Below are 56,793 nucleotides of genomic sequence, written 5' to 3'. Positions count from 1 at the left end.
GCCGCGCCGCGCGGCGCCGAGGGGGTGCTCGCCACCGCGCTCGCGGCGTTCGCGGGCGCGGTGCTGGGCGGGCTGCTGCTCAACATCATGCCGTGCGTCTTCCCGATCCTGAGCCTCAAGGCGTTGGGGCTGGCGCGGTCGGGCGAGAGCGCCGCGCACGCGCGGCGCGAGGCGCTGGCCTATACCGCGGGGGTGATGCTGGTGTGCGTCGGGCTCGGCGCGGGGCTGCTGGCGTTGCGCGCGGCAGGGTCGAGCGCGGGCTGGGCGTTCCAGCTGCAGGACCCGCGCGTGATCGGCGCGCTGCTGCTGCTCGTCACCGCGATCGCGCTCAACCTCGCCGGGCTGTTCGAGCTGCCGACCCCGCAGTTCGCCGCGCGGGGCGGGGCGGCAGGGGCGTTCGCGACCGGCGCGCTGGCGGCGTTCGTGGCGACGCCGTGCACCGGACCGTTCATGGGCGCGGCGCTCGGCGCGGCGCTGGTGCTGCCCGCCGCGGCGGCGCTGGCGGTGTTCGCGGGGCTCGGCCTGGGGATCGCGCTGCCTTTCCTGCTGATCGGCTTCGTGCCGGCGCTGCGCGCGCGGCTCCCGCGGCCGGGGGCCTGGATGGATCGGCTGCGGCGGATCCTGTCGCTGCCGATGTGGCTGACCGCGCTCGCGCTCGCCTGGGTGCTCGGGCGCCAGGCCGGCGTCGACGGGATGACGCTCGGCCTCGCCGCGACGCTGTTCGCAGCGGTCGGGCTGTGGTGGACCGGGCTGCGCCAGCACGCCGGGCGCGGCGCGGCGTGGTGGCCGGCGGGGATCGCGCTGCTGGTCGCGCTCGGCGGCGTCGCGCTGGTGCGCCCGGCGCCGAGCGGCGCGGCGAGTGCGGTGGCGGGGCTGCCCGGCGCCGAGCCGTTCAGCGAGGCGCGGCTCGCCGCGCTGCGCGCCGAGGGGCGGCCGGTCTTCGCCTATTTCACCGCCGACTGGTGCCTCACCTGCAAGGTCAACGAGAAGGCCGCGATCGAGACCGCCACCACCGCCGCCGCGTTCAAGCAGGGCAAGGTGGCGGTGCTGGTAGGCGACTGGACCGACGGCGACCCGGTGCTGGGCCGTTTCATCGAGGCGCACAACCGCGCCGGCGTGCCGCTCTACCTCTGGTACACGCCCCGCGCGGCAGAACCGCGCGTGCTGCCACAGGTGCTCACGAGCGGGATGCTCGCCGCGCTGCCCGGCGAGCGCTGACGCGCCTCGAACCGCCGCCGTGTGCCCGCGGACGCGGAACCCAGCGTCGCGTAGGACGTCGCCCGCGGCACTGGGCTCCCGCGCTCGAACGAGCGCGACACATGTCGATCGAAAATCGCGCTGACCGCTTGTGCACCGCAACCAACTTCGCCAGCATGGGTCGAATTCTTCGCTCATGAGTTGACGGGGGTCGATGGGGATAGCGGCGTTCGACGAGATCATGGGGGCGGCCGATCGCGACGGTGCCCGCCCCGAGCTGGCGGACCTGTGTCGCTGGCTCGACGAGACGCCGTCCGACGAGCTGCGTCGCCGCCAGCGCTCCGCCGAGGTCACCTTCCGCCAGCTCGGCATCACCTTCGCGGTCTACGGCGAGAGCGAGGCGAGCGAGCGCATCATCCCGTTCGACATCGTCCCGCGCGTCTTCCTCGCCGACGAGTGGGCGCGGCTCTCCGAGGGGCTGGTGCAGCGAGTCGAGGCGATCAACGCCTTCCTCGTCGACATCTACGGCGAGCGCCGCATTCTGAAGGAGGGCGTGCTGCCCGCCGACCTGATCCTCGGCAACCCGCAGTTCCGCCCCGAGATCGCGGGGATCCGCCCGCCGCACGACGTCTGGGCGCATATCTGCGGGATCGACCTGGTGCGCACCGGGCCCGACCAGTTCTACGTGCTGGAGGACAATGCGCGGACGCCCTCGGGGGTGAGCTACATGCTCGAGAATCGCGAGGCGATGGTGCGGCTGTGCCCGGAGCTGTTCGCCAAGTTCCGAGTCGCCGCGGTCGACAGCTACCCCGACATGCTGCTCGAGACGATGAAGTCGGTGGCGCCGCGCGGCAGCGGGCAGCATCCCAACTGCGTGCTGCTGACGCCGGGCCATTATAACTCGGCCTATTACGAGCACAGCTTCCTCGCCGACTCGATGGGGATCGAGCTGGTCGAGGCGGCCGACCTCGTCGTCGACGACGACCTCGTCTACATGCGCACGATCGCGGGTCGGGTGAAGGTGGACGTGATCTACCGCCGCGTCGACGACGATTTCCTCGACCCTCTGGTGTTCCGTCCCGAGTCGCTGCTCGGCGTGCCCGGGCTGATCGCCGCTTATGCCGCGGGCAACGTCGCGATCATCAACGCGCCCGGCAACGGCATCGCCGACGACAAGGCGATCTACAGCTACATGCCCGAGATCGTGCGCTTCTACTCGGGCGGGGAGGCCAAGCTGCCGATCGTCGAGACATGGCGCTGCCGCGAGCCCGCGGCACTGCGCTACGTGCTCGACCATCTCGACGAGCTGGTGGTCAAGCTGGTCGACGGCTCGGGCGGCTACGGCATGCTGGTCGGCCCGACCGCCTCCACGGCAGAGATCGAGCGTTTCCGCGCCGCGCTGGTGGCCGAGCCGCACCGCTATATCGCGCAGCCGACCCTGGCGCTCTCCACGGTGCCCACCTTGGTGGAGCAGGGGGTCGCGCCGCGCCACGTCGACTTCCGCCCGTTCGTCCTGAGCGGCGCGCGCGGGGTGCAGGTGGTGCCGGGCGGGCTCACCCGCGTCGCGCTGCGCGAGGGCTCGCTGGTGGTCAACTCGTCGCAGGGCGGCGGCACCAAGGACAGTTTCGTGCTGATGCCCGGCGCGCCGGCCATGTCCCAGACGATGGGGACCCAGGCGTCGGTCGGCATGACGCAGACGCTCGGCGGCATGAGCCAGACGCTGGGGGGTGCCTGATGCTCAGCCGCACCGCCGCCTCGCTCTACTGGCTCGGCCGCTACGTCGAGCGCGCCGACTTCGTCGCGCGGCTGGTGGAGGCGACGCTGCGGCTCGACGTCCTCTCCACCCGCCCCGCGGGGGAGGACGCGTGGCGCTCGGCGCTGGCGGTGACCGAGACCGAGCCCGCCTTCACCGCGGCTGGCGGCGAGCTGACCCGTGAGGAGGTGGCGCGCTTCCTGCTGGCCGACGCGGGCCACCGCGGCTCGATCCTGCGCTGCGTCGGCATGGCGCGCGACAACGCGCGCGCGGTCCGCACCGCGCTGAGCCGCGAGGCGTGGCAGGCGATCAACGGCGCCTGGCTGCTGTTCGACCAGCGGGTCGCGCGGCTCGACCCCGGCACGACGCTGGCGCTGGTCGATTCGGTCAAGGCGGAGACGCGCGGTTTCGAGGGCGCGGTGCATCGCATGCTGCGCAACCAGACCACGCTGTTCATCCGGCTCGGCCAGGCGGTGGAGCGGACCGACAACACCGCGCGGCTGCTCGACGTGAAATACCACCTGCTGCTGCCCGCGGGCGAGTCGGTCGGCGGCACGGTCGACCGCGACCAGTGGACCACGATCCTCCAGACCGTCTCGGCGGTGACCGCCTATCGCTGGCTCTACAGCGACGGGCTGGCGCCGGCCAACGTGATCGACCTGCTGCTCAGCCGCGGCGAGCTGCCGCGCAGCGTCGCCGCCGCGACGGAGGAGACCGTCACCGCGCTCACCGGGCTGGCGCGGTCGAGCGGGACCCAGGGGGAGGCCGATCGCATGGCGCGCACCCGCCAGGCGCGGATCGCGCGCACCCGCACCGGCGACGTGATCGCCGCCGGGCTGCACCAGCATCTCCAGGCCGTGATCGCCGAGAACGCGCATTTGCACGTCGCGATCGGCCGGCAGTTCAAGTTCGCCTGATGCGCCTCTCGATCGAACATCGCACGAGCTATCGCTTCACCGCCCCGCAGGCGCGGATCGTCCAGCTGCTGCGGATGACGCCGCGCAACAGCCACGACCAGACCGTGGCGGAATGGCATATCGCGGTGGACTGCGACGCGCGGCTGCGCGAGCATCGCGACGGCTTCGGCAATCGCACCACGATGCTCTACGCCGAGGGGCCACTCGACGGGATCGAGATCGCGGTGTCGGGCGAGGTGGTGACGAGCACGTCGCGCGGGGTGCTCCACGGCACGTTCGAGCCGCTGCCGCCGGCGCTCTACCTGCGCGCGACGCCGACCACCGTGGCCGACGCCGCGATCGAGGATTTCGCCCGCGCGGCGGTGGGCGACGCCGCACCGATCGGGGCGCTGCACGCGCTCAACCGCGCGCTCCACGAGCGGTTCGCGGTCGCGGTCGAGCGCCCCGACCCGAGCCTGGCGGCCGCGGACGCCTTCGCGCGCGCGACCGCGACGCCGCGCGACCTCGCGCAGCTGTTCGTCGCCGCGGCGCGCGCGCTGGCGGTGCCCGCGCGCTACGTCACCGGCTATTGCGATCTGCAGGACGGCCGCAGTGCCACGCCGCACGGCTGGGCCGAGGCCTGGGTGGACGATCTCGGCTGGGTCGGCTTCGACCCCACGCTGGGCGAGTCGCCCGAGGAGCATCACGTCCGCGTCGCGGTGGCGCTCGACGCGACCGGCTCGTCGCCGGTCGCGGGCTCGCGGCTGGGGGAGGGGCGCGAGTGCCTCGAGGTCGAGGTGCAGGTCAGCGCGCAGGAGTGAGGCGCGCGCTCAGGCGCGGTGCAGGCGGGTGCCGGCGCGCGCCGCGGCGGTGACGATCGGGTCGGGTATGGCGCCGTCCGCGACGAGATCGGCGACTTGGGCAAAGTCGGCGACGTGGATGGTACCGGCGCGCACGAACTTGGATGAGTCCGCGACCACGACGACCCGGCGCGCGACGTCGAGCAGCGCGCGCTTGAAGCCGGCCTCGTCCGGGTCGAAGTCGAGGAAGCCGCGCGCGGCGTCGATCGCGCCCATCGACAGGATCGTCGCGTCCGGCGCGAAGCCGCGCGCGTAGCGCACCGCCTCGCGGTCGAAGGCGGCGCGATAGTCGGCGTTGAGCGCGCCGCCGGCGAGGTGCACGCGCACGCCGGCCTGGTTCAGCAGCGCGCCCGCGACCTCCAGGCTGTTGGTGACCACGGTGAGCCGGCTGAAGCCGGTGAGCGCCCGCGCCAACCAGCACGAGGTGGTGCCCGAGTCGATCAGGACCGTCATGCCGTCCTCGATCAGGCTGGCGGCGCGGTGCGCCACCGCACGCTTCGCCTCGGCCTGCTCGCGCATCCGCACCAGGACCGGTGTCTCGCGCCGCCCGTCGGGCAGCGTCACGCCGCCGTGCACCTTGAAGGCGCGTCCCTCGGCCTCGAGGAGGCGCACGTCGCGGCGGATGGTCTCCTCGGAGACCGCGAAATGAGTCGCCAGCTCCGTGATCGCACAGGATCCCTGTCGCTCGAGCAGCGCGACGAGTCGGGCGATCCGGTCGAACTGCGTCACGCGCTTCCTCCCCGCGCGCGCGGCGAGTGCCGGGCCGGCGCGCCATCGGCACAAACCACATAAACGAACGAAAAGCCACATCATGTCACACGCGCGTCATCGCGCTCGGCGAGAGCGCCGCGACGACGAGACCGCGGCGGCACGCGGTCCGCTCAGGGAGACCGACAGTGACGAAGTGGATGATGGGCGCGGCGATCCTCGCGATCGCGGCGGTGACGACTCACGCCGGTGCGCAGACCGCGCCGGCCGGGGCCGATGCGGGCACCGCCGGACCGTCGCGCGACGACGACATCGTCGTCACCGGACAGGCGACAGCCTTCGCCAACACCCGCGTCACCGCGCCGATGATCGAGCGGCAGTCGGCGCTCGCCAGCGTCAACGACGTGATCAACGAGCTGCCCGGCGTCTTTGTCTCGGAGGGCGACGCCTTCGGCTCGTCCGACTGGGCGACCTCGATCAGCATCCGCGGCTTCAACAGCGGCGGCGGGGGCGGGCAGCAGATCGGCTCGACCATCGACGGCCTGCCCAACGGCGGCTCGGGCTACGGCGGCGGCTCGCGCGCCAACCGCTACATCGACGTGCTCGATCTCGAGACGGTGCGGGTCTCGCAGGGCACCGCCGACATCTCGTCGCGCTCGAACGAGGCGCTGGGCGCGACGCTCGACTATGTGACCTCGGACCCGCTGCGCGAGGCGCGGCTGCGCGCCTCGGCCGCGGGCGGCGATTATAGCGCGCGCAAATTCTACGTCCGCGGCGACACCGGTGAGTTCGCCCCCGACACCCGCGCCTATGTCAGCGCCTCCAGCTCGCGCGTGCGCGACTGGATCGGCGGCTCGGGCGAGACGACGCGCGACCATGTCGACGCCAAGCTGCTCGGCCGCGCCGGTACCGTCGATCTCACCGCCTTCGGTTCCTACGACGATGCCGACGAATCGGAGTTCGGGTCGGTCTCGCCCGCGCAGTTCGCGCGCGACCCGAACCACGACGCCTACACCGATCGCTGGACCGGGCTGCCCTATGTCGACCAAGCCTATCGCCCGACCTCGCGCGCGCTGCGCAAGAACCTGTTCGGCTATCTGAAGGCGCGCACCGAGCTGGGCGAGGTCAAGCTCCAGCTCGCCGGCTATTACCACCGCATGCGCGGCCGCGGCGACTTCGCGCCGCCCTATATCGTGGACGTGCGGGACGACGGCGTGGGCCAGCCCGAGAGCGAGCTGAGCGACGCGGCACCCGTGCGCGGCGGGGACTCGATCGGCAAGGTCTTCTTCGTCACGCCGACCGGCGCGGCCGCGACCCAGATCGCCGGCTGCACCGGCACAACCGGCGTGCCCGCCGAGTCGTCGCCCGCCTGCTATGCCGCGAACGCTACCCCGGTGATGTCCTACCGGCACACCCATTATAAGAACGATCGCTTCGGCACGACCGCGGACGTCGACTGGCAGCATGACTTCGGGGTCGTGCAGAACCAGCTGCGGATCGGCTTCTGGTTCGAGCACGATCGCGCCAATCAGTTGCGCGACTGGCACAAGGTGACGAACGCGCTGGTCGGTCCGGCCTTCGACGACAACCCCTATTACGTCCAGTTCAGCACCGACTATGGCACCGACGAGGTGATGTATTATGCCGAGGACGCGCTGACCTACGGCCCCGTCACCGCGCGGTTCGGCGTCAAGCAGTTCTTCCTCGACCAGAGCCGCACCGAGCTGCTCGGCGCGCGCAGCGCGACCGCGATCCACTCGCAGTCGGACCCGCTGATCAACGCCGGCGTCACCTATGCCGCGCCGCTCAACGGGCTGGAGCTGTTCGCGGGATACTCGCAGAACTTCGCCGCGATCGGCAACGGCCCGCTGGGCCAGCCCGCCGCGGCGATCCGCAACCTGCGCCCCGAGACGGCGAACAACGTCGAGGTCGGCGCGCGCTACAGCACCGGCCGGGTGCAGGCGTCGCTGACCGGCTACGACATCCGCTTCAAGAACCAGATCGTCTCGATCACCTCGAACCTGGTCACCGGCATCGACTATCTCGAGGAACAGTCGAGCGTGTACCTCAACGTCGGCGGCGTGAAGAGCCGCGGCGTCGAGGCGGCGCTGGCCTATCGCGTGCTGCCGCCGCTGACGCTGTCGAGCAGCTACACCTACAATCACGCGACCTATCTCGGCACCGGCAACCCCGCGCAGGACGCCGACGTCGGGGTCACGCCGGGGCGGCAGGTGATCAACTCGCCGCGCGACATGTGGGTGCTGTCGGCCGACTATAAGCGCGCCGTGGTGAAGGCCGGTGTCGCCGCGAAGTTCGTCGGCGACCGCAACATCGACACGCGGGGCGAGGCGGTGGCGGGCAGCTTCACGCTGCTGAGCGGCTATGTCGGCGCCGACCTGGGGGCGGTGTCGGAGCAGCTCAGGGGGGTGTCGTTCACGGTCCAGGGCACCAACCTGACCGACGAGCGCTATCTCGCCGGGGCGGACGGGGGCTCGGCCTTCCTCGGCACGGCGCGGACGGTGACCGCATCGCTGACGCTCGACTTCTAACCGGGAGCCAGCGGCCAGCGCGCCACCGCCTCGTAGCGCGCGCCCGCGGCGGTGAGGTGGCTCTCGTAGAGCAGCAGGTGCTCGAGCCGAAAGTCGGGGGTAGTGAGCGCGGCATGGGCCTCGGTCCAGCGCGCCACCGCCGCCGGGTCGGCGCCGCGCCGCGCCAGCCGCGCCAGCGTGATGTGCGGGAGGTAGCGGCGCTGATCGGGTGCCACCGCGGCGCGGGTCAGCGCCTGGTCGACCTTGCGGTGGAGCGCGGCGAGCGGCTCCGCGGGCACCACCCGCGCCCAGAGCGTGTCGACGCGCCCGCGCTGGTCGAAGGCGCCGACCCCCGCCACCCGCACCGTCGGCGCCGGCGCGGCGACGCCCGCGAGCGCGGCGGCGACGTCCTCCGCCTGGGTGCGCTCGACCTCGCCGACGAAGCGCAGCGTGAGGTGGAGCTGCTCGTCGTCCTGCCACCGCGCCCCCGCGACGCCCTCGCCCGCGGCGGCGAGCAGCGTGGCGCGGATCGTGGGGGGCGGGCGCAGGGCGACGAACAGGCGGTGCATGAAATCTCTGTAACGAACGGTTGCTGTCGTCGGAACGGGGAGCACCTTCCTTGAAAAGGAAACGACGCGCGGCGATATTCGTGGCAACCGGCATGAGTGCCGGCCGAAGGAGTTTTGAGACAATGGCCAACTGGTCCGATCCCCGGCCCTCCGCCGCCGCGTTCGGCGGAACCGCTTCGGGCACCCGCGACGCGGCGTTCGACGCCGGGCTGCGGTCGTACATGCTGTCCGTCTACAATTACATGGCCTCGGGCGTGCTGCTCACCGGCATGGTCGCGCTGGCGTTCGCGCTATCGGGCTATGCCCAGGCCGCGTTCCAGTCACCGCTGCGCTGGGTGATCGCGCTGCTGCCGCTCGGCTTCGTCTTCGCGATGAGCTTCGGTCAGGGCAAGTTCTCCACGTCGACGCTCAAGGCGATGTTCTGGGGCTTCGCGGTGGCGATGGGCCTTTCGCTATCGTCGATCTTTTTCGTCTACTCGCCGGTCGCGATCGCCCAGGCGTTCGCCGCGACCGCGGCGGGCTTCGCCGCGCTGAGCCTCTACGGCTACACCACCAAGCGTGACCTGTCGGCGTTCGGCGCGTTCCTGATCATCGGCCTCGTCGGCCTCATCGTCGCCAGCCTGATCAACCTGTTCGTGAACTCGGGCCCGCTCGGCCTGGTGATCTCGATCGTCGGCGTGCTGCTGTTCGCGGGCCTCACCGCTTATGACACGCAGCGCACCAAGAGCCTGTACTTCCAGGTCGCGGGTTATGGCCCCGAGATGGTCGGCAAGGCGGTGGTGATGTCGGCGCTGAGCCTCTACCTCGACTTCATCAACATGTTCCTCTTCATCCTGCGGCTGTTCGGCGGCAATCGCGACTGAGCCGCGTAGCCGATCGGCGATCGGCGGCGTTACGGAGGGGCTCGGCGGGTGACCGCCGGGCCCCTTCTCTCTTGCGGGTTCGCGGTAGCGGACCGGAGACCCGTGCATGCGCCTCTCGATCCACGTCCTGCTCGACTACGGATTTCCCGAGCCCGCTGACGTGCTGCTCCAGATCGAGGCGGCGGCGCTCCCCGCGCAGCGGCTGGAGCGTCAGTCGCTGATGATCGAGTCGAACCATCCGATCCGCGCGGTCGCGGGCGAGGAGGGGGTGGGGCAACGCTGCTGGGCGCGCGGCGAGGGTCGGCTGGTGGCGCGCTACGAGGCCGTGGTCGCGGTCGACCGCGCCACGCTCGACCTCGCCGCGCTGCCGGCCACGCCGGTCACCGCGCTGCCGGCGACGACCATCCCCTACCTGCTGCCGAGCCGCTACTGCGAGTCGGACCGATTCGAGCATCTCGTCCGCCGTCGCTTCGCCGGGCTGAGCGGTGGCGCGCTGGCGCTCGCGCTCGCCGACTTCGTGCGCGGCCATCTCCGCTACGACGGCAGCGACACCGACTCGCGCACCACCGCGATGGAGACCTTCGCGCAGGGGAGGGGCGTGTGCCGCGACTATGCGCATCTGCTCGTCGCGATGGCCCGCGCGGTGGAGATCCCTGCGCGCTGCGTCGCCGTCTATGCCCCCGGCGTCGACCCGCCCGACTTCCACGCGGTGGCCGAACTGTGGCTCGACGGCAGCTGGCACCTGGTCGACGCCACCGGCATGGCACGCGCCGACGAGATGGCGGTGGTGACGGTCGGGCGCGACGCCACCGACATCGCCTTCATGACCGTGTTCGGCACCGCCAACCTGTGGACGCAGACCGTCCGCGTCGAGCGGCTGGCGGATTGATCGCGCAGGAACGCGCGCCGGTGGCGCGGCGTTGGACGTATCAGACTGTTGCCAGCATCGCAGGAGAGAGACATGACCGACCAGAGCCCGATCGACGACCGCGCGCTCGACAGCCTCTCGGTGGCGCCCGACGCCGGCAACGCCGGTGGTTCGAAGGACCCGCGCCAGGACGCCGGTCAGGACCGCTCGATCGAGAAGAGGTTGCAGAAGCACCCCGACAGCGCGGACGCCAAGGTCGACCAGGGATTGGACGAGTCGATGGACGCCTCGGACCCGGTCTCGGCGACCCAGCCGGGGCGCGACGATCCGGCGCCCTCGTCCGGCTATGACGAGGCCGAGGAGGCGGAACGCCAGCGCGACGCCTGACGACAGAGAGGCTTGGTCGCCTCTCCCACCGCAGCATGACTCCGGCCAGGGCTGGGCCGAGGCGGGATAGCGCTCGTTCGAGATAGGAGCGCGTCCCATGTGGCTTCGGGCCTGGACCAGGTTCTACGACGTGGCTCGCCGCATGCGCCTGGTCGCTGCCGCCGATCCGGGTAACCACGGCACCCGATCGAATGTTGCTCAAAAGCCGCGCCGCCCTCGTGTTTTCCACCATGATACAACCGCTGGTCGCATCCATGTTGCGGTGCGGCAGGGATCGTGATGGATTGATGACAGCCGGGAGGCACGCGCGTTAAGGGCTGCGTTAACCCTTTTCGCGCATGATCCTCCCGGTTGAAACGCTGGGGCGGGGTACGGATCATGGGTGCCAGAAGGAAGCCGGCCGAGGGCGCGATGACATTGGCCGAGATGAAGGAGTTCGCCGGGTTCGCGGCGGCGACGCAGCGCTACGTGCGGCGCAGCCTCGACGTCGGGCTCGACCGGGACGACGCGATGACCCGTTGGTCGCGCGACGTCGTCGAGGCGGCGAGCATCCGCGCGCAGGCGCATCATTACCGTCGCCTGCCCGCGATCCGCGCGCTGGTGCCCGACGACAGCGGGCTCGAGGCCGCCGAGCAGCTGCTCGCGCCGCTGATCACGCTCTCCGCCTTCGACCTGGGGCAGGGGCGGATCACCACCTTCTCGGCCTATCGCTTCCTTTACGAGCGGCTGGTCGGCGCGCAGGTGCGGCCGTGGCTGCCCTCGGCCTTCTGCGCCGCCGCGGCGATGCCGCATCTCCACCCGGAACTGCGCCGCGCGCTGCTCCAGTCGATCAGCGAGGCGGCGGCGACCGCCTCGGGCTGGTCCTCGCGCCAGCCCGCGTTCTTCCCGGCCTGGGTCGAGAAGGTCGACGTCACCGCGCTGCCGAACTGAGCCGCGCTACCGTGCCGGTCGCGTCGGGGGGCGCGGCCGCGCGGGCGTGACGCGCAGCTCCACCCGCTCGCCCAGCGCGGCGGACGCGTCGGCGAAGACCTCGCGCACGCGCGTCAGATAGGCCACCAGCGCGGCCGGGCAGGACGCCGCGCCCACGATCTCCACCACGACCGGCGGGCGCACGCGGTTGAGCGCCGCGACCATCGAGTCGTACAATGCGTCGAGGCTGTCGCCGTGCCACGCGGGCGCGCCGAGCGCGTCGAGCAAGGCGCGCCACATCGCCTCGCGCGAGTCCCAGCCGCGCGCGTCGAGGCGGATCGTGAGCGGAGGGAGCGGCGCCGATCGGTGCCGTCGGCCCGTTCCCCCCATAGGTTCATCCCCGCCTGGAGCATCGGTCGCCTGCTTCACCGGCACGCGCGCCAGCCCGTCGCGCCGCGCGCGGCCTGGTCGAGGTGGAGGTGATCGCGGTGCGCCGCATTATAGTCCGGCGAGAGTACGGTGGCGAACACCGTGCAGGCGCCGTCGCGCACGTCGCGGAGGAACGCCGCCTTGGCGCCGTCGCCGCGCCAGTCGCGCAGCACGCTGACTCGAGTGCCGTCGTCGAGCCGGAAGCCCGCGACGTCGAGCGCGTTGGCGGTGGCATGCTCGCTCCAGCCGCCGCCGCTGCGCCCGTACAGGCGCCGGCAGGAATAGCTGCCGAGATGCTCGATCCGGCTGACCCGCGCGCCGAGATGGCGCTGCGCCGCGGGCGCGACCACGTCCCACTCCCACACCGCCAGCGCCGCGGCGACGGGGCAGGCGACCGCGACGCTGGCGGGCGCGAGCGCGATCCGCCGCGCGCCCCCGTCCTCGAGCCGTACCGCCGAATCATAGCCGCACCGCGACTCAGGCGGGCGCCGCGCCGGCACCGCTTCGTAGCGCACGCCCGCCTGGGCGAGCAGCACCGCGCAGCGCGCGGGCGCGTCGGCCAGCGCGGCGAGCTTGCGCCCGGTGAACAGGCCGACCGGCTGGCCGAGGTCGAGCGGCGCCCAGGGCAGGTCCTGGGGGCGCCCGCGCAGGTAGCTCCACGCCAGCAGCGCCGCCGCGGCGAGCGCCGTCAGCACCAGCGCCGTCGCGAGCGCGCGCCGCGTGCCGCGCAGCAGGCGCGCGCCCGCGCTCAGCCGCGCCGCGCGCGCGCCACCGGCTCGGCGGTGACCGGATAGCCGAGATCGTCGGGGATGCAGAGGTGGTCGACTCCGTCGCGCCGCTCGATCCACGGCGTGATCCGCCGCAGCGGCGTGGCGCGCGCGTGCGCCACCGCCTCGTCGTAGCTGGCAAACTGCGCCAGCCGCTCGAGGTTGCGCCGGGTCGGGAAGATCAGCGTGCGCTCGCCCCGCGCGGCCGCGTCGAGCGTGTCGCGCGCGCCGGCCCAGTCGAGCCGCACGTTCTCGGTCGAGTCGACCCGCGCGGGCGGCGCGCCGGCAGGCAGTCGCGCGAGATAGAAGCGCGTGTCGAACACCCGCGCGTGGCGTTCGCCCGGGCGCCAGTGCGCGAAGGGCACCAGCAGGTCGAGGTCGAGCGCCGCGCCGTCCAGCGCGTCGCCGAGCGCCGTGCCCCGCCCGAGCGCGGCGCGGATCGCGTCGCCGCACGTCGGGTCGGCGAGGCCGATCGCGACGCCGGTCTCCTCGATCGTCTCGCGCATCGCGGCGAGGCGCGCGGCGGCGTCCGCGGGAGCCGCGGGGCCGAGCGTCGCGGCGAGCGCCGCGTCGCCGGGATCGATCCGGCCGCCGGGGAAGACGGTGGCGCCGGGCGCGAAGGCGAGGCGGGGCGAGCGCTCGACGAGCAGCAGCTCGGGCGGCAGGCCGGCGCGGTCGCGGAACACGATCAGCGTCGCCGCGGGTATCGCGGGCGGCAGCGTCGCGTCGATGTCAGGATCGGTCATGGGAGCTCCCGCGGGAGAGGCATCGGCGGGGGCGCGGGAAGGTGATCGGGCGGGTGGTGGAGCTGAGGGGAATCGAACCCCTGACCTCTGCAGTGCGATTGCAGCGCTCTCCCATCTGAGCTACAGCCCCGCCCGCTTCCCCGGCATCGCCGGGGAGCGCCGCCCTTAGCCGGCGCACCCCCGCCATGCAACACGGAATCGTCGGTTCCTCCGAAATCCTGCCGCCCTGGCGAGGCGTTGGCCGATCGCGACGAGGCGCCGTTGCGCGCGCGCAACGGTAGGAACGAACCGCTCCGTTGATCCTTGTCAGTGTGCCCGCTCGCGACGACGCAACGCGCCGCGCGACGTGTCACGTAGGAGAACCACCATGGGTTACGAACGCTATCCGCGCGGTACCAATCCCCAGGGCGATTATTACGGCCGCAGCGAGACTCAGGACTATGGCCGCGACTATGGCTCGGGGCGCGACCAGAGCTATTCCAGCGCCCGCGACTATCAGGCCGCCGGCAGCTTCGATCGCGACGACGACGGCCGCGGATCCTACGGTCGCCGCGAATATGGGAACGCCGGCTATGCCCGCGGCGGTCGGGACGAGAACCGCGGTGACCGGGGCTACGGCGATCGCGGCTACGGCGAGAGCGGGTTCAGCGGCGGTGACCGCGGCCGCTACGGCGCGCAGCAATACGGCCAGTCGGGCCAAGGTCAGGACCGCGAGCGCTTCCAGCGCCAGGACTATGGCAACCAGAATTACGGCGGCCGCGACTATGGACAGCAGGGCTACGGCGCGCAGGGTCGCGGCTACGGCCAGCAGGGGCAGGGCGGCAGCGAGTATCACGGCAGCTACGCGTCGGACGGTCGTCGCTTCGAGGACGTCGGCGCGCGTCGCCACGCGGACGACGATTCGTATCGCGGGCGCCAGCAGGGCGGACGTGACTATGGCCGCCAGCCGCAGGGCTATGACTACGACGAGCGCGGTTTCCTCGCCCGTGCGGGCGACGAGGTCCGTAGCTGGTTCGGCGACGAGGACGCCGAGCGCCGCCGCGAGGCCGACAGCCGCTACGACGAGCGCTACGAGGGCCAGCGCGAACAGGGCCAGCGCGACGGCGATTACCACAGCTGGCGCTCGAGCCAGATCGCGTCGTTCGACCGCGACTATGACGAATATCGTCAGGAGAACCGCACCAAGTTCCACAATGAGTTCGCCTCGTGGCGCACCGAGCGCCAGGGACAGCGCGACTCGCTCGACAAGGTGCAGGAGCATGACGAGGTGGTCGGCTCGGACGGCAGCCATGTCGGCACCGTCGACAAGGTGCGCGGCGATCGCATCCTGCTGACCAAGAACGACGTCGACGCGGGCGGCCAGCACCACTCGATCCCGTCGCGCTGGATCAAGTCGGTCGAGGACAAGAAGGTCACGCTGACCAAGAGCGCGGACGAGGCCAAGCAGCACTGGCGCACCGAGGAGAAGAACCAGGCGATGTTCGGCTACGGTGACCGCGGCAGCGACGGCGATCGCCAGCGCGGCGGCACGACGACCGCCACGAGCGCGACCGCGGGCAGCAGCGCGGCGGGGGCGACCTCCGGGTCGACGACCGGGGCGTCGAGCACCGGCGACGACACCGGCTCGACGAACCTCAATCGCAGCTTCTCGGGCACCTACTGAGCCGAGACTGCCACCGTCGCAGGTCACTGACCTGCGCGAGAAGAAGACCCCGGGTGGCGACACCCGGGGTTTTTTCTCGTCGGTCGCACGACCTTACTGCATCGCCTTGGCGTCGATCGTCACCTGCTTGCCGAGCGCGCTGCCCAGCGGCCGCTGCTTGGTGATGTCGTCGAACACCTGTCTCGGCGTCGGCAGCGCGGTGAAGGACGGGAAGGTCATCGTGCGCCCGTCGACGTCGCTCAGCGTCACCGCGTAGCTCGGCGCCTTGACCAGTCGCTCGCCCTCGCGCTGCTGCGCGGCGAGCTGCGAGGCCGTGCTGAGCCGCGCCCAGGCGACGCGCCCCGCATCCTGGATCGCGACGCCATAGCCGTCGCTCTCGTCCTCGCGGCGGTAGGCGGCGTAGCCCGCGCCGGGCTCACCCTCGCGGCACCAGGGGCGCGAGGAGGCGGGCACGGGCTCGGCCTCCTTCTCCTGCGCCGCCATCGCGCCGAGGAACGACAGCAGCAGGTCGGTCGTCTCGGGCTTGACCATCTTCGCCCTGCCGTAAGCGAGCACGGCCGGGCAGGCCGCGATCGGCGCGGCGGGGCGTGCCGCGCCGTCCTCGGGCAGGCGGAGCGCCGCGACGAAGTCGGTGAGCTGGCGGTCGAGCGCGGCGCTGTTGCCCCGACCCGTCATCCGCAGCACCACCAGCCACTCGCCGAGCGGCATCACCGCCAGCGCGGTGCTGCGGTTGGGCCCGTCGACGATCGCATAGGTCTGGCGCAGCGCCGCGGGGGTCGTGCCGCTCGCGGCGAAGGCGATCGGCGCCTCGCTCGCCGGCGCGGCGTGGCGGAAGAGGTCGCGCGCCTCGAGCGTGGCGCGGGCGCGGTCGAACCACACCGCCACCTCGGGTAGGGCGGAGTGGAACAGGTACAATGTCGCGAAGGTGGCGTGGTCGGCGCTCTCGAACTGTGCGGTCACGTCGTGCTCGGTTGCGGTCGAGTCGCTCAGCGAGAGGCGCGTGAGACCGGCGACCTGTGGTCGCAGCACGAGGCGGGTCTGCGCGTGCATCCAGCCCTTGTCGGCGGGCACGGCCAGCGTCCGCGGCGCCGCGCGGGCCGGGTCGGTCATCGTCGTCGCCAGCGCCGCCGCCAGCGCCAGACCCAGGATCGTCCGCATCGTGCGCTCCCCCGCGGGTCGATCCCGCCGCGTGGCAGACTAGCGCGGCGCGGCGGCGCGCGTCACCTCGATCCGCTCCGGACCGGGTCAGGCGGCGAGTGCGCGGCGCGGCATCTCGCGGCGGGCCAGCGCGCGGGAGTCCACGACGAAGCGCGACACTTCCTGGGTGAGCGAATCGGCCTCGCTCTCGAGGTTGCGCGACACCGCGGTGATCTCCTCCACCATCGCGGCATTCTGCTGGGTCACGCCGTCGATCTGGTTGAGCGCGACGTCGATCTGGTCGAGCCCGCTCGCCTGCGCGCGCGCCGAGGTCGCGATCTCCGCCACCAGGCCGCCGATCGCGCCGATCTGCCCCGTGATCCGCTCCAGCGCGGCCCCGGTCTCGTTGACGAGGCGGACGCTGGCATCGACCTGCTCGCCGCTCTGCGTGATCCGCTGGCGCACGTCGGTGGCGGCGTCGGCGCAGCGCGCGGCGAGCGCGCGCACCTCGTTGGCGACCACCGCGAAGCCCTTGCCCGCGTCGCCGGCGCGCGCCGCCTCGACCCCGGCGTTGAGCGCCAGCAGGTTGGTCTGGAAGGCGATCGCGTCGATCACCGCGATGATCGCGCCGATCTCGGCCGAGGCCTGCTCCAGCCGCCCCATCGCGGCGACCGCGTCGCGCACCACGCTGCCGCCGCGCTGCGCCTCGTCGTGCACCGTCTCCATCGCCTGATGCGCCTTGGCGGCACCGTCGGCGGCCTGGCGCATCGTGCCGGCGATCTCGCTCATCGCCGCCGAGGTCTCCTCGAGGCTGGCGGCCTGGTGCTCGGTGCGGCGCGAGAGGTCGTCGGACGCCTGGCTCAGCTCGGCGGTGTGGCCGTGCACCGCGGCGCTGCCGTCGCGGATCGCGCCGATCGCGCCGCGAATCTCGTCGAGCGCGTTGTTGTAATCGGCGCGCAGCCGCTCGTAGCTGTCGGGGAAGCCGCCCTCGATCCGCGCGGTGAGCTGCCCCTCGGCGAGCGCGGCGAGGTGGCGCGCGAGCGTCGCGACCACCTCGCGCTGCTCCGCGTCGGCGCGCGCCTTGGCCAACGCGCCCTCGCGCAGCACGCTGACCGACTTGGCCATCGTCCCGATCTCGTCGCCGCGGTCGAGCCCCGGCACGTCGACCTCGAGCTGCCCGCGCGCGAGCTGCTCCATCGCGCCGCGCATCTCACCGAGCGGGCGGAACATGCGCCGCGTGATCGCGAGGCAGACCAGCGCCGCGGCGACGGTGACGACCAGCGCGGCGAGCGCGATGCTGAGCTGCACCTCGTGCAGGTCGGCGAGGAACTGCGCCGCCGGGATGCCGACGTAGAGCACGCCGATCACTTTGCCGCCGGAGTCCTTGATGGGGTCATAGGCGGTGAAGAAGGGGGTGCCGAGGATGTCGGCGCGGCCGCGATAGGGCTTGCCGTCGCGCAGCACCGCGTCGCGCACCGCCTGGCTGGTGAGCGTGGTGCCGACCGCGCGCGTGCCGTCGGGGTTCTTGACGTTGGTGGCGACGCGCGTGTCGCCGCGGAAGATCGTGGCGGTGCCGCCGACCAGCGCCTTGACGTGGTCGACCGCGGCATTGTCGCCGTTGAGCGCGTGCGCGCCCATCACCAGCGTGTCGCCCTCGACGTGGGCGGCGCGACCGTGGCGGTGCAGCACGTCCCAGGCGACGCGCATGTTCGCTTCCTGGCGCTCGGTGGCGCGCCGCTCGGCGTTGGCGCCGAGGATGGTCGCGGTCACGCCGGCGGTGACCAGCGCGAGCAGCCCGAGCGACAGCACGATCAGCACCGTCACCTTGGCGGACAGGCCCCGCCCCGCCAGCGTCTTCGCCACAACTCGCATGTACAGACCCGATCTTCGTTCAGCCGAGGGCGCGTCGAGCGCGCCGATCTTGGCCGTAGGTGACCGGAAATGCTTAAAATGCGGCTACTAACCTAGGTGAGGGGCGGTGTGTCCCGCCCACCCCCATCGACGATAAGCGATCGCCGTCATCGCGACCCTGCTCCGCGATCCACTCCTCCGCGCGAGCGGTACGTCCCGAGCGCGCGCCCCGATGCGTCCCGGGACACGCCCGGGATGACGCCGGGGCGGGGCGATGGCCGATATCAGATCGCCCCCGAGAAGGTGTCGCACTGCGCCGGGTCGCCGCTCTCCATGCCGCGCCGCAGCCAGGTCTGGCGCTGCGCCGAGGTGCCGTGGGTGAAGCTGTCGGGCACGACGCGGCCCTGCGCTTCCTTCTGGAGCGTGTCGTCGCCGATCGCCTGCGCCGCGCGCATGCCCTCCTCGACGTCGCCCGGGTCGAGCCGCTGCCGGTTCTGCGCCGCCCACACGCCGGCGTAGCAGTCGGCCTGGAGCTCGAGCCGCACCGACAGCGCGTTGCCCTCGCGTTCGCCGCCGCGCGCCTGGGCGCGCTGCACCTGGTCGGAGGTGCCGAGCAGCTTCTGGATATGATGGCCGAACTCGTGCGCGATCACGTAATATTGCGCGAAGTCGCCGGGTGCCTTGAAGCGGTTGGTCAGCTCGTCGAAGAACTCGGTGTCGAGATAGATGCCGTTGTCGCTCGGGCAGTAGAAGGGGCCCATCGCCGACATCGCCTGGCCGCAGCCCGATTGGCCGCTGCCGTCGAAGAAGCGCAGCATCGGCGGGCTGAAGCGCTGGCCTTCCTTGGCGAAGATCTGCTCCCAGGTGTTCTGCGCGTTGCTGAAGGCCTGGCAGGTCTCGCGCCGCTGCGGCGAGGCGTCGCAGATCTGGCGGACTCCGCCGCCCTCCGAGGTGCCCACCTGCGCGGTCGGCGCCGAGGTCGTGCCGCCCCCGCCGAGCAGCCCGCCGAGGTTGCCGAGCCCGCCGAAGACCGCGAGCAGGAGCAGCACCACGACGATGCCGCCGCAGCCGAAGCGGCTCCCGATCAGCGGGAGCAGGCCGAGCAGCAGCCCGCCGCCGCCGCCACCGCCCAGGCCACCGCCGCCGCCGCGCGCCTCGCCGACGTTGATGTCGTTGTCATAATCGTCGAGCCGCATCGTTCGGGTCCCCCCAGGCGTTTCGTATCCGTCACGGCATGAATGCGTTCGGGGGCTGGCGGGTTGCAAGCGTGCGCCGCCTCACCGATGGGGACGCGCAGAGGAGACGAGCGGATGGTCCTGACAGGCAAGAGCGCGGTGGTGACCGGGTCGACCTCGGGCATCGGCCTGGCGATCGCGCGCGCGCTCGCCGCCGAGGGTGCCAGCGTGATGCTCAACGGGTTCGGCGAGGAAGGCGCGATCGCCGAGATGCTCGGCGAGCTGTCAGGGGCGAGCGGGGCCGAGGCGCTGCACGACGGTGCCGACATGACGCGCCCCGATCAGATCGCGGCGATGATCGAGCGCGCGCACGCCGCGTGGGGCGGCCCCGACATCCTCGTCAACAACGCCGGCATCCAGCACGTCGCGCCGATCGCGGACTTTCCCGCGGAGAAGTGGGACGCGATCCTCGCGATCAACCTGACCAGCGCCTTCCACACGATGCGCGCCGCGGTGCCGCACATGCGCGCGCGCGGCTGGGGGCGGATCGTGTCGACCGCCTCCGCGCACAGTCTCGTCGCCAGCCCCAACAAGTCCGCCTATGTCGCCGCCAAGCACGGTCTGGTCGGGCTGACCAAGACGGTCGCGCTGGAGACTGCGGCGGACGGCATCACCGCCAACTGCGTCTCGCCCGGCTATGTCTGGACCCCCCTCGTCGAGCGGCAGATCCCCGACACGATGGCGGCGCGCGGGCTGACGCGCGAGCAGGTGATCGACGACGTGCTGCTCGCCGCGCAGCCGACCAAGCAGTTCGTGACGTCGGAGCAGGTCGCCGCACTCGTCCTCTTCCTCTGCGGCGAGGCGGCGAGCGCGATCACCGGCGCCAACCTGTCGGTCGACGGCGGCTGGACCGCGGCGTGAGGCGCACCACCGCGCTCGCGCTCGCCGCCGCGCTCGCCGGCTGCGGCAACGGCGCGGCGCCGCGGCTGATCCCGCCCGCCGCGGGCAGCGACTGGCGCCGCGTCGCCACACCCTCCGATCGCGAGCGGCTGCGCTCCTGGCGCCAGACCTGGCAGCGCGCGCTCGACGCCGCGCGCCGCGCCGCGCCCGACGCGGTGGCCGCGCAGGGCGCGCTGTTCGACTATGACCGCGCGCTCGACCAGCCGATCCCGCCGGCGGGCCGCTACAGCTGCCGCGTGTACAAGCTTGGCGCGCGCCAGCCGGGGCAGCTCGACTACGTCGACTATCCCGCCTTCGCCTGCCGCGTCGCGGTGGACGGAAACGGCATGCTGCGGCTCGAGAAACTGACCGGCTCGCAGCGGCCCACGGGGGTGATCTTCGCCGACAACGGGCTGCGGGCGGTGTTCCTGGGGGTGATGATCCTAGGCGACGAGGCGCGGCCTTATCCCTATGGCCGGGAGCCCGCGCGCGACCTGGCGGGCTGGGTCGAGCGGATCGGTCCCGCGCGCTGGCGCGTGGCGCTGCCGCAGCCCGCGTTCGAGTCGCTGCTCGACGTGGTGGAGTTGGTGCCGGCGGGGTAGCGCGCCGCTAGCCCGTCTTCTCGCCGTTCTTCCCCGGCAGCGCACCCGGAGTCGATACCGGCGCATCGATCGGCACCGACGCGTCGAGCGGGGGATGCTCGGCCAGGTAGGTCCTGCCGTCCTGCTCGATCACGCGGACCTGCGCCGCGTTCGCCGCCGCCACGGCGTGCAGGAAGCTGGTCGGCTTCTTCATCAGCTTGGGAAAGTCGACCGTCACCAGCCCCGCGCGTCGCGCCGCCTCGCGCACGAAGGTGACGCAGTTGCGCTTGCCGAGATTGTAGGTCGAATCGCCGGTGGCGGCGTCCCACTCGCGCACCAGCGCCAGTACGGCGGCATAGTGCGCGTCGCTCAGCGTCACCGCGAAGCGCACCTTGCTGCCCTGCATGTAGGTGAGCTTGGGCCGCTCGATCTGCCCGGCGACGTTGCCGAACAGGATCGCGGGCGTGACCGAGCGCGCGGTGAAGCCGTAGCTCACGTCGACCGGCGCGCCGCCCGCGTCGAGCGTGCCGCGCAGCTGGAAGAAGGCGTGGGGGAAATAATCGCCGAAGTCGCGGCTCCAGAAGGTCATCGTGACCGCCGCCTGCGCCGGCCACGCCGCGAGTGCGAGCAGCAGCGCCGCCAGAGCGGCGAGAGGGCGCGTGATCACGCGCGCACCTCGGCCGGCGGTGCGGCGGCATCCTCGCGCCGCTCGGGCCGGATATAGATCGACGACAGCCGCGGCTCGGCCGCGCGGAGCTGGTCCTCGATCGCCTCGATCATCCGCTCGCCCTCGCCCATGGTCAGCGTGTCGTCGAAGTCGGCGCTGATCGCGACGAAGATGCTGTCGGGCGCGGTGTGGATCGTGCGGACGTGGTTCACCGCGGTGACGCCGCGCTGGCGCTCCACCAACGCGCGCACCGTCGCCACCACCGCCGGGTCGGCGCGCTCGCCGATCAGCAGCCCCTTGCTCTCGCGCGCCAGCAGCATCGCGACCAGGGCCAGGATCACGCCGATGGCGATCGAGGCGAGGCCGTCGATCCGCGGGTCGGCGAAGGCATGGCTCGCCCAGACGCCGGCGGCGGCGATGACGAGGCCGGCGAGCGCGGCGGAATCCTCGAACAGCACCATGAACCCGGGCGGGTCCTTCGACTCGCGGATCGCGCGCCACCAGCCGCTGTCGCCCTTGGCCGCGGCGAACTCGCGCATCGCGAGGAACCAGGACGTGCCCTCCAAGGCGAAGGCGATCGCCAGCACGATATAGTTGAGCAGCGGATCGGACAGCGGCTCGGGCTCGCGCCAATGCTTCCAGCCCTCGTAGATCGACACGCCCGCGCCCACGGCGAAGATCAGGATCGCGACGACGAAGGACCAGAAATACAGCTCGCGCCCGTAGCCGAACGGATGCGCCGAGTCCGGCGCGCGTCGCGCCTTGTGCTGGCCGTAGAGCAGGAGGATCTGGTTGCCGCTGTCGACGAGCGAGTGGACACCCTCCGTCAGCATCGACGACGAGCCCGAGATCGCGGCGGCGGCGAACTTGGCGATCGCGATCCCGACATTGGCCGCGAGCGCGCCGTAGAGAACGATATTCTCGCGCACCCGCGCGGCGATCGTGGCCATGCAGTCTCCTCGAGCCGGCGCGGGACGCGACGGTGATGCCGCCAACGCGCGAGCGCGACAAGGTGCCGCGTGGCCGCGGCGTACCGCGTGATCCTTGCCGATCCGGAGGCGATGTAAGCGCGTCCTTCATCACTGCCGCGCTACACTGCCCGCTCGGCGGCAACGCAGCAGGATCACATGGGAATCACCGTCTACGAGCCGGCGCCGACGCCGCCCGACGAGCCAGCGCGCGAGCGCCTGGTCGAGGGGTCGGGCGCGCTCACCCTGCGCGACGACGGCGGGCTGCGGTCGCTCGTCGAGGACGTGCGCGAGACGCTGCAGACGCAGGCAGCGGCGGTGTCGATCGTCTACAAGGACTGGCATTACGTCATCGCCGGCGCGGGCTATGCCTCGGGCGCGTACAGCCGCCGCACCTCATTGTGCGGCCACGCCATCCTGTCGCCGAACGAGGTGTTCCACGTCGCCGACATCACCGAGGACACGCGCTTCGCGGGGAACCCGGCGCTGACCGAGCGCGACTCGCTGCGCTTCTACGCCGCGGCGCCGCTGCTCGCCGGCGCCGGGCTGCCGCTCGGCACGCTCTGCGTCTTCGATCGTGTCCCGCGCGTGCACCTCGCGACCAGCGACCGTTCCTATCTCCGCCGTCAGGCCGGGATGGTGGTGGCGCGGCTGGAGCGGCTGCAGGCGCGCTGAGACGGCTCAGCCCTGCTGCGCGGCGCGGTGGTGGCGGATCACCTCGTCGATGATGAAGCGGAGGAACTTCTCGGAGAATTCGGGGTCCAGCTCGGCCTCCTCGCTGAGCCGGCGGAGCCGCGCGATCTGCGCCTCCTCGCGCCCCGGGTCGGCCGCTGGCAGGCCGGCGGTGGCCTTGTGCGCGCCGACCGCCTGGGTGATCTTGAAGCGCTCGGCGAGCAGGCAGACCAGCGCGGCATCGATGTTGTCGATGCTCTTGCGGTAGCGTCTCAGGACGTCGTCGGTCATCGCTGGCTCCCTCGCGTGCGCGGTCTCCTTGCGGATCGCGATGACGAACAGCAAGCCCGCGCTTGCGTTGCGCGCGTGCGAACCCCTAAGGGCGAGGGTAGATGAGCGCCACTCTCCACCGTCTCGCCGGCACGTCGCCGTCGCTCGATCCGATGATCGATCTGGTCGCCGCGGACATGGCGGCGGTCAACCGCGTGATCGTCGACCGCATGCGCTCGGAGATCCCGCTCATCCCCGAGCTGGCCGGGCATCTGATCGCGGGCGGAGGCAAGCGGCTGCGGCCGATGCTGACGCTCGCCGGCGCGCGGCTGCTCGGCTATGGCGGCACGCGCCATCATCTGCTCGCCGCCGCGGTGGAGTTCATCCACACCGCGACGTTGCTGCACGACGACGTGGTCGACGGCTCCGACCTGCGCCGCGGCAAGCGCACCGCCAACATCATCTGGGGCAATCCCGCCAGCGTGCTGGTCGGCGACTTCCTGTTCTCGCGCTCCTTCGAGCTGATGGTCGAGGGCGGCAGCCTGCGCGCGCTCGAGATCCTGTCCAACGCGAGCGCGGTGATCGCCGAGGGCGAGGTCAACCAACTCACCGCGGTGCGGCGGATCGACCTGGGCGAGGAGCGCTACCTCGACATCATCGGTGCCAAGACCGCCGCGCTGTTCGCCGCCGCCTGCCGCATCGCCGCGGTGGTGGCCGATCGCGGCGAGGCGGACGAGGCGGCGCTCGACTCCTACGGCCGCAATCTCGGCATCGCCTTCCAGCTGGTCGACGACGCGATCGACTACACCAGCGACTCGGGCACGATGGGCAAGGACGCCGGCGACGACTTCCGCGAGGGCAAGATGACGCTGCCCGTGATCCTCGCCTACGCGCGCGGCGGCGAGGACGAGCGTGCCTTCTGGCGCGACGCGGTGTCGGGGCGGCGCGCCGGCGACGAGGAGTTCGCGCAGGCGGTCGCGCTGGTGCGCCAGACCCGCGCGGTGGACGACACCTTCGCGCGGGCGCGCCATTATGGCCAACTCGCGATCGACTCGCTCGCGTCCTTCCCCGAGAGCGCGGCCAAGGACGCGATGATCGAGGCGGTCGAGTTCGCGGTGGCGCGGGCGTATTGAGGCGCGGTTCGTAGCCTGGTCAGGCCGAGAGACGGCGCCGGGATCCATTCTCCTCCTGCGACACTCCTCTGCGACGCGGCGCGGTCTCAGGGCGATTTCCCGCGAGCGCGGGAACCCAGGGCCGGGCAGGAGAAACGGCTCGCATCGGTCCGTCCTCTAGAGGCTGATCCGAGTGGTTCGAAACAGTGTGGTGCTCCCGCGCGCGCGCGGGCCCGAAGACGGTTCGGAGCGGCGCCCTGTGCGGGCCTAGAACCCCTCCGGCAGGTCGATCGGGCCGACCACCTCGCGGTAGCGCGCGATCGCGTAGCGGTCGGTCATGCCGGCGATGAAGTCGGCGATGTGGCGCGAGATCGCCGGCTCCGCCGCGGGCAGGCGTCCGCGCCACTCCTCGGGCAGCCGCGCCGGGTCGTCGCGATAGGCCGCGAACAGCCCCGCCACCACCTGCGCCGCCGCTCCCGCCGCGGCGAGCTGGCGCGGGTGGTGGTAGAGGTTGGCGTACATGAAGCGCTTGAGCTCGCGCTCGGCCGTCGCCATCGCCGGCGAGAAGGCGATCAGCGGCTGCCCCGCGGCGCGCACCTCGTCCACGCTCGCCACCCCGGCGGCGTCGATGCGGCGCCGCGACTCGGCGATCAGGTCGTTGACCATCGCGCCGATCTGACTGCGGATCAGCTCTCCGGCGAGGCGCGCGCGCGGCACGTCGGCGAAGCGCGCCGCGACGCGCTCCCAGCCCGCGGCGACCAGCGGGACCGCCATGATCTGGTCGAGCGTCAGCAGGCCGGCGCGCAGCCCGTCGTCGATGTCGTGATTGTCATAGGCGATGTCGTCGGCCAGTGCCGCCACCTGCGCCTCGAGCGAGGCGTGCGTGTCGAGCGCGAGCGCGGCCTCCGCGTCCGCCTCGGCCAGCGCCCAGCCGGGATGGCGCGCCGGGCCGTTGTGCTTGGCCAGCCCCTCGAGCGTCTCCCATGTCAGGTTGAGACCGGGCCAGCGCGGATAGGGGCGCTCGATCCGCATCAGCGTGCGCAGCGTGTGGCCGTTATGGTCGAAGCCGCCGTGCGCGCGCGTCGCCGCGCGGAGCGCGTCCTCGCCGGCGTGGCCGAACGGCGGGTGGCCGATGTCGTGCGCGAGGCACAGCGCCTCGGTGAGGTCCTCGTTGAGCCCGAGCGTGCGCGCGATGGTGCGGCCGATCTGCGCCACCTCCAGGCTGTGGGTGAGCCGCACGCGGAAATGGTCGCCGTCGGGAGCGAGGAAGACCTGGGTTTTATGGCGCAGCCGGCGGAAGCTGATCGAGTGGATGATGCGGTCGCGGTCGCGCTGGAAGGCGTCGCGCGGCCCGCGGTCGCCCGCCTCCTCGGGGTGGAGCCGGCCGCGGCTGCGCGCCGGGTCGGAAGCCCAGGGCGCGCGATGGGGGCCGGCGCTCACTGGTCGAGCCGGGAGACCTTCTGGCCCGCCTCGCTGGTGAAGGTGAAGGCGGAGAGCCCCTGGCTGGCGAGCGTGTTGACCATCGCGCGCGCCTCGGCCTGGGTCTTGAACGGGCCGGTAACGATCCGGTTGGTGGCGCGCAGCGGCGTCGTATAGGCGCGTTTGCCGGCGAGCGCGGGGGCCTTGCCCTGCGCCGCCTTCCACGCCTTGCCGAGATCGCCCGGGTTCGCGCCCCCCGCGACCTGGACCCAGATGCGCGCGGGCTCCTCGCGCTCGGCCTTGGCCGCGGCCCTGGCGGAGGCTCTGGTGGCGCCCTTACCGGTCTTGCCGGCGGGCGCGTCGTCCTCGTCGCCGTCCTTCGAGGTCGCCGGTTTCCGATCGGCCGCCTTCTTCTTGGCGGCGGCGGTCTTCGCGGCCGGCTCGTCCTCCGCCGCCGCGCGACCGCGCGCGCTTTTACGGGTGACGGGTGGCTCGTCCTCCTCGGCGGCAGGGGACCTGCGCTTGTCGGCGGCGGCGAGCTGTTTGCCGCGCGCGCGAGTCGGCGCGACGGGTTCCTCGGCGGCGACGTCGCGCGTGGTCACGCGCTTCGCCGCGGCGAGCCGCTGCCGCTTCTGCTCGTCGGCGGCGGCGTTGCGCTCGGCCGCCTGCGCCGCCTCGTCGAGCGAGGCGCCGGTGGGCGCGGGCGGGGCGGCGACCGCGACGACCCGGTCGGCCCCCGGCATCGGCGCCACCCCGAGCTCGGCGCCGGGCACCGATATGCCCGCGACGATGCGCGCCAGGATCGAGTCCTCGCCGAGCCGCGGCGGCGTGGGGCGCGCGGCGACCATGGCGGGCGAGGGCGCGACGGCGACCGGACGCGCAGGGGCGGGCGCCGGCGTCGGCGCGGGCGCGGGCCGTGAGTAGGTCGGCGCCGCCGCGGCGAGCTGCGTGGCGGCGGCCGGGGCCGGGATGCTAGGCGTCGCAACGGCGGCCGTCACGGTCGCCGGCGCCGCGCCGACGGTGCTGCGCGGGGCCGCGAGCGCGGGGGCGACCGGCGACCGCGCCACGCTGGTGGGCACGGGGGCGGGGGCGGGCGCGGGTGCGGCCGAGGCGAGTCGCGGCGCCGGCGTGCTCGACGCCGCGGTCGTCGGTGCCGGCGCCGCCGTCGCGACCGCAACCGTCGGCGTCGGCGTCACGCTCGGTCGCGCGGCCAGCTGGCGATCGGCCGGCGCGGCGCGCGCGGCGAGCTGACGCTGGCGCTCGGCCTCTCTCAGGCGGCGGCGCTGTTCGCCGCGCGACAGCGGCTTGGTCGCGACCGGCGCCGCCGGCGTCGCCGCGGCGAGCTGCACCGGGCGCGGCGCATAGGGATCGGCGCCGAGCGCGGGCAGCACCGGCACCATGCGTGAGTCGGCGAGCCGCGCCGCCGTCGGCGCCACCTCGCCGAAATGGACCGCGAAGGCGCGGTCGGTGGCGTTCAGCGTCGGCAGCCGCTGGAAGAAGGCGGCGAGCCCCTGCGCCATGCCGGGCGGCATCATTCCCGTGGCGATCCGGTTCGCGCCCGAGACGTCCCCGCCCATCGCCAGGATGAAGGCGCGCGCGCGCCACGCGCCGCGGTCGGAGCGGCGCAGCAGCGCGTCGATCTCGGTCAGTGCCTCCTGCTGCCGCCCGGAGATGCCGAGCGACAGCGCGTAGCGACGGCGGATCTCGTCGACGTCGTCGCCCTGCGCGCCGCCCTGCGCCAGCGCCAGCCGGTAGTCGCGCTGGGCCCGCTCCTGCTCGCCGATCAGGTCGTAGGCGAGGCCCCGGTCGTCGGCGTAGCGCGCCATCACCGCGCCGTAGCGCTGCGCCTCGTCGAAATAGCGCAGCGCCTCGCCGGGCCGCTCGCCGTTGACCAGGATGCGCGCGATCCCGCCCTTCACGCGCGCGTTGCGCGGGTCGATCGCCTCGGCGCGCTTGTACAGCGCGGCGGCGGCGGTCGCGTCACCCAGCTTGAACGACAGCTCGCCGGCCTCGACCAGCGCGGAAAGGTCGCGCGGCGACGCGCCGATGCGGCGGACCAGCTCGGCGAGCCGGTCGGCCTCGGGGTTGGCGGCGGGCATGATCGCCTGCGCGCGCGCGGCGGGGGAGGTCGCGGCGGCGAGCGCGGCGGCGAGCGCCAGCGGCGCGAGCGCGGTGGCGAGCGTGCGTCCCGGTCGCGGGCGAGGGACGTCGGTCATGCGATACTTCTCCCCGCCCGCGACGTGGCCGGCGGAATGTCTGAATACCCGTCGCCGGGCCGGGCCGCCGTCTAGACCGGGTGACGGCTGAACCGGCAATGACGCCGCCCGCGGTGCTGCGATGAAGCGCGCCGGCCCGACGACGAGCCGTGCGACGGGCTCAGATCTTCTCCGCCGCGGCGAGATAGTCCCAGAGCTGCTTGCTGCCCTCGCCGGTCAGCCGCAGCAGCACGCGGCGGCGGTCGACGGGATCGGCCTCGCGGCAGACCAGCCCGCGCTCGACCAGCATGGTGATCTGCCGCAGCGCGGTGGTGAGCGGCGCGCCCGAGGCGACCGCGGCGCTCGTGGTGTAGGTCTGGCGGTTGGACAGTTCCTGGACGAACAGGTCGAGCAGCAGGTCGAACGCTGGCTCGCCGAACATCTCGCCCTCGAAGAACTGCGCGCGCAGTCGTCGCTTCGCCAGGATCCGCTCGGCGGCGACGCGCAACACGCGCCGCTGGTCCTCGACCCGCGGGGTTTCCAGCACCTCGACCGTGGCGAGCTGGCGCCGGTTGGTGCCGGTGTGGAAGAGGCTGACGTGGTTGGTGACCCAGATAGCGCTACCGTCGGCGACGATGTAGCGTTTCGTGATCGAGAAGGGGTCGCCACCGGCGAGCAACGCTTCCGAGCGCTGGCGATTGACGGTGCGGTCGTCCTGGTGCGTGAACTCGAGCACGTTCCGGCCGATCAGCGTGTCGCGCGTGAGACCCAGCATCGCGACATAATCGTCGTCGGCGTCGACGACGCGCAATTGTTCGTCGGTGAGGCAACTCATCAGGCTGCGCGACGCCGCGCGATCCATCGGCTCCATTCCCCTGTCCACGTCGCTCTCGCGGCAAGATGGGTGACGCTACCACGTAAACAGTCGGGAATGGAGCAAAGAAGATTTACTATGGATCAAATTCAGTGACTTGGCTCTTGTTAGCGGCACTGCGGCGCGTGGTCACTGGCGCCGCTGGCCGGGATAAGCGAACAGCAGGTCCGCATCGTTGGAGGCATGGAGCTGCTCGTGCCCGGTGACGGTGACGCACTCGCCCGCCTTCCACTCGACGCCGGCGACCACGCCCTCGCCGCGGATCGGGACGAGCCAGCCGGTCGTGCCCTCGGGCAGCGCGATCTCGCGCGCGCCGCCGGTCCAGCGTTCCAGCACGAACTTGGGCCCCTCGACCAGGATGGTGCGCCCGGGCGCGACCTCGCCGGGCGACGCGTAGGGCACGTACGGCTCGAGATGCGCCACGGCGACGCCGTCGTCGAGGTGCAGCTCGCGCGGGCGGCCGTAATCGAACAGGCGGTAGGTGGTGTCGGAGTTCTGCTGCACCTCGATCACCGTCAGCCCGGCGCCGATGGCATGGATCACGCCCGATTCCGAGTAGAGGAAGTCGCCCGCCTTCACCGGCTTCCAGTCGAGCTTGTGCTCGAGACTGCCGTCCTCGGCGCTGGCGCGGAGCTCCTCGCGCGTGATCGGCTGGAGCGGGCCGAGCGCGATCGTCGAATCGGGCTCGGCGGCGAGGATCGTCCAGCATTCGTCCTTGCCGCGCGGCAGGCCGCGCTTCTGCGCCTCCGCGTCGGAAGGATGGTCCTGCACCGACAGTTTCTCGCTGGTGAAGAGATATTTGATCAGCAGCTCGGACTGTTCCGGGTGCGGCGACTGGAACCAGATCTCGCCGATCGGCTCGGCGTCCGGCGCGGGATCGGGGAAGCCGGGGAACAGGTGATGCCGGCCCCAGGGTTTCTCGACGCGCTTGGTGGCGAGCAGGGTGGCGGGCATGCGGACTCCTTGGGTGCGAGCGAGTGAGCGGCGTCAACGTGTCGTGCGCGCGGCGCGTTGCGTCCGCGTGAAAGCCGTTGTTCGTCGCGACCTCCTTAAGCTAAGAGCCCGGTCGATGCGTACCCCCCTTTTCCGCTCTCCCGTCGTCCGGCCGCTGGCGCTCGGGCTCGTCGCCGCGCTGGCGCTCCCGGTCGCCGGCTGCGCGGGCAACCGCAACCGCGCCGATCTGCCCTATGTCGCGCGCGACGTCGGCACGCTCTACTCGGCCGCCAAGCAGCGGCTCGACCAGGGCCGCTACAAGGAGGCGGCGGCGCTCTTCGACGAGGTCGAGCGACAGCATCCTTACTCGGTATGGGCGCGGCGCGCGCAGCTGATGGGAGCGTTCAGCTATTATCTCAACCGAGACTATACCCAGTCGATCCAGGGGGCGCAGCGCTTCCTCTCGGTCCATCCCGGCAACCGCGACGCGCCCTATGCTTATTACCTCGTCGCGATGAGCTATTACGAGCAGATCAACGACGTCACGCGCGACCAGAAGATCACCTCGCAGGCGCAGGACGCGCTGGGCGAGCTGACGCGACGCTATCCCAACACGCGCTATGCCGCCGACGCGCGGCTGAAGATCGACCTGGTGCGCGACCATCTCGCCGGCAAGGAGATGGAGATCGGCCGCTTCTACGAGCGGCGCCGGCAGTGGCTCTCCGCCACGCTGCGCTTCCGCCGCGTCGTCGACGAATATCAGACCACCACCCACGCGCCCGAGGCGCTGATGCGGCTGACCGAGACCTATCTCGCGCTCGGTGTGCGCGCCGAGGCGGAGAAGGCCGCGGCGGTGCTCGGCGCCAATTATCCGGGCACCGAATGGTACCAGCGCGCGTACAAGCTGATGAAGGACTATCCCGCCAAGCCGATCGCGCCGCTCGCGCCCGGCGAGCTGGTCGTGCCGGTCGCGACTCGCCCCGGCGTGCCGGGCGAGGCGACCGCCCCGCCGCCCCGCGCCGAGGCGCCGGCGCCGACGACGCCGGCCACCACCGGCGGCGACAATCCCTCGGGCAGCACCGCGCCGGGCGCGGTCACCGACACGCCCGCGACCACGCCGACCGGACCGCAGTAAAGCGCGGGGGCGGAACAGAAGGGGTAAACAGGCGCACGATTCGCCGCTAAGGAGCGCAGGCCGATGCTGACCGCGCTATCCATCCGTGACGTCGTGCTGATCGAGGCGCTCGAACTCGACTTCGGTGCGGGCCTCGGTGTGCTCACCGGCGAGACCGGCGCCGGCAAGTCGATCCTGCTCGACGCGCTGGGGCTGGCGCTCGGCCGCCGCGGCGAGAGCGGGCTGGTGCGGGCCGGCGCGACCCAGGCGGTGGTGACCGCCAGCTTCGACGCGTCGGCCGCCGCGGCGGCGCTGCTCGCCGACAACGGCCTGGAACTCGAGCCGGGCGAGCCGTTGATCATCCGCCGCCTCGTCAAGGCCGATGGCGGCAGCCGCGCCTTCGTCAACGATCAGCCCGCCTCGGCGGCGCTGCTGCGCGAACTCGGCGCGCTGCTGGTGGAGATCCACGGCCAGCACGACGACCGCGGGCTGCTCGCCGCGGCGGGGCATCGCGCTCTGCTGGACGCCTATGCGCGCGGCAACACCCGCGCCGTGGCGGAGGCGCATGCGGCGTGGCGCGCCGCCGAGCGCTCGCTGGCGGAGGCGCGCGACGGCATCGCGGCGGCGCAGCGCGACCGCGAGTGGCTCGACCATTCGGTGGCCGAGCTCGTCGCGCTCGCGCCCGAGCCGGGCGAGGAGGAGGCGCTGGCGGAGCGCCGCCGCACGATGCAACGCGCCGAGAAGGTGGCCGACGACCTGGGCGCGGTGACCGACCATCTCGACGGCGGCGACGGCGCGCTGACTCACCTGCGCCAGGCCGCGCGCGTGCTGGAACGGGTCGCCGAGGATCATCCCGCGCTCGCCGACGCGCTCGCGGCGGTCGACCGCGCGCTGATCGAGGGCAGCGCCGCCGAGGAGCGGCTGCGCGAGGCCGCGGCGGCGCTGCTCTACGACCCGCGCCGGCTCGAGGACGACGAGGCGCGGCTGTTCGAGCTGCGCGCGATGGCGCGCAAGCATCGCGTACAGCCTGACGCGCTCGCCGCGCTGGCGGACGATCTGGCGGCCCAGCTCGAGCGGCTCAACGCGGGCGAGGAGGGGCTGGCGAGCCTGGAGCGCGCGGTAGCCGAGGCGCGCGCGCGCTACGAGGCGGCGGCGGCGGCGCTGACCGCCACCCGCACCGCGGCGGCGTCTCGGCTCGACGCCGCGGTGGCGGACGAGCTGGCCCCGCTGAAGCTCGACGCGGCGCGCTTCCGCACCGTGGTCGCACCGCTCGCGGAGAACGACTGGTCGCCGGCGGGGCGCGACCGGGTCGAGTTCGAGATCGCCACGAACCCGGGCGCGCCGTTCGCGGCGCTGGCCAAGATCGCCTCGGGCGGCGAGCTGTCGCGCTTCATCCTGGCGCTCAAGGTGGCGCTGGCGCAGGAGGGCGGCGCCACCACGATGATCTTCGACGAGATCGACAGGGGCGTGGGCGGCGCGGTGGCGAGCGCGATCGGCGAGCGGCTGGCGCGGCTGGCGCAGGCGACCCAGCTGCTGGTGGTGACGCACAGCCCGCAGGTAGCGGCGCGCGGCGCGACGCACTGGCTGATCGCCAAGTCGAGCGACGGGGTGGTGACCCGCACCGGCGTGCGCCCGCTCGACGCCGCCGAGCGCCGCGAGGAGATCGCGCGGATGCTCTCCGGCGCGACCGTCACCGACGAGGCGCGCGCGCAGGCGGAGCGGCTGCTCGAGGCGGGGTGAGGCGGCTCCTCCCCGCTAGCGGGGAAGGGGGAGCGGCGCGCGCAGCGCGGTGGTGAAGGGGGCTTTCCCTATAGCGCGACGTCCGCGGAAGCGCCCCTCCACCACTCGCCTCGCGAGCGGTCCCCCTCCCCGTGCCGAAGAGGATCTTCGTCGCTTCGAGGCAGAGGGTGATCGAGACCACCTCCGCCTCTCGACCGTCGCCCCACGCCACGCCGCTGGCGCCCTCCGCCCGCGCGATGCTAGACGCACCCGCATGGGCCACGGTCACCACCACGCGCACGCGCACCACCAGCACGATCACGACTCGCACGGCCATCATCACCACGCCCTGCCCGAGCGCTGGGACCGCGCCTTCGCGATCGGGATCGGGCTCAACCTCGCCTATGTCGTCGCCGAGGGCGGCGCCGGGCTGGTGCTGGGATCGATGGCGCTGCTCGCGGACGCTGGGCACAATCTCTCCGACGTGCTCGGCCTGGCGGTGGCCTGGGGCGGCGCGACGCTGGCGCGCGCGGCGCCGTCCAAGCGCTTCACCTATGGGCTGAAGGGCTCGACCATCCTGGCCGCGCTCGCCAACGCGCTGCTGCTGCTGGTGGCGATCGGCGCGATCGCGCTGGAGGCGGTGCACCGCTTCGGCACGCCGCAGCCGGTACCGGGGCTCACCGTCTCGATGGTCGCGGGCGCGGGGATCGCGGTCAACGCGGTCACCGCCTGGCTGTTCGCGCGCGGGCGCGACGGCGACGTCAACATCCGCGGCGCCTATCTCCACATGCTCGCCGACGCGGTGGTGTCCGCGGGCGTGGTCGCCGCGGGGATCGCGCTCTACGTCACCGGTTTCGGCTGGATCGACCCGGCGGTGAGCCTCGTCATCGCGGCGGTGATCTTCTGGCAGACCTGGGGCCTGCTGCGCGAGACGGTGGAGATGGCGCTGGCGGCGGTGCCGCGCGGGATCGACTATGACGGCGTGCGCGCCGCGCTGGCGGGGCTGCCGGGGGTGGCCGCGATCCACGACCTGCATATCTGGCCGATGTCGACGACCGAGCCGAGCCTCACCGCGCATCTCTGCATGCCGGGCGGCCACCCGGGCGACGGCTTTCTCCACGCCGCGCAGGAGATGCTGCACGCGCGCTTCGGCATCGGCCACGCGACGCTGCAGGTGGAGACCGGCGCGCCGTGCGGGCTGGCCGACGAGCGGACGGTGTGAGGTAATGGGTTCGACGCTCGGATGAGGTGACCCTCACCCGGCGGCGTCGCCGCTCCGCCCTTCTCCCGCTGGGAGGGGGAGGGGGAGGGGGAGGGTCACCCCCCGGGGCGGTGCTTTACCGCGACCCCGCCCCTCTCGTCGCTCAGTTGGCGACGCCCGCGACGTTGGCCGGCAGGGGCTGCGCGGCGCGGAACGAGACCGGCACGCCGTTGGCCTGGCCCGAGACGCGGTCGCCGTTCACGACGAGGCGGAAGCGACCGCCGCGACCGACCTCGCGGCCCTCGATCACCGTGCGCTGCGAGTCGAGCGCGCTGGTGGTGTAGACATAGGTGTGGCCGTCGCGCGTGAAGCTGCGCTCGGCCGGGGCGGCGGTCGCGGCGGAGGCGGCCAGCGCGGCGGCGGCGGCGGCGGCAGCGAGGATCGTGGCGGTGCGCATGAAGGTTGCTCCAGGCTGGGGGGCGAGTGCCCGTTTGATGCGTCGCAACATGGATGGTGCATCGCAACATGCGCAACTGAGCTGTGCGCAAACGTGATTGCAGCGATTGCAGCTGTGCGGGGGCTCCTCCGCCACGCTTTTGCGTCGCCCCTGCGCATCGGCTAAGGCGCCGCGCCTATGACGCTCTTCACCCGCTTCGCCGCTCATCTCGACGCCGCGCTCGACGCGCTCACCGCCGCCGGCACGCTGCCGGCCGGGCTCGACCGCCGCAACGTCACGGTCGAGCCGCCGCGCGATCCGGCCCACGGGGACCTCGCCACCAACGCCGCCATGGTGCTCGCCAAGCCGGCCGCGACCAACCCGCGCGCGCTCGCCGAGGCGCTGGCAGGCGAGCTGCGCGCGCTGCCCGACGTCGCCGAGGTGAGCGTCGCCGGGCCGGGCTTCATCAACCTGCGGCTGCGCGACGATGTGTGGCGCGGCGAGATCGGCGCGATCCACGCGGCGGCGGCGGATTACGGCCGCTCGACCGGCGGGGCGGGAGTGACGGTCAACATCGAATATGTCTCGGCCAACCCGACCGGCCCGATGCACATGGGTCACTGCCGCGGCGCGGTGGTGGGCGACGCGCTCGCCAGCCTGCTCGAGTTCGCCGGCCACCCGGTGGTGCGCGAATATTATGTCAACGACGCCGGCGGGCAGGTCGACGTCCTCGCGCGCTCGGCGCACCTGCGCTACCGCGAGGCGCTCGGCGAGCAGGTCGGCGCGGTGCCCGAGGGGCTGTACCCCGGCGACTATCTCATCCCAGTCGGCCGCGCGCTCGCCGAGGAGTTCGGCGACCTTTACGCCGCCGCGCCGGAGGGCGAGTGGCTCGCCTTGTTCCGCGCGCGCGCCGTGGCGGCGATGCTGGTGCTGATCCGCGACGACCTCGCGCTGCTCGGCATCCACCACGACCTTTTCTCGTCCGAGGCGGAGCTGCAGGCCGCGGGCAAGCCCGAGGCAGCCGAGGCGTGGCTGCGCGCGCGCGACCTCGTCTACGACGGCGTGCTCGAGGCGCCCAAGGGCGAGACTCCCGACGACTGGGAGCCGGTCGAGCTGCCGCTGTTCCGCTCGAGCCGGTTCGGTGACGACCAGGATCGACCGATCAGGAAGTCGAACGGCAGCTGGACCTATTTCGGCGCCGACCTCGCCTATCACTTCCAGAAGGCGCAGGGCGCCGATCAGCTGATCGATATCTGGGGCGCGGACCATGCCGGCACGGTCAAGCGCATCCAGGCCGCGGTCGCCGCGCTGACCGAGGGGAAGACCCGCTTCGACGTCAAGCTGGTGCAGATGGTGCGGCTGCTGCGCGGCGGCGAGCCGGTCAAGATGTCGAAGCGCGCGGGCAATTTCGTCACGCTCGCCGACGTGGTGCGCGAGGTCGGCAAGGACGTGGTGCGCTTCACCATGCTGACCCGCCGCAGCGACGCGCAGATGGACTTCGACTTCGCCAAGGTGGTCGAGGCGTCGAAGGAGAACCCGGTGTTCTACGTGCAGTACGCGCACGCGCGGGTGCATTCGCTCCACCGTCGCGCGGCCGAGGCGGGGATCAGCGCCGCGGCCGCCGACCTGTCCCGGCTTGATACGGAGGAGCTGGCGCTGGTGAAGCGCGCGGCGCAGTTCCCGCGCGTGGTCGAGACCGCCGCCGCGGCGCGCGAGCCGCACCGGATCGCGTTTTATCTCTATGATTTGGCGGCAGAGTTCCACGCGCTGTGGAACGTCGGCAACGATCGGCCGGAGCGGCGCTTCCTCGTCCCGGAGGACGCTCAGGTCACCGCCGCGCGCTTGTCCTTGGCCAGCGCGATCGGCCAGATTATCCGCAACGGCCTCGCCATCATGGGCGTGGAGGCGGTCACGGAGATGCACTGATGTCGAGGTCTGGGTCGTTCGCGCGCGGCGACGAGGACCGGCTGCCCTGGCTCGAGACGGTCGAGCCCGACGAGCCCGAGGGGGCGCCGGTCGGTCGGGTGGTGCTGCTCGTGCTGCTGGGGCTGGTGGTGCTCGGCGGGGTGCTGTTCGGCCTCTATCACTACCAGCGCGGCGCGGGCGGCGAGGGCGCGCTGATCGCGGCGCCCGCGGGCGACTATAAGATCCGCCCCGACGAGCCCGGCGGGCTCAAGGTGGAGGGCGAGGGCGATTCGGCGATCGCGGCGAGCGCGGGCAGCAACGGCGCGGCGGCGATCGACCTCTCCGCGGTGCCCGAGGCGCCGATCGCGCGCCCGAGCGCGGCGCCGAGCGCGGCACCGAGCGCGGGGCCGACGCCGGGCGGCGGCGCGTCCTCGGTGAGCGCGGCGGTGCCGCAGGCGGCGGCGCCGCTGCGCGCGGCGCGCCCGGTCGCCGCGCCGGTGCCGCGCGTCCCGGGGGCGGGGACGGGCGGCGCGCTGGTGCAGCTCGGCGCCTTCCCGACCGAGGCGGCGGCCAGCGTCGCGTGGAGCGCGATCGCCAAGCGCTTCGGCTATGTCGCCGCGCTGGGCAAGGTGGTGCAGCCGGCGACGGTGAACGGGCGCAGCGTCTACCGGCTGCGAGTCAACGCCGGCAGCGCGGGCGCGGCGGCGGACCTGTGCGGCCGGCTCAAGGTGGCCGGGGAGGCCTGTTTCGTCACGGGGTGAGGCGGCGCTGCGCTTCTTCATCATCCCGGAGCTGTTCCGGGATCCACTCTTCCGCGAGAGCAACGTTCGAAGGATATGCGGCGCGGCGAATCCCGGACCAAGTCCGGGATGACGGAAGGTTCGTTGGTAAGGGGTCGCGCTACGCCGGAGTGACGAGGCCGGCGAGCATCATCGGGGAGGACGGTCTCACCCTCTCACCGAGCGATCCCAGCCGACCTCATCTTTTCCCGAACTTCCGCTGGGTCTTGCCGAACCGCGTCTTGCGCGTCCCCGGCTTGCCCTCGTTCGAGCGGCCCATCAGCGGCGCCTTCTGCTGCTCGACGGGTAGTCCCAGCTCCTCCTGCTCGAGCTGGCGGATCTCGTCGCGCAGCCGCCCCGCCTCCTCGAACTCGAGGTCCGACGCGGCCTTGCGCATCTTCTTCTCGAGCTCCTCGATATAGGCGCGCAGGTTGTGGCCGACCATGTGCGGCCGCTCGTCGTCGATCTCGACCGTGACCTGGTCCTTGGAGGCGACGTGCGCGATGATGTCGCCGATGTTGCGGCGGATCGTCGTCGGCGTGATGCCGTGCTCCAGGTTGTACGCCTCCTGCTTCTCGCGCCGGCGCGCGGTCTCGTTCATCGCGCGCTCCATGCTGCCGGTGATCCGGTCGGCGTAGAGGATCACGCGCCCGTCGACGTTGCGCGCGGCGCGCCCGATCGTCTGGATCAGCGACGTCTCGGAGCGCAGGAACCCCTCCTTATCGGCGTCGAGGATCGCGACCAGCCCGCACTCGGGGATGTCGAGCCCCTCGCGCAGCAGGTTGATGCCGATCAGCACGTCGTACACGCCCAGCCGAAGGTCGCGGATCAGCTCGATGCGCTCCAGCGTCTCGACGTCCGAGTGCATGTAGCGGACCTTGATCCCCGCCTCGTGCATATATTCGGTGAGGTCCTCCGCCATCCGCTTGGTCAGCGTGGTGACGAGCGTGCGATAGCCCTTCTCGGTGGTGGCGCGGCACTCGACGATCAGGTCCTGGACCTGCTCCTCGACCGGCTTGATCTCGACCGGCGGGTCGATCAGCCCGGTGGGACGGATCACCTGCTCGGCGAACACGCCGCTGGCCTGCTCCATCTCCCAGCCGCCCGGGGTCGCGGAGACGCACACGGTCTGCGGGCGCATCGCGTCCCACTCGTTGAAGCGGAGCGGACGGTTGTCGATCGCGGAGGGCAGGCGGAAGCCGTACTCGGCCAGCGTGATCTTGCGACGGTGGTCGCCGCGAGACATGCCGTTGATCTGCCCGATCGTCTGGTGGCTCTCGTCGACGAACAGCAGCGCGTTCTCGGGCAAATATTCGAACAGGGTGGGCGGGGGCTCGCCCGGAAGGCGGCCGGTGAGGAAGCGGCTGTAATTCTCGATGCCGTTGCAGCTGCCCGTCGCCGCGATCATCTCCAGGTCGAAGTTGGTGCGCTGCTCCAGCCGCTGGCGCTCGAGCAGCTTGCCCTCGATCTCCAGCTCCTTGAGCCGCTCGCTGAGCTCGTGGCGAATGGCTTCCGCCGCCTGCTTCATCGTCGGCCCGGGGGTGACATAGTGCGAGTTGGCGTAGATGCGCACCGAGTTGAGCGAGGCGCTCTTCTTGCCGGTGAGCGGGTCGAATTCGACGATCTCCTCGATCTCGTCGCCGAAGAACGAGATGCGCCAGGCGCTGTCCTCATAGTGCGACGGGAAGATCTCGAGCGTGTCGCCCTTCACGCGGAAGTTGCCGCGCTGGAACGCGGCGTCGTTGCGCTTGTATTGCAGCGCGACCAGCTTGCGCACGATCTCGCGCTGGTCGACGCTCTGCCCCCTCTTCAGGTCGAAGATCATCGCGGAATAGGTCTCGACCGAGCCGATGCCGTACAGACACGAGACCGAGGCGACGATGATCACGTCGTCGCGCTCGAGCAGGGAGCGCGTGGCCGAGTGCCGCATCCGGTCGATCGACTCGTTGATCGAGCTCTCTTTCTCGATGTACGTGTCGGAGCGCGGGACATAGGCCTCGGGCTGGTAGTAATCGTAGTAGCTGACGAAATACTCGACCGCGTTCTCGGGAAAGAAGCTCTTGAACTCGCCGTAGAGCTGTGCCGCCAGGATCTTGTTGGGCGCGAGGATCAGCGCGGGGCGCTGCATCTCCTCGATCACCTTGGCCATGGTGAAGGTCTTGCCCGAGCCGGTGACGCCGAGCAGCACCTGGTCGCGCTCGCCCGCCCTGGCGGCGTCGACCAGCTCGCGGATCGCGGTGGGCTGGTCGCCCGAGGGCTGATACTCGCTGACGAGCTTGAAGGGACGGCCGCCCTCGACCTTCTGCGGACGGTTGGGACGGTGCGGGACGAAGTCGTTGCCGGTCTCCGGCTCGGCAAGGGACGTACGGATCTGGATCGCCATGCCGCTGATATGGGCGCGGGAAGGGGCGGGGGGAAGGGTGTGGGACCATGCCGATCCTCCCCGCCGCGCGGTGAGGATCTTGGACACCTAGCCTCTTGCTCTCACACCCGATCGAAGCTACTGCGAGTCAATCGCAAACAGAGGTGTCGATGTACCGTTTCCTCGACCGGCCGCTCGACGAGCTCGACGAGCACCTCCATTTCCTCGTCAGCGCCATGCGCCACTGGACGATGGTGACGCGCGGCGGGCGCTGCGCCTGTCGCGCGCTCGCGCCGGCGTTCGCGTGGCGCGGCGTCAGCGCGGCGCTGCCCGACTTCGCGACGGTGATGGCGGCGCTCGACCGCGAGGGAAAGCGCTGGCTCCGCTTCGGGGCGGCGACCGCGCGCGCGGTGAGCGACGACGAGGCGGTGCTGCTCGCGCTGGTCGAGTCGGCGATGCACGGCGAGCGCGACGCGGCGCGGCGGATCGCGGCGACGCTCGTCACCGAGCCCGCGCTCGCGCGTACCGTCACCGCGATCGAGTGGGTCGCGCTGCGCTTCCTCCAGGCGCCGCTGGCCCAGCGCGACGGCGCGCCGAGACAAGCCTGAGCGCGCCCCGCCCAAGCCCGGCTATCGTTGACCGGGCCGCCCTCGCGTCATAATGCGCCCCATTCGCACGACATTCCCCGTACTCAGACCGGATCGCCGATGACCGACCTCCGCGCGCCAGTGCTCATTCCCGAATCCACCGCCTTCCACAGCGTGGCGGTCACCTGGGTGCGCCACTGGAACGAGCATCTGTTCAGCTTCGCGGTCGAGCGCCCCGCCTCGTTCCGCTTCCGCTCGGGCGAGTTCGTGATGATCGGCCTGCCCGGCGTCGAGGGCGAGGACGGCAAGGCCGCCAAGCCGGTGATGCGCGCCTATTCCATCGCCAGCCCGGCCTGGGCCGAGGAGCTCGAGTTCCTCTCGATCAAGGTGCCCGGCGGCCCGCTGACCGGGCGGCTGCAGCAGATCGAGGCCGGCGACCAAGTCTATCTCGGCAAGAAGCCGACCGGCACCTTGGTGCTCGACGCGCTGCTCGGCGGGCGGCGCCTGTTCCTGCTCTCGACCGGCACCGGGCTGGCGCCCTTCCTCAGCGTCGCGCGCGACCCGGACGTGTACGAGCGCTTCGACGAGGTGGTGGTGGTGCACGGCGTCCGCCGCGTCGACGACCTCGCCTGGCGCGAGACGCTCGAGGCCCGGCTGGCGGACGATCCGCTGGTGTCGGAGCAGGCGGCGACGCAGTTCCGCTACCTGCCGACGGTCACGCGCGAGGACTTCCCGGTCCAGGCGCGCATCCCCGCGCTGATCGAGGACGGGCGGCTGTTCGACGGGCTCGGCGGCGAGGCCAGGTTCGACCCCGAGAACGACCGCGTGATGCTGTGCGGCTCCACCGCGATGATCCGCGAGGTGGCGTCGATGCTCGAGCACCGCGGGCTGGTCGAGGGCTCCAACGCCAACCCGGGGCAGTTCGTGATCGAGCGCGCCTTCGTCGACTGAGGGCTGGGCGGGCGGCCGTTTCTCGTTCCGCGAATGTCCCCCTACTTCGTCATCCCGGAACAAGTCCGGGATGACGAAAGATGAGGAAGGTCGCACCACTTCTGCAAAGGTCCCGCCTTCGCCGGGGTGACGGCTGCGGGAAGAGGGGTCGGATCTATCGGGGCGGCTGCCGTCCTGCTGCTCGCCCAACCGCGCGCTGGCGACTCCGCGGCGCTTCCTCTACGCTCCTCCGAAAATAGGAGGAGAGAGGCGATGGCGACGCTCGCATCCGTGGACACGGCGGCCTATGCGCCCGGCGAGTGGGAGGCGCGGGTCGATCTCGCCGCCGCTTACCGGCTGGTCGCGCTGTACGGCTGGGACGACCTGATCTTCACCCATCTCTCGGCGCGCGTGCCCGGGCCCGAGCACCATTTCCTGATCAACCCGTACGACATGATGTTCGAGGAGATCACCGCCTCGGCGCTGGTCAAGATCGACGTCGACGGCCAGCCGGTCGGCCGCTCGGACCATCCGGTCAACCCCGCGGGCTTCACCATCCACTCCGCGATCCACATGGCGCGCGACGACGCGCACGCGGTGATGCACCTCCACACGCCGCACGGCCAGGCGGTGTCGGCGATGGCGTGTGGGCTGCTGCCGCATACCCAGACCGCGATGATCGCGAGCCACGACGTCGCCTATCACGACTATGAGGGCATCGCGACCGACTTGGACGAGCGCGCTCGGCTGGTCGCCGACCTGGGCACCAGGAACGCGATGATCCTGCGCAACCACGGCACGCTCGCGGTCGGCAACTCGGTCGCGGCCTGTTTCCTGCGGCTCTACTTCCTGGAGCGCGCGTGCCAGGCGCAGGTGCATATGCTGGCGGCCGGCCGCGACGGGCTCAACCCGCCGCCCGAGGGCGTCGAGGAGAAAGTGGCGCACCAGGCGAGCCCGGCGGGGATGGGGATGGTGGCGCAGGCGCTCGCCTGGCCCGCGCTGCTGCGCAAGCTCGACCGTGTGAGCCCGGGGTATCGCGAGTAGCGGCCTGAACTGCGTACAACCACCCCGGCGAACGCCGGGGTTCAATTGGGAAGGCCGGAGCGAGGCCCACTCACGTTCCCCAACTGGGCCCCGGCGTTCGCCGGGGCGACGATGAGGAGGGCGGCTTCCTCACGCCTCGCCCTCGTCCACGTCGGGCGCCTCGTCCGCCGCGGCGCCGCCGCTCGCCAGCGCCGCCTCGTCCGCGGCGAGCGCGTCGGCGTCGGCCGCCGTGATACCGAAGCGCGCCGCCACGTCGGGGGCGTAGCGCAGCAGGTCGGGGCGCAGCTTGAGCAGGCTGATGTCCTTGGCCTTGCCCTCCATCATCACGTCGAACACCAGCCCCGCGGCGGTGCGCATGAAGGTGGCGAACTCGAACGGGTTGGTGAAGTCGGCGTGGCCGGTCCACACCGGCGGCCGCAGCACCGTCTTCACCCGCGCGCCCGCCTTGACCGGCGCTTTGACCAGCTCGCCCGCGCGCACCGTCTTCCCGCTGGCGCGCTGCTTGGCGGTGATCTTCTGCTTCACCTCGCGCATCTCGGTGCGGGGTGAGGAGAAATGGATCTTGGGCCGCACGCCGATGGGCCAGCTCGCCAGGAAGCGCTCCAGCGTGTCACGCAGGTCGAGCCCCTCGGGGTTGAGGCACCAGAAATGCTGATAGTCGAAGATCAGCCGCACGCCGGTGCGCTCGTTGATCCACAGAGCGTCCGCGGCGGAGAAGCGCAGGTCGTCGTTCTCCAGCACCAGCCGACGCCGCACGTGCTCGGGGCAGCGCTCCCACCCGCGCAGCCAGCGCTCGCGGCTGGCGTCATGGTCGTCGTAGACGCCGCCGACGTGCGTCACCATCACGGCCTCGTCGTCGAGGCCCATGCGGTCGAGCATCTCGGCCTGCGACGACAGGTCCCAGATCGACTTGGCGGTGAGCGCCTCGTCGGGGCTGTTGAGCAGCACGTACTGCGACGGGTGGAACGACAGCCTGATGCCGAGCGCGCGCGCCTTGGCGCCGAAGGCGGCCAGCTCGGCGTCGCTCTCGCGCACCATGTCGTGGAACTGCGGCATGTCGGGGTGGGTGGCATAGGGCGCCAGGTCGGACGACAGCCGGTACATGTCGAGCCGCTCGCTGGCGAGATAGTCGAGCACCTTGTCGACCTGCTCGAGCGAGCAGCGCAGGTGCGGACTGGCCTGCCAGCGCCGCGTGTCGCCGCTCTTCAGGCCGGGCTTGCCCATCACCTTGACCGGGAAGCCGAGGCGGAGCGGGTGGTCAGGGGGTGTTGGCATGGCGGGATAACGCCGCGGGACGCGCGCGGGTGCCGTGCTTTCTCAGGCACTTGCGCCTCAGTCTCGGGGACGCGGGGCCGCGAGGTTGACGGCGGCGCGCGCAGCGACCAATCGGGCGGTGAACGGCGGACAGCAGGGCTCGAGGCGCGCGGCCATCGGGTGCGCCGCCGCAACGCGGACGTGACGATGAAGATGACGCCTCACCCCTGCCTCGACGTGGCGGACGAGCGGGAGACGCGCGCGTGACCGCGCTGCTGCCCGAGGGCCTGCGCGACCGCCTGCCGCCGGTGGCCGACGCCGCCGCCGCGCTCGAGGCGCGCGTGCTCGGCGCGATCCGCGCGCACGGCTATGAGCGGGTCGACCCGCCGCTCGCCGAGTTCGCCGAGGGGCTGGGCTCGCGGCTCAAGGCGGGGGCGCTGCAGGACGCGGTGCGGTTCGTCGACCCGGTGTCGCAGCGCACGCTCGCGATCCGGCCCGACCTCACCGCGCAGGTGGCGCGGATCGCGGCGACGCGGATGGGGCACCACCCGCGCCCGGTGCGGCTGAGCTACGCCGGCGCGGTGCTCAAGCTCCGCGCCAGCCAGCTCGCCCCGGCGCGGGAGACGCGGCAGATCGGCGCCGAGTTGTTCGGGCTCGACACGGTCGCGGCGGCGCGGGAGGTGGTGACGGTCGCGATCGAGGCGATCGCCGCGGCGGGCGTGGCGCGCCCCTCGATCGACTTCACCTTGCCCGACCTGGTCGACACGCTCGCCGCGGGCGCGCTGCCGGTCGCGCCCGAGAAGCTCGACGCGCTGCGCCAGCGGCTCGACGCCAAGGACGCGGGCGCGGTCGCCGAGCTGGCGCCCGACTATCTCCCGCTGGTCGCCGCGGCGGGGCCGTTCGACCAGGCGCTGGCGCGGCTGCGCGACTTCGACCGCGACGATGTGCTGGCGTCGCGGCTCGACGCGCTCGCCGCGATCGCGCGCGCGGTCGACGGGCGCGCGCTGCTCACGCTCGACCCGACCGAGCGCCACGGCTTCGAATATCAGAGCTGGCTCGGCTTCTCGCTGTTCGCCGGCGGCGCGACGGCCGAGGTCGGGCGCGGTGGCACCTATACCGTGGTGCACGAGGGCGGCGCGGAGGAGGCGGCCACCGGCTTCTCGCTCTTCGCCGACCGTCTGATCGGCGACCAGCCCGCCGGCGAGCGCCGCCGCCTGTTCCTGCCGTTCGGTACGCCGGCCGAGCAGGGCGCGGCGATGCGCGCGCAGGGTTGGGTGACGGTCGCCGCGCTCGAGCCGGGTGACACGCCCGAGGCGCAGGTGTGCACGCACGTCTACGCGGAGGGGGCGGCGCGCGCGCTCGACTGAGCGCGCCGCCCCGCGCAGCTCATCTCACCGAGCCGCCATCGGGCCCTTGAACAGCAGCCCGAAATAATCGCCCTTGTTCCAGCGCGGCCGGTCGGCGGCGTCGGCGATCCCGCGCGCGATCCGATAGTTGGCGTCGACGAAGCGGACGCCCTGGTCCCACAGGATCGGCTGCGTCAGGTCGTCGCACGGCTTGTGGTAGCAGTTGCCCATGAAGTCGGCGACCGCGGCCTTGCCCGGCCCTTTCTGACCCGGCCACAGGAAGACCGAGGGCACGCCCTTCTGGACGAAGCGGAAATGGTCCGAGCGGACGAAGATCGCCTCTTCGGGCATCGGGTCCGGCGAGAGGCCGACGCCGATGGCACCGACCGCGCGCGCGATGATCGGACCGAGCGACGAGCGGTCGCCGCCGAACGCCACCATGTCCTCGAACTTATAGGTGAGGATCGGCATGTCGAGGTTCACGTCGGCGACGATGTCGGCGATCGGCACGGTCGGGTGGTTGGTGAAATAGTCGCTGCCGACCAGTCCCTTCTCCTCCGCGGTGACGGCGAGGAAGAGCACCGATCGCTTCGGCGGCGCGGCCTGTTTGAAGCGCTTGGCCTCCTCGATCAGGCTGGCGATGCCGATCGCGTCGTCGAGCGCGCCGTTGTAGATCGTGTCGCCCTTCACCGCCTTGCCGACGCCGACATGGTCGAGGTGCGCCGACAGCACCACGGTCTCGCGCCCGACGCTCGGATCGGTGCCCGGGATCATGCCGATGACGTTGCTGCTCGGCAGCGCGCGGAAGCCGGTCGCGCTCTGCACGCTGAGCGTGCCCGCCGCGGCGACGGCGCGAGTGCGCAGCACCTTCTTCTTCGCCGCCCGCGCCATCGCCGCCCAGTCGCGCGCGAAGATCCTGGCCGCGCCGGCGGTGGAGAGCGTGCCGAGCAGCGGCACCGACGGCGTGGCGGTACTGCCGGTGCCGTCGGGCAGCGCCCAGGTCACGCGCTCCGAGTCATATCCTTTCCTGGCCGTGTCGAACCCCGGTGCGCCGCGGCCGGGCGAGCGCAGGTCGGCGATCGCGATCGCCCCCACCGCGCCGTGCGCCGCCGCGGCGGCGAGCCGCGCGGGCGCGCCGCTCAGCGTCGCCGCCACCTCGCTGGGCAGCCCGGCGGGCACCCCGCCGACATAGGCGACGATCTTCCCGCGCACGTCGACGCCGGCGTAATCGTCGATGCCATAGGCGCTCGCCGACAGGCCGTAGCCGACATAGACCAGCGGCGCGGACACGCGCGTCGCTTTGGCGGCCGGGTTGGCGGCGGGCACATAATCGGTGCCGAAGACGAGCGGGCGCGACGTGCCGCCCGCTGGCGTCCAGCTGAAGTCGCCCTGGCCGGCGATCTTGTAGGCGGTGAGCGGCACTTTCTGGAGATAGCCGCCGTCGTCGCCCATCGGCTTGAGCCCGGCGGCATAGAATTGCGCGGCGACATATTGCGCGGCGATGTCATACTCGCCGCTGCCCGCCTCGCGTCCGCGCATCGCGTCCGAGGCGAGGAACATGACGTGCGCCTTCATCGCGGCCTGGTCGGCCGGCAGCGGCGCGGTGAGCGCGGCGTTGCGCGCGGCCGGGGTCGGCAGGGGCGTGGGAGCCTGGGCGGTGGCGACGGTGGCGCAGGTGCAGGCGAGCAGGAGGGCGATACGGCGGTACATCGGCGGCTTTCGAACAATAGGAAAGAATCGCCGTAGCTTAGCTTCGCGCGCCACGCACGCGCCGAGTGGCGGCTGAGGGAGCGCCGAGCCGGTACGTTCGCGCCGGCAGCGCGACTGTCCCGAGGAGCCTCGCATCCTGAGCATGATGCCGGTCGGTGCGGCCGCCGCGGCCGCCGCCGCTTTCCCATGGAACCTGCGCCGCGCCCGATTATAGTCAGGACCATGGACGCACGCCTCACCGCCGCCTCACCGCTCGTCACCTATCGCCGCGACTATCGGCCGCCGGCGTGGCTCGTGCCCGAGGTGGAACTGGACTTCGCGCTCGACCCGACGCTCACCCGGGTCCGCGCGCGGCTCGGCGTGGTACGCCACGGGACGCACGACCAGCCGCTGCGGCTCGACGGCGCGGGGCAGGTGCCGCTGGCGGTGACGGTCGACGGCGCGGCGGCGACCGGCTGGACCCTCGAGGGCGAGCAGTTGGTGATCCCGCTCGACGGCGAGCGCCACGTGATCGAGACCGAGGTGGAGATCGCGCCCGATCGCAACACCCAGCTGATGGGGCTCTACGCCTCGGGCGGGATCCTCTGCACGCAATGCGAGGCCGAGGGCTTTCGTCGTATCACCTATTTCCCAGACCGGCCCGACGTGCTCGCCACCTATCGCGTGCGCATGAGCGCCGACCGGCGCCGCTTCCCGGTGCTGCTCGCCAACGGCGACCCCGTCGCGCGGGGCGAGGGGCAGGACGGCAGTCACTGGGCCGAGTGGCACGACCCTTATCCCAAACCCTCCTACCTCTTCGCGCTGGTGGCGGGTGACCTGGCGGTGAACCGCGACACGTTCACCACCCGCTCGGGGCGCGAGGTGCAGCTCGGCATCTGGGTACGCGCCGCCGACCTGCCCAAGACCGCGCACGCGCTCGACGCGCTCAAGCTCTCGATGGCGTGGGACGAGCGCGTCTACGGTCGTGAATATGACCTCGACGTGTTCAACATCGTCGCGGTCGACGACTTCAACTTCGGCGCGATGGAGAACAAGGGGCTGAACATCTTCAACAGCCGCTACATCCTCGCCGATCCCGACACAGCGACCGACTATGACTATGACGCCATCGCCGCCGTGGTGGCGCACGAGTATTTCCACAATTGGTCAGGCAACCGCGTGACCTGCCGCGACTGGTTCCAGCTGAGCCTCAAGGAAGGCTTCACCGTCTATCGCGACCAGTCGTTCAGCGCCGACCAGGGCTCCGCCGCGGTCAAGCGGATCGAGGACGTGCGCGGCCTGCGCGCGGCGCAGTTCCCCGAGGATTCCGGCCCGCTCGCCCACCCGGTGCGCCCGGAGAGCTACATCGAGATCAGCAACTTCTACACCGCCACCATCTACAACAAGGGCGCCGAGCTGATCCGCATGATGGCGACGATGCTGGGCAACGCCGCCTTCCGCGCGGGCGCCGAGCTGTATTTCGACCGTCACGACGGCACCGCCGCCACCTGCGAGGATTTCGTCCGCTGCATGGAGGAGGCGAGCGGTGTCGACCTCGCGCAGTTCCGCCTGTGGTACAGCCAGGCGGGCACGCCGCGCGTGTCCGCCAGCGTCGGGCACGAGCCCGGCAGCGGCCGCGCGCTGCTCCATCTCGCGCAGAAGGTGCCCGACACGCCCGGCCAGAGCGGCAAGGCGCCCCAGGTGCTGCCGCTGCGCGTGCGGCTGTTCGGCAGCGCCACCGGTGAGCCGCTCGGCGCGGAGCGGCTCGTGGTGCTGCGCGACGCCGCCGAGAGCATCGCCTTCGAGGACGTGCCGGAACGGCCGATCCTCTCGATCAACCGCGGCTTCTCCGCGCCCGTGATCGTGGAGAGCGACCGCACCGCCGCCGATCTCGCCTTCCTCGCGCGCCACGACGACGATCCGTTCGCGCGCTACGAGGCGATGCAGCAGCTGATGCTCGACACGCTGGTGGCGGCGACGGTGGAGGGCGAGGCCGACCATGGCGCGGTGATCGAGGCGGTGGCCGACACGCTCGACGACCCCGGGCTGGACCGCGCCTTCGTCGCCGAGGCGGTGCTGCTGCCGTCGGAGAATTTCATCGGCGATCAGCTCGCCACCGTCGAGCCGGAGGCGGTGTTCGCCGCGCGCGAGGCGCTGCGCCGCGACCTGGCGCGCGCGCTCGACCAGCGTTGGCGCGCCGCCTGCGACCCCGGCGAGCGCGCGCCCTATGCCTACACGCCCGCGGCCAAGGGCGTGCGGCGGCTGCGCAACGTCGCGCTCCACTATCTCCAGGCGGGCGGGGCGGCCGACGCGCCCTCGCTCGCCTGGGCGCAGTTCGACGAGGCGGACAATATGACCGACCGTCAGGGCGCGCTGACCGCGCTGGCGAGCGGCCATTCGGCCGAGCGCGACGCCGCGCTGGCGGCCTTCTACGCGCGCTACGCCGACAACCCGCTGGTGCTCGACAAATGGTTCCAGACCCAGGCGCTGGCCTCGCGCGACGACACGCCCGCGCTGGTCGCCGAGCTGGCGCGCCACCCCGATTTCTCGCTCGCCAACCCCAATCGCGCACGCGCGCTGATCGGTGCCTTCGCGGTCAACCAGCGCGCGTTCCACGTCGCCGGTGGCGCGGGCTATCGCTGGCTGGCCGACCAGCTGCTCGCGCTCGACCCGCTCAACCCGCAGACCTCGGCGCGGCTGCTGCCGCCGCTCGGGCGCTGGCGCCGCTTCGACCCCGCGCGCGCCGCCCTGATGCGCGCCGAGCTGGAGCGGATCGTGGCGACGCCGGGGATCAGCAAGGACCTGTTCGAGCAGGCGTCGAAGAGTTTGGAAGGGTAGGGGGTCGCCGCCGATCGCTCGGAGCGCTGGCGCATGTACGACGTGGGCCGGATCACGCACCCAGGCCTCGTCCCTTCCCCGTCATCCCCGCGCAGGCGGGGATCCAGACGCGCAGGCCCTCGAAGGAGCCGCGACGACAGCGTGTATGGATCCCCGCCTGCGCGGCAATGACGTAGGTCGGAGCCCCCGCGGGGCTGACGAAGGTAGGAAGAGACGACTCGGGCGAGGAACAGGCGCAGGAAGGATGCCTACGACCCTCACCCCGAGTTGCGCAGCGCGGTCGCGATCGCGTTGATCGACAGCAGGATGCCCTGGCGCACGCGCTCGTCGGCCTCGCCCGCGCGATGGCGCTTCATCAGCTCGATCTGGAGCAGGTTGAGCGGCTCGATATAGGGCAGCCGCAGCCGGATCGAGGCGTCGAGCGCGGGGTGGCGCTCCAGCAGGTGCGACTGACCCGTCACGTCGAGCAGCCCGTCATGGGTCTGCCGCCAGCCGTCGCGGATCCGGCCGAACACCGTGTCACGCAGCGCCGCGTCCTCGACCAGCCCGGCGTAGCGCGCGGCGATGCCCATGTCGGACTTGGCGAGCACCATCTCCATGTTCGCCAGCGTCGCGGCGAACAGGGGCCAGCCCTGCGCCATCTCGCGCAGCAGCGCGCGATCCTCGAAGGCGGCGATCGCCTGGCCGACGCCGTACCAGCCCGGCAGCATCACGCGCGCCTGCGCCCAGCTGAACACCCAAGGGATGGCGCGGAGGTCCTCGATCGCGTCGGACTGTTTGCGGCTGGCGGGGCGGCTGCCGATCTTGAGCCCGGCGATCTCGGCGATCGGGGTCATCTGGCGGAAGAAGGTGCGGAAGCCCTCGGTCTCGTAGACCAGCCCGCGATAGGCCCGGAAGGCGGCGTCGGAGAGCCGGTCCATCGCCGCCGCGAAGCTGGCATTGTCGCTGTTCGACAGTGGCGCGGGCTCGAGGCTGGCGAGCAACGTCGCCGAGGCCATCGCCTCCAGGTTGGTCGTGGCGCTCTCGCGCGTGCCGTATTTGCCCGCGATCACCTCGCCCTGCTCCGTGATGCGGATGCGCCCCTGCACCGTGCCCGCGGGCTGCGCGCGGATCGCGGCGAAGCTGGAGCCGCCGCCGCGCCCGACCGCGCCGCCGCGGCCGTGGAACAGCTGCATGCCGACGCCCGCGGCGTCGAACACGGGCTTCAGCGCGGTCGAGGCGCGCGACAGCTGCCAGGTCGAGGTGAGATAGCCACCGTCCTTGTTGCTGTCCGAATAGCCGATCATCACTTCCTGGTGGCCGCGCGCGCGCGCGATGTCGCGCACCTCGGGGATGGCGAACCACTCGGTCATGATCGCGGGCGCGGCCTCGAGGTCCTCGATCGTCTCGAACAGCGGCACCGCCATCACCGCCGCGCTGGCAGGCTCGTCGCCGGAGCCGGGGCGGTACAGCCCGACTTCCTTGAGCAGCAGGTGGACCTCGAGCAGGTCCGAGACCGACTTGGTCATCGACACGATATACTGGCGGATGCAGGTCGCGCCGTAGGTGGCATGCGCCTCGGCCGCGGCCTGGACGATCGCCAGCTCGGACGCGGTCTCGTCCGAGTAACGGCTGAAGCGGCTGGTCAGCGGGCGCGGCGTCGCCAGCTCCTGGCGCAGCAGCATCACGCGCGCGTCCTCGTCGAGGGCGGCGTAATCGGCGCACACGCCGGCCTCGCGCAGCATCTCGGCGACGACCTTCTCGTGCACCGCGCTGTTCTGGCGCAGGTCGAGCGTGGCGAGGTGGAAGCCGAACACCTCCACCGCGCGGATCAGTCGGCCGATCGCGCCCCCCGTGCCGAGCAGCCCAGCGCCCTCGGTCGAGAGCGAGCGCGCGATCGTGACGAGATCGGTCCGCAGCGCGGCGGGATCGGCATAGGGCTCGCCGCGCAGCGTGCCCGGGCGCGGCGCGGGCTCGCCGACCAGCACGCGATAGGTCGCCGCGGTGCGCGCGTAGACGCCGCTGATGGCACGGCGATAGGGCTCGTCGCCGCGGGTCGCCGAGGTGTCGCCGCTCGCCTCCGCCAGCGCGAGCACGCCCTCGTCGACCGCGCCATGGTCGGAGGAGATCGACAGCTCGGCACCCATCGCGTGGAGCTGGTCGAGATAATAACTCAGCACCGCGCGCGCGGCGCGGGCGAGCGCGGCGCGCAGGCTGTCCGCGGTGACGAAGGGGTTGCCGTCGCGGTCGCCGCCGATCCAGCTGCCCGGGCGCAGGAAGGCGGGCACGCGCGCCCCGAGCGCGCGGTCCCAGCGTTGGTAGAGCGCGGGGATCACGGGCAGGAAGACGTCGCGCAGGTAGCTCAGCGCGGTCTCCACCTCGTCGGTGACGTACAGCCGCTCGCGCCGCAGCACGCGCGTCTGCCACAGCAAAGCGACCTGGCGCACGATCGCCTCGTCGACCTGGTCGCCCTCGGGCGTGGTGTCGATCCCGCGGTCGCGCAGCGCCATCAGCTGCGCGATGCGGTTGCGATGGTCGATCATGCTCTTGCGCCGCACCTCGGTGGGGTGGGCGGTGAGCACCGGCGCGATCAGCGCGCGATCGAGCAGCGCGAGCACCTGGTCGCGATCGACCCCCTCCTCGGCGAGCCGCTGGAGCGCGGCGGCGACGTCGGCGCCCTCCTCGGCGGCGATCCCCTGCCGGTCCTCGGCCAGATTGGCGAGCATCGAGAACAGCATGAAGCCGCGCACGAAGTCGAGCGTCTCGTCCAGGTCGAGCGCGCCCAGCCCGACGTCGGGCGAGCCCTGGCCATTGCCGCGGTGGCGCTCGACCGAGGCGGAGCGGATCGCCTCGGTGCGCTCGTAGAGCTTGTCCCCGCCATAAGCGCGGATGACGTCGCCCAGCACGCGGCCGAGATAGCGGACGTCGGGATTGTTGGTGATCGGGGGAAGTGTGGCCATGCCGCGATGCTGCGTCGCGGCGAGAGCGGGGTCAACCGCTTAGGGATGGATTAGGGGGATGGTGCGAGGGCGAGCGCCATGATCCTCCTTCGTCATCCCGGACTTGGTCCGGGATCCACCCATCCACTTATCCAAAGGCCGCTGTTTTCGCGGCGCCGTGGATCCCGGAACAAGTCCGGGATGACGGAAGAGAGAGGAGCGTCAGTCTACCGGAGCGTCTTGCTCCACGCTCAAAGACACGCCTCCAGATACGCCTGGTCGAAGCCGAACTGCTTGGCCTTGTCGAAGGTATACGGACGCAGCCCCATCGAGCGATACTCGCCGATGATCTTGCCGTCGGCGCTCTCGTCGAGATACTCGAACTTGAACAGCTCCTGCGTCACGATCACAGGACCCTCCATCCCGATCACCTCGGTGATGTTGGTGACGCGGCGCGAGCCGTCGCGCAGGCGCTTGACCTGGATGATCATGTCGACCGAGTCGGCGATCTGGCGGCTGATCGCCTCCTTGGGCACCTTGATGTCCGACATCATCACCATGTTCTCCATCCGTGCCAGCGCCTCGCGCGGGCTGTTGGAGTGGAGCGTGCACATCGACCCGTCGTGGCCGGTGTTCATCGCGGCGAGCATGTCGAAACACTCGCTGCCGCGGATCTCGCCCAGGATGATGCGGTCGGGGCGCATGCGCAGCGCGTTCTTGACGAGGTCGCGGATCGAGATCTCGCCCTGGCCCTCGAGGTTGGCGGGGCGGGTCTCCAGCGGCAGCCAGTGCGGCTGCTGGAGGCGGAGCTCGGCGGCGTCCTCGATCGTCAGCACGCGCTCGCCCGGGTCGATCATCTTCGACAAGGCATTGAGCATCGTCGTCTTGCCCGAGCCGGTGCCGCCCGAGATCACGACGTTGAAGCGGCACGCCCCCGCGATCTTCAGCGCGGTGGCCATCTTCTGCGACATGCTGCCGAAGCCCGCCATCATGTCGAGCGTGATCGGCTTGGCGGAGAACTTGCGGATCGAGATGGCGGTGCCGCGCAGGCTGAGCGGCGGCACGATCACGTTGACGCGGCTGCCGTCCTTCAGGCGCGCGTCGGCCAGCGGCGTGGTCTGGTCGACGCGGCGGCCGACCGAGTTGCAGATCCGCTGCGCGATCTGGAACAGATGCTCCTCGTCGCGGAACTGGATGTTGGCCAGCTCCAGCTTGCCCTTGCGCTCGACGAAGGTCTGGTCGGGCCCGTTGACCATGATGTCGCTGATGTCGGCGTCGGCGAGCAGTTCCTCGAGCGGCCCGAGACCGAGCAGCTCGTCGACCAGCACCTTCTCGAGCGCGAACTGCTCGCGGCGGTTGAGCGTCAGCTTGAGCTCGGCGAGCACCTCGCCGATGATCGGGCGGAATTCCTCGGCGAGCTCGTCCTTGCCGAGCGTCGCGGCGGCCTCGGGGTCGACGCGCTCGAGCAGGCGCGGCAGCACCTGCTCCTTGATGCGGTGGATCGAGGCCTCGAAGCCCTCCATCCGGCTCGCCCCGGCGTCGCCGCTGGCGTTCTGGCGGTCGGCGAGCCGCTGCATCGCGTCCACGGTGCCCTGCGGCAGCAGCGAGGCGTCGCCTTCGCCGGGCAGCGCGAGCGCGTCGACGACCGGGAAGGGCTCGGGCTCGGGGCGCGCGAGCGGGTTGGCCTGCATCGGCCGCGCCACGCCGAAGCCGCCGCGCGCGCCAGTCGTCCCCATCCCGCCGTTGCGGCGTCCGAACGCGTTCATCGACCCGGTCATCCTCGAAAGTCCGGGGTCCGAGCTAAGCGACAAGCCTTTATAATCGCCTAACCACGGGCACGACCGGCATCGGCCGGTCGTGCCCGTGCCCCGGCGTAGGCCGGGGCCCAGTCAGCAATACCATCCCCCGCGCGTGACGGCCCGACATGGACGCAGGCGGCTCCTGACGTCGCGCTGCTGAGCGCACCCGGAAGGCCATGCTGCCGGTCACGTACAAGCCACTGCGTTCGCGGACCCATGGATCCCGGCTCAAGGCCGGGATAACGAAGGGGGGAGCGGCGCGGCAGACAACCTAGCTGGAGGTCCTGTTCGCAGGAGCACGAGGATGGGTCAGGCGTCCGCCCGCGCCGTCGCTCGCACCGCCGCGAGGAACAGCGCGCGTCGCTGCGCCCCGGTCAGTGCCGCGTCGCGCGGCACCGCCGCCGCCTCTACCCAGCGCAGCGCGCGCGACCGCTCGCCGGCGTCCGCCGCCACCAGCAGCGCCGCTGGCAGCAGCGCGGCGAGCGCCTCCACCCTCTCGTCCAGACCGACATGGCACAGACCGCGCCCGGTCTGTGCCACCAGCAGCGCGCCGAGCGGCGTCGGCACCACGTACCAGGCGACTCGCTCGCCCGCACCGCCGCTCGCCCAGGCGGCGGGCGCCATGCCGAGCGCGGCAGCGTCGGCGTAGAAGCGGCTCGGCGCGGCATAGCCCGCGGCGTAGATCGCGGCGGTGACGTGACCCTCCTCGCGCAGCGCCGCGGCGGCGCGCGCGGCGCGGCGGTCGCGCGCGTAGGCGGCGGGCGAGAGGCCGGCGACGCGCGTGAACAGCCGCTGGAAATGATGCGGCGCATAGCCGACCGCCGCGGCGAGATCGGCCAGGGACGGCGTCCGCTCGGCGCGGTCGAGCAGCGCGAGCGCGCGGCTCACCGCGGCGGCGTCCCGCGCGACGTCGTCGGGCAGGCAGCGGCGGCACGCGCGGTAGCCCGCCGCGCGCGCGGCGGCGCCGTCGGCGAGGAAACCGACATGCTCGCGCCGCGGACGCCGCGCCGCGCAGCTCGGCCGGCAGTAGATGCGGGTCGAGCTGACCGTCACGACGAAGCGGCCGTCATAGGCGCGGTCGCGGCGCGAGAAGGCGTCCCAGGCGGTCTCGGGATCGATGGACGTGTCATCGCTGGTGCGACCGCTTATGCTCTTCCCGTCATCCCGCGCCTGTCCCGGGATCCGCTGTGCCGCATGCTCGTCGGCCGCCGGGTGCGCGGACGGGTGGATCCCGGACCAAGCCCGGGATGACGGTGAGGAGTGGGCCATGGGCGACAGATCCGGCATCGACCGTCTCACTAGCATGGGTAGCCGCGGCGACCGCCGAGGCGGGCCACGACCATGTCCGCCGACCTATACGCCACCGCACGCGCCACCGCATCCCACGGCTTGCGCCCGAACCGCCGCGCGCGCCCAGGCGCGTTGATCACGTTCAACACCGTGCCGCCCGCTCCGGTTGCATCCCCGGCAACCCTTTGCTACGCGCGCCGCACCCCAAGCGAAGGCGCCGTCGCGCGCCACCCGGTCGCATGGGTTCGGCACCCTTGGGTTTATGCGAGGAAAGTGGATCGCGTGGAGAGTTCCAGCGGTAATCAGGGCAGCAGCATCCAGGCCAGCCTCGGTGGGCGCTACGCGAGCGCGCTGTTCGACCTGGCGGTGGAGGCCAAGTCGGTCGACCAGGTCGAGCGCAGCCTCGCCGCGGTACGCGACGCGCTGGCCGAGTCGGCCGACTTTCGCGCGCTGATCGCCTCGCCCGTGGTGGCGCGGCGCGACGCGGTGCGCGCGGTGGTCGCCGCGGCCGACGCGATCGGGGTGGACTCGACGACGCGCAGCTTCCTCGGCGTGCTCGCGGAGAATCGCCGGCTGCCGCAGCTGCCGCAGATCATCCGCGCCTTCCGCACCTTCGCGGCGCGTCACCGCGGCGAGACCACCGCCGAGGTGACCAGCGCGCATCCGCTCAACCCGGAGCAGGTGGACGAGCTCAAGCAGCAGCTCCGCCGTCGCGTCGGCCGCGAGGTATCGGTCGACCTCGAGGTCGATCCCGCGATCCTCGGCGGGCTGGTCGTCCGCATCGGCTCCCAGATGATCGATTCCTCGATCCGCACCCGTTTGAATGCGCTCGCCAGCGCGATGAAGGGCTAACGTTATGGATATCCGCGCCGCAGAAATCTCGAAGGTCATCAAGGACCAGATCGCCAACTTCGGCACCGAGGCCCAGGTGTCCGAGACCGGCCAGGTGCTCAGCGTCGGTGACGGCATCGCGCGCATCTACGGGCTCGACAACGTCCAGGCTGGCGAGATGGTGGAGTTCGCCAACGGCGTGCAGGGCATGGCGCTCAACCTCGAGGCCGACAATGTCGGCGTCGTGATCTTCGGCTCGGACGCCGAGATCAAGGAGGGCGACACCGTTCGCCGCACCGGCACCATCGTCGACGTGCCGGTGGGCAAGGGCCTGCTCGGCCGCGTGGTCGACGGTCTCGGCAACCCGATCGACGGCAAGGGCCCGATCGTCGCCGAGCAGCGCAGCCGTGTCGAGGTGAAGGCGCCCGGCATCATCCCGCGCAAGTCGGTGCACGAGCCGGTGCAGACCGGGCTCAAGGCGATCGACGCGCTGGTCCCGGTCGGCCGCGGCCAGCGCGAGCTGATCATCGGCGACCGCCAGACCGGCAAGTCGGCGGTGGCGATCGACACGTTCATCAACCAGAAGACCGCCAACGCGGGCACCGACGAGTCGAAGAAGCTCTACTGCATCTACGTCGCGGTCGGTCAGAAGCGCTCCACCGTGGCGCAGCTGGTCCGCACGCTCGAGGAGAACGGCGCGATGGACTATTCCATCGTCGTCGCCGCGACCGCGTCGGACCCCGCGCCGCTGCAGTTCCTCGCGCCCTACACCGGCTGCGCGATGGGCGAGTATTTCCGTGACAACGCGATGCACG

Annotated in this window: 48 protein-coding genes and 1 tRNA gene (2 of these 49 running past the window's edge); 26 read left to right on the top strand and 23 right to left on the bottom strand. The window is 72.0% G+C overall.

The genetic code is table 11. The annotated features are described in order from the left end of the window. The 4 genes from KZ813_RS18885 to KZ813_RS18870 all read left to right on the top strand — a co-directional run. Positions 1–1,218, top strand: the 3' portion of a protein-coding gene (locus KZ813_RS18885) for a protein-disulfide reductase DsbD family protein (protein ID WP_219756538.1). Its footprint begins 810 nt before the window's first position; 1,218 of the gene's 2,028 nt are visible here — the last part of the coding sequence; its start codon lies off the left edge, out of view; its stop codon occupies positions 1,216–1,218. 193 nt (positions 1,219–1,411) lie between these two features. Beyond that, entirely contained in the window at positions 1,412–2,932 is a 1,521-nt protein-coding gene (locus KZ813_RS18880; protein WP_219756537.1) for a circularly permuted type 2 ATP-grasp protein, read from the top strand. Continuing rightward, complete coding sequence (locus tag KZ813_RS18875; RefSeq protein ID WP_219756536.1) at positions 2,932–3,867, top strand: alpha-E domain-containing protein; 936 nt, start codon at positions 2,932–2,934, stop codon at positions 3,865–3,867. Before KZ813_RS18880 ends, KZ813_RS18875 begins: the two co-directional genes overlap by 1 nt. Beyond that, entirely contained in the window at positions 3,867–4,667 is an 801-nt protein-coding gene (locus KZ813_RS18870) for a transglutaminase N-terminal domain-containing protein (RefSeq protein ID WP_219756535.1), read from the top strand. Before KZ813_RS18875 ends, KZ813_RS18870 begins: the two co-directional genes overlap by 1 nt. Before the next feature lie 9 nt (positions 4,668–4,676). Here KZ813_RS18870 and KZ813_RS18865 read toward each other — a convergent pair whose 3' ends face one another. After that, positions 4,677–5,435: a DeoR/GlpR family DNA-binding transcription regulator gene (locus KZ813_RS18865; RefSeq protein ID WP_219756534.1), complete on the bottom strand. Its 759-nt coding sequence runs from the start codon at positions 5,433–5,435 to the stop codon at positions 4,677–4,679. Positions 5,436–5,602: 167 nt separating this feature from the next. On the opposite strand from KZ813_RS18865, the gene KZ813_RS18860 reads away from it, so the two are divergent. After that, entirely contained in the window at positions 5,603–7,963 is a 2,361-nt protein-coding gene (locus tag KZ813_RS18860; protein WP_219756533.1) for a TonB-dependent receptor domain-containing protein, read from the top strand. Here KZ813_RS18860 and thpR read toward each other — a convergent pair. After that, entirely contained in the window at positions 7,960–8,511 is a 552-nt protein-coding gene (gene thpR, locus KZ813_RS18855) for an RNA 2',3'-cyclic phosphodiesterase (RefSeq protein WP_219756532.1), read from the bottom strand. The genes KZ813_RS18860 and thpR overlap by 4 nt on opposite strands. Before the next feature lie 122 nt (positions 8,512–8,633). Here thpR and KZ813_RS18850 point away from each other — a divergent pair, with 122 nt between their 5' ends. The 4 genes from KZ813_RS18850 to KZ813_RS18835 all read left to right on the top strand — a co-directional run bounded on the left by KZ813_RS18850 (position 8,634) and on the right by KZ813_RS18835 (position 11,559). Next, a complete protein-coding gene (locus tag KZ813_RS18850) occupies positions 8,634–9,374 on the top strand; it encodes a Bax inhibitor-1/YccA family protein (protein WP_219756531.1) in 741 nt (246 codons plus the stop codon). Positions 9,375–9,480: 106 nt separating this feature from the next. Further along, a complete protein-coding gene (locus KZ813_RS18845) occupies positions 9,481–10,263 on the top strand; it encodes a transglutaminase-like domain-containing protein (protein ID WP_219756530.1) in 783 nt (260 codons plus the stop codon). A 72-nt stretch (positions 10,264–10,335) separates the two neighbouring features. Further along, the gene (locus KZ813_RS18840; RefSeq protein ID WP_219756529.1) at positions 10,336–10,629 is read left to right on the top strand and encodes a hypothetical protein; all 294 of its coding nucleotides are present in this window, start codon (positions 10,336–10,338) and stop codon (positions 10,627–10,629) included. 378 nt (positions 10,630–11,007) lie between these two features. Next, positions 11,008–11,559, top strand: coding sequence for a hypothetical protein (locus KZ813_RS18835; protein WP_183929301.1), 552 nt, complete (start codon positions 11,008–11,010; stop codon positions 11,557–11,559). Positions 11,560–11,565: 6 nt separating this feature from the next. On the opposite strand, the gene KZ813_RS18830 is transcribed toward KZ813_RS18835, so the two are convergent. From KZ813_RS18830 to KZ813_RS18815, 4 genes are all read right to left on the bottom strand, one after another. Continuing rightward, complete coding sequence (locus KZ813_RS18830) at positions 11,566–11,928, bottom strand: barstar family protein (protein ID WP_219756528.1); 363 nt, start codon at positions 11,926–11,928, stop codon at positions 11,566–11,568. 35 nt (positions 11,929–11,963) lie between these two features. Then, a complete protein-coding gene (locus KZ813_RS18825) occupies positions 11,964–12,698 on the bottom strand; it encodes an extensin-like domain-containing protein (protein WP_219756580.1) in 735 nt (244 codons plus the stop codon). A gap of 17 nt (positions 12,699–12,715) precedes the next feature. Beyond that, positions 12,716–13,480: an NUDIX hydrolase gene (locus KZ813_RS18820; RefSeq protein WP_219756527.1), complete on the bottom strand. Its 765-nt coding sequence runs from the start codon at positions 13,478–13,480 to the stop codon at positions 12,716–12,718. Between the two features lie 54 nt (positions 13,481–13,534). Further along, positions 13,535–13,610, bottom strand: a tRNA-Ala gene (locus tag KZ813_RS18815). A 237-nt stretch (positions 13,611–13,847) separates the two neighbouring features. On the opposite strand from KZ813_RS18815, the gene KZ813_RS18810 reads away from it, so the two are divergent. Further along, a complete protein-coding gene (locus tag KZ813_RS18810; protein WP_219756526.1) occupies positions 13,848–15,143 on the top strand; it encodes a DUF2171 domain-containing protein in 1,296 nt (431 codons plus the stop codon). 93 nt (positions 15,144–15,236) lie between these two features. On the opposite strand, the gene KZ813_RS18805 is transcribed toward KZ813_RS18810, so the two are convergent. From KZ813_RS18805 to ypfJ, 3 genes are all read right to left on the bottom strand, one after another. Continuing rightward, complete coding sequence (locus KZ813_RS18805) at positions 15,237–16,301, bottom strand: hypothetical protein (protein WP_219756525.1); 1,065 nt, start codon at positions 16,299–16,301, stop codon at positions 15,237–15,239. Positions 16,302–16,388: 87 nt separating this feature from the next. After that, the gene (locus KZ813_RS18800; RefSeq protein ID WP_219756524.1) at positions 16,389–18,143 is read right to left on the bottom strand and encodes a methyl-accepting chemotaxis protein; all 1,755 of its coding nucleotides are present in this window, start codon (positions 18,141–18,143) and stop codon (positions 16,389–16,391) included. Positions 18,144–18,415: 272 nt separating this feature from the next. Continuing rightward, the gene (ypfJ, locus tag KZ813_RS18795) at positions 18,416–19,327 is read right to left on the bottom strand and encodes a KPN_02809 family neutral zinc metallopeptidase (protein WP_219756523.1); all 912 of its coding nucleotides are present in this window, start codon (positions 19,325–19,327) and stop codon (positions 18,416–18,418) included. Between the two features lie 114 nt (positions 19,328–19,441). Between ypfJ and KZ813_RS18790 the strand changes: the two genes are divergently transcribed. Both KZ813_RS18790 and KZ813_RS18785 read left to right on the top strand, forming a co-directional pair. Continuing rightward, positions 19,442–20,227 (top strand): 3-hydroxybutyrate dehydrogenase, encoded by a 786-nt coding sequence (locus tag KZ813_RS18790; RefSeq protein WP_219756522.1) that lies wholly within the window; start codon positions 19,442–19,444, stop codon positions 20,225–20,227. Beyond that, a complete protein-coding gene (locus KZ813_RS18785; RefSeq protein WP_219756521.1) occupies positions 20,224–20,847 on the top strand; it encodes a DUF4893 domain-containing protein in 624 nt (207 codons plus the stop codon). The genes KZ813_RS18790 and KZ813_RS18785 overlap by 4 nt, the downstream gene beginning before the upstream one ends. Before the next feature lie 7 nt (positions 20,848–20,854). Here KZ813_RS18785 and KZ813_RS18780 read toward each other — a convergent pair whose 3' ends face one another. After that, positions 20,855–21,493, bottom strand: a complete 639-nt coding sequence (locus KZ813_RS18780; RefSeq protein WP_219756520.1) for a hypothetical protein — start codon at positions 21,491–21,493, stop codon at positions 20,855–20,857. Further along, positions 21,490–22,443 carry a cation diffusion facilitator family transporter gene (locus KZ813_RS18775; RefSeq protein WP_219756519.1) on the bottom strand — a complete coding sequence of 318 codons (954 nt, stop codon included), beginning with the start codon at positions 22,441–22,443 and terminating at the stop codon, positions 21,490–21,492. The genes KZ813_RS18780 and KZ813_RS18775 overlap by 4 nt, the downstream gene beginning before the upstream one ends. A 177-nt stretch (positions 22,444–22,620) precedes the next feature. Here KZ813_RS18775 and KZ813_RS18770 point away from each other — a divergent pair, with 177 nt between their 5' ends. Beyond that, positions 22,621–23,136: a GAF domain-containing protein gene (locus KZ813_RS18770; RefSeq protein WP_219756518.1), complete on the top strand. Its 516-nt coding sequence runs from the start codon at positions 22,621–22,623 to the stop codon at positions 23,134–23,136. 6 nt (positions 23,137–23,142) lie between these two features. Here KZ813_RS18770 and KZ813_RS18765 read toward each other — a convergent pair whose 3' ends face one another. Next, positions 23,143–23,424 carry a chorismate mutase gene (locus tag KZ813_RS18765; RefSeq protein WP_219756517.1) on the bottom strand — a complete coding sequence of 94 codons (282 nt, stop codon included), beginning with the start codon at positions 23,422–23,424 and terminating at the stop codon, positions 23,143–23,145. 101 nt (positions 23,425–23,525) lie between these two features. On the opposite strand from KZ813_RS18765, the gene KZ813_RS18760 reads away from it, so the two are divergent. Next, positions 23,526–24,536 carry a polyprenyl synthetase family protein gene (locus KZ813_RS18760; RefSeq protein WP_219756516.1) on the top strand — a complete coding sequence of 337 codons (1,011 nt, stop codon included), beginning with the start codon at positions 23,526–23,528 and terminating at the stop codon, positions 24,534–24,536. Between the two features lie 246 nt (positions 24,537–24,782). Here the strand turns inward: KZ813_RS18760 and KZ813_RS18755 are convergent, their stop codons facing one another. From KZ813_RS18755 to KZ813_RS18740, 4 genes are all read right to left on the bottom strand, one after another. Continuing rightward, entirely contained in the window at positions 24,783–25,955 is a 1,173-nt protein-coding gene (locus KZ813_RS18755) for a deoxyguanosinetriphosphate triphosphohydrolase (protein WP_219756515.1), read from the bottom strand. Next, the gene (locus KZ813_RS18750; RefSeq protein WP_219756514.1) at positions 25,952–28,150 is read right to left on the bottom strand and encodes a tetratricopeptide repeat protein; all 2,199 of its coding nucleotides are present in this window, start codon (positions 28,148–28,150) and stop codon (positions 25,952–25,954) included. Before KZ813_RS18750 ends, KZ813_RS18755 begins: the two co-directional genes overlap by 4 nt. A 160-nt stretch (positions 28,151–28,310) precedes the next feature. Beyond that, entirely contained in the window at positions 28,311–28,991 is a 681-nt protein-coding gene (locus KZ813_RS18745; RefSeq protein ID WP_219756513.1) for a PAS domain S-box protein, read from the bottom strand. A gap of 141 nt (positions 28,992–29,132) precedes the next feature. Beyond that, a complete protein-coding gene (locus KZ813_RS18740; RefSeq protein ID WP_219756512.1) occupies positions 29,133–29,957 on the bottom strand; it encodes a class I mannose-6-phosphate isomerase in 825 nt (274 codons plus the stop codon). Positions 29,958–30,072: 115 nt separating this feature from the next. Here KZ813_RS18740 and KZ813_RS18735 point away from each other — a divergent pair, with 115 nt between their 5' ends. From KZ813_RS18735 to KZ813_RS18725, 3 genes are all read left to right on the top strand, one after another. Then, positions 30,073–31,071 (top strand): outer membrane protein assembly factor BamD, encoded by a 999-nt coding sequence (locus tag KZ813_RS18735; RefSeq protein WP_219756511.1) that lies wholly within the window; start codon positions 30,073–30,075, stop codon positions 31,069–31,071. A gap of 63 nt (positions 31,072–31,134) precedes the next feature. Further along, positions 31,135–32,790, top strand: a complete 1,656-nt coding sequence (recN, locus tag KZ813_RS18730) for a DNA repair protein RecN (RefSeq protein WP_219756510.1) — start codon at positions 31,135–31,137, stop codon at positions 32,788–32,790. A 253-nt stretch (positions 32,791–33,043) separates the two neighbouring features. Further along, complete coding sequence (locus KZ813_RS18725) at positions 33,044–33,991, top strand: cation diffusion facilitator family transporter (protein WP_219756509.1); 948 nt, start codon at positions 33,044–33,046, stop codon at positions 33,989–33,991. Positions 33,992–34,133: 142 nt separating this feature from the next. On the opposite strand, the gene KZ813_RS18720 is transcribed toward KZ813_RS18725, so the two are convergent. Continuing rightward, a complete protein-coding gene (locus tag KZ813_RS18720; RefSeq protein ID WP_219756508.1) occupies positions 34,134–34,427 on the bottom strand; it encodes a hypothetical protein in 294 nt (97 codons plus the stop codon). A gap of 177 nt (positions 34,428–34,604) precedes the next feature. On the opposite strand from KZ813_RS18720, the gene argS reads away from it, so the two are divergent. Both argS and KZ813_RS18710 read left to right on the top strand, forming a co-directional pair. Next, positions 34,605–36,332 (top strand): arginine--tRNA ligase, encoded by a 1,728-nt coding sequence (gene argS, locus KZ813_RS18715; RefSeq protein WP_219756507.1) that lies wholly within the window; start codon positions 34,605–34,607, stop codon positions 36,330–36,332. Next, entirely contained in the window at positions 36,332–37,072 is a 741-nt protein-coding gene (locus tag KZ813_RS18710; protein ID WP_219756506.1) for an SPOR domain-containing protein, read from the top strand. Before argS ends, KZ813_RS18710 begins: the two co-directional genes overlap by 1 nt. Positions 37,073–37,289: 217 nt before the next feature. Here the strand turns inward: KZ813_RS18710 and uvrB are convergent, their stop codons facing one another. Further along, the gene (gene uvrB / locus KZ813_RS18705) at positions 37,290–39,473 is read right to left on the bottom strand and encodes an excinuclease ABC subunit UvrB (protein WP_219756505.1); all 2,184 of its coding nucleotides are present in this window, start codon (positions 39,471–39,473) and stop codon (positions 37,290–37,292) included. A gap of 149 nt (positions 39,474–39,622) precedes the next feature. Here uvrB and KZ813_RS18700 point away from each other — a divergent pair, with 149 nt between their 5' ends. The 3 genes from KZ813_RS18700 to KZ813_RS18690 all read left to right on the top strand — a co-directional run bounded on the left by KZ813_RS18700 (position 39,623) and on the right by KZ813_RS18690 (position 42,013). Continuing rightward, positions 39,623–40,060 carry a hypothetical protein gene (locus KZ813_RS18700; protein WP_219756504.1) on the top strand — a complete coding sequence of 146 codons (438 nt, stop codon included), beginning with the start codon at positions 39,623–39,625 and terminating at the stop codon, positions 40,058–40,060. Between the two features lie 99 nt (positions 40,061–40,159). After that, entirely contained in the window at positions 40,160–40,990 is an 831-nt protein-coding gene (locus KZ813_RS18695) for a ferredoxin--NADP reductase (RefSeq protein ID WP_219756503.1), read from the top strand. A gap of 252 nt (positions 40,991–41,242) precedes the next feature. Further along, complete coding sequence (locus tag KZ813_RS18690; RefSeq protein WP_219756502.1) at positions 41,243–42,013, top strand: class II aldolase/adducin family protein; 771 nt, start codon at positions 41,243–41,245, stop codon at positions 42,011–42,013. Between the two features lie 129 nt (positions 42,014–42,142). Here the strand turns inward: KZ813_RS18690 and uvsE are convergent, their stop codons facing one another. Further along, the gene (gene uvsE, locus KZ813_RS18685) at positions 42,143–43,288 is read right to left on the bottom strand and encodes a UV DNA damage repair endonuclease UvsE (protein WP_219756501.1); all 1,146 of its coding nucleotides are present in this window, start codon (positions 43,286–43,288) and stop codon (positions 42,143–42,145) included. A gap of 242 nt (positions 43,289–43,530) precedes the next feature. Here uvsE and KZ813_RS18680 point away from each other — a divergent pair, with 242 nt between their 5' ends. After that, entirely contained in the window at positions 43,531–44,634 is a 1,104-nt protein-coding gene (locus tag KZ813_RS18680) for an ATP phosphoribosyltransferase regulatory subunit (RefSeq protein ID WP_219756500.1), read from the top strand. Positions 44,635–44,658: 24 nt separating this feature from the next. On the opposite strand, the gene KZ813_RS18675 is transcribed toward KZ813_RS18680, so the two are convergent. After that, positions 44,659–46,323, bottom strand: coding sequence for a M28 family peptidase (locus tag KZ813_RS18675; protein ID WP_219756499.1), 1,665 nt, complete (start codon positions 46,321–46,323; stop codon positions 44,659–44,661). Between the two features lie 222 nt (positions 46,324–46,545). Between KZ813_RS18675 and pepN the strand changes: the two genes are divergently transcribed. Continuing rightward, on the top strand, positions 46,546–49,140 hold the full coding sequence (gene pepN, locus KZ813_RS18670) for an aminopeptidase N (RefSeq protein ID WP_219756498.1): 2,595 nt from the start codon (positions 46,546–46,548) through the stop codon (positions 49,138–49,140). A 257-nt stretch (positions 49,141–49,397) separates the two neighbouring features. Here the strand turns inward: pepN and ppc are convergent, their stop codons facing one another. The 3 genes from ppc to KZ813_RS18655 form a co-directional block, all read right to left on the bottom strand. Beyond that, entirely contained in the window at positions 49,398–52,079 is a 2,682-nt protein-coding gene (gene ppc, locus KZ813_RS18665; RefSeq protein WP_219756497.1) for a phosphoenolpyruvate carboxylase, read from the bottom strand. 230 nt (positions 52,080–52,309) lie between these two features. Beyond that, positions 52,310–53,824 carry a TadA family conjugal transfer-associated ATPase gene (locus KZ813_RS18660; RefSeq protein WP_219756496.1) on the bottom strand — a complete coding sequence of 505 codons (1,515 nt, stop codon included), beginning with the start codon at positions 53,822–53,824 and terminating at the stop codon, positions 52,310–52,312. Between the two features lie 342 nt (positions 53,825–54,166). Next, on the bottom strand, positions 54,167–55,126 hold the full coding sequence (locus KZ813_RS18655; protein WP_258046947.1) for an Ada metal-binding domain-containing protein: 960 nt from the start codon (positions 55,124–55,126) through the stop codon (positions 54,167–54,169). 303 nt (positions 55,127–55,429) lie between these two features. Here KZ813_RS18655 and KZ813_RS18650 point away from each other — a divergent pair, with 303 nt between their 5' ends. Then, complete coding sequence (locus tag KZ813_RS18650) at positions 55,430–55,999, top strand: F0F1 ATP synthase subunit delta (protein WP_308461934.1); 570 nt, start codon at positions 55,430–55,432, stop codon at positions 55,997–55,999. Between the two features lie 4 nt (positions 56,000–56,003). Then, positions 56,004–56,793, top strand: the 5' portion of a protein-coding gene (atpA, locus tag KZ813_RS18645) for a F0F1 ATP synthase subunit alpha (protein WP_219756494.1). Its footprint extends 740 nt past the window's final position; only the first 790 of its 1,530 coding nucleotides appear in the window; it begins with the start codon at positions 56,004–56,006; its stop codon lies off the right edge, out of view.

The organism is Sphingomonas folli (genome assembly GCF_019429525.1).
GTDB lineage: Bacteria > Pseudomonadota > Alphaproteobacteria > Sphingomonadales > Sphingomonadaceae > Sphingomonas > Sphingomonas folii.
This window is presented reverse-complemented; position numbering and strand designations above follow the sequence as displayed.

What these genes read in the sequence shown, in the direction of transcription:
- KZ813_RS18880 (WP_219756537.1), top strand. Translation starts at nt 1,412, where the DNA reads ATGGGGATAGCGGCGTTCGACGAGATCATGGGGGCGGCCGATCGCGAC.
- KZ813_RS18875 (WP_219756536.1), top strand. Translation starts at nt 2,932, where the DNA reads ATGCTCAGCCGCACCGCCGCCTCGCTCTACTGGCTCGGCCGCTACGTC.
- KZ813_RS18870 (WP_219756535.1), top strand. Translation starts at nt 3,867, where the DNA reads ATGCGCCTCTCGATCGAACATCGCACGAGCTATCGCTTCACCGCCCCG.
- thpR (WP_219756532.1), bottom strand. Translation starts at nt 8,511, where the DNA reads ATGCACCGCCTGTTCGTCGCCCTGCGCCCGCCCCCCACGATCCGCGCC.
- KZ813_RS18850 (WP_219756531.1), top strand. Translation starts at nt 8,634, where the DNA reads ATGGCCAACTGGTCCGATCCCCGGCCCTCCGCCGCCGCGTTCGGCGGA.
- KZ813_RS18845 (WP_219756530.1), top strand. Translation starts at nt 9,481, where the DNA reads ATGCGCCTCTCGATCCACGTCCTGCTCGACTACGGATTTCCCGAGCCC.
- KZ813_RS18840 (WP_219756529.1), top strand. Translation starts at nt 10,336, where the DNA reads ATGACCGACCAGAGCCCGATCGACGACCGCGCGCTCGACAGCCTCTCG.
- KZ813_RS18835 (WP_183929301.1), top strand. Translation starts at nt 11,008, where the DNA reads ATGGGTGCCAGAAGGAAGCCGGCCGAGGGCGCGATGACATTGGCCGAG.
- KZ813_RS18830 (WP_219756528.1), bottom strand. Translation starts at nt 11,928, where the DNA reads ATGGGGGGAACGGGCCGACGGCACCGATCGGCGCCGCTCCCTCCGCTC.
- KZ813_RS18820 (WP_219756527.1), bottom strand. Translation starts at nt 13,480, where the DNA reads ATGACCGATCCTGACATCGACGCGACGCTGCCGCCCGCGATACCCGCG.
- KZ813_RS18810 (WP_219756526.1), top strand. Translation starts at nt 13,848, where the DNA reads ATGGGTTACGAACGCTATCCGCGCGGTACCAATCCCCAGGGCGATTAT.
- KZ813_RS18805 (WP_219756525.1), bottom strand. Translation starts at nt 16,301, where the DNA reads ATGCGGACGATCCTGGGTCTGGCGCTGGCGGCGGCGCTGGCGACGACG.
- ypfJ (WP_219756523.1), bottom strand. Translation starts at nt 19,327, where the DNA reads ATGCGGCTCGACGATTATGACAACGACATCAACGTCGGCGAGGCGCGC.
- KZ813_RS18790 (WP_219756522.1), top strand. Translation starts at nt 19,442, where the DNA reads ATGGTCCTGACAGGCAAGAGCGCGGTGGTGACCGGGTCGACCTCGGGC.
- KZ813_RS18775 (WP_219756519.1), bottom strand. Translation starts at nt 22,443, where the DNA reads ATGGCCACGATCGCCGCGCGGGTGCGCGAGAATATCGTTCTCTACGGC.
- KZ813_RS18770 (WP_219756518.1), top strand. Translation starts at nt 22,621, where the DNA reads ATGGGAATCACCGTCTACGAGCCGGCGCCGACGCCGCCCGACGAGCCA.
- KZ813_RS18765 (WP_219756517.1), bottom strand. Translation starts at nt 23,424, where the DNA reads ATGACCGACGACGTCCTGAGACGCTACCGCAAGAGCATCGACAACATC.
- KZ813_RS18760 (WP_219756516.1), top strand. Translation starts at nt 23,526, where the DNA reads ATGAGCGCCACTCTCCACCGTCTCGCCGGCACGTCGCCGTCGCTCGAT.
- KZ813_RS18750 (WP_219756514.1), bottom strand. Translation starts at nt 28,150, where the DNA reads ATGACCGACGTCCCTCGCCCGCGACCGGGACGCACGCTCGCCACCGCG.
- KZ813_RS18745 (WP_219756513.1), bottom strand. Translation starts at nt 28,991, where the DNA reads ATGGATCGCGCGGCGTCGCGCAGCCTGATGAGTTGCCTCACCGACGAA.
- KZ813_RS18740 (WP_219756512.1), bottom strand. Translation starts at nt 29,957, where the DNA reads ATGCCCGCCACCCTGCTCGCCACCAAGCGCGTCGAGAAACCCTGGGGC.
- KZ813_RS18735 (WP_219756511.1), top strand. Translation starts at nt 30,073, where the DNA reads ATGCGTACCCCCCTTTTCCGCTCTCCCGTCGTCCGGCCGCTGGCGCTC.
- recN (WP_219756510.1), top strand. Translation starts at nt 31,135, where the DNA reads ATGCTGACCGCGCTATCCATCCGTGACGTCGTGCTGATCGAGGCGCTC.
- KZ813_RS18725 (WP_219756509.1), top strand. Translation starts at nt 33,044, where the DNA reads ATGGGCCACGGTCACCACCACGCGCACGCGCACCACCAGCACGATCAC.
- KZ813_RS18720 (WP_219756508.1), bottom strand. Translation starts at nt 34,427, where the DNA reads ATGCGCACCGCCACGATCCTCGCTGCCGCCGCCGCCGCCGCCGCGCTG.
- argS (WP_219756507.1), top strand. Translation starts at nt 34,605, where the DNA reads ATGACGCTCTTCACCCGCTTCGCCGCTCATCTCGACGCCGCGCTCGAC.
- KZ813_RS18710 (WP_219756506.1), top strand. Translation starts at nt 36,332, where the DNA reads ATGTCGAGGTCTGGGTCGTTCGCGCGCGGCGACGAGGACCGGCTGCCC.
- uvrB (WP_219756505.1), bottom strand. Translation starts at nt 39,473, where the DNA reads ATGGCGATCCAGATCCGTACGTCCCTTGCCGAGCCGGAGACCGGCAAC.
- KZ813_RS18700 (WP_219756504.1), top strand. Translation starts at nt 39,623, where the DNA reads ATGTACCGTTTCCTCGACCGGCCGCTCGACGAGCTCGACGAGCACCTC.
- KZ813_RS18695 (WP_219756503.1), top strand. Translation starts at nt 40,160, where the DNA reads ATGACCGACCTCCGCGCGCCAGTGCTCATTCCCGAATCCACCGCCTTC.
- KZ813_RS18690 (WP_219756502.1), top strand. Translation starts at nt 41,243, where the DNA reads ATGGCGACGCTCGCATCCGTGGACACGGCGGCCTATGCGCCCGGCGAG.
- uvsE (WP_219756501.1), bottom strand. Translation starts at nt 43,288, where the DNA reads ATGCCAACACCCCCTGACCACCCGCTCCGCCTCGGCTTCCCGGTCAAG.
- KZ813_RS18675 (WP_219756499.1), bottom strand. Translation starts at nt 46,323, where the DNA reads ATGTACCGCCGTATCGCCCTCCTGCTCGCCTGCACCTGCGCCACCGTC.
- pepN (WP_219756498.1), top strand. Translation starts at nt 46,546, where the DNA reads ATGGACGCACGCCTCACCGCCGCCTCACCGCTCGTCACCTATCGCCGC.
- ppc (WP_219756497.1), bottom strand. Translation starts at nt 52,079, where the DNA reads ATGGCCACACTTCCCCCGATCACCAACAATCCCGACGTCCGCTATCTC.
- KZ813_RS18660 (WP_219756496.1), bottom strand. Translation starts at nt 53,824, where the DNA reads ATGAACGCGTTCGGACGCCGCAACGGCGGGATGGGGACGACTGGCGCG.
- KZ813_RS18655 (WP_258046947.1), bottom strand. Translation starts at nt 55,126, where the DNA reads ATGGCCCACTCCTCACCGTCATCCCGGGCTTGGTCCGGGATCCACCCG.